Origin of the sequence: Providencia sp. PROV175 (assembly GCF_032707045.1) — a bacterium.
Taxonomy (GTDB): domain Bacteria; phylum Pseudomonadota; class Gammaproteobacteria; order Enterobacterales; family Enterobacteriaceae; genus Providencia; species Providencia hangzhouensis.
On record NZ_CP120533.1, the window covers coordinates 3459808 to 3517478 of the forward strand.

General features: G+C 41.7%; 47 protein-coding genes, 3 tRNA genes and 3 rRNA genes (1 of these 53 running past the window's edge). 19 read left to right on the plus strand and 34 right to left on the minus strand.

Annotation, left to right across the window (positions count from 1 at the left end; all coding sequences use genetic code 11):
* Window positions 1–56: 56 nt before the first annotated feature.
* From mprA to emrB, 3 genes are all read left to right on the plus strand, one after another.
* Window positions 57–572, plus strand: a complete 516-nt coding sequence (gene mprA, locus P3L44_RS15720; RefSeq protein WP_004257124.1) for a transcriptional repressor MprA — start codon at window positions 57–59, stop codon at window positions 570–572.
* Between the two features lie 216 nt (window positions 573–788).
* Window positions 789–1970, plus strand: coding sequence for a multidrug efflux MFS transporter periplasmic adaptor subunit EmrA (emrA, locus tag P3L44_RS15725; protein WP_140172824.1), 1182 nt, complete (start codon window positions 789–791; stop codon window positions 1968–1970).
* Between the two features lie 13 nt (window positions 1971–1983).
* Complete coding sequence (gene emrB, locus P3L44_RS15730; RefSeq protein ID WP_110591302.1) at window positions 1984–3519, plus strand: multidrug efflux MFS transporter permease subunit EmrB; 1536 nt, start codon at window positions 1984–1986, stop codon at window positions 3517–3519.
* A 106-nt stretch (window positions 3520–3625) separates the two neighbouring features.
* Here the strand turns inward: emrB and P3L44_RS15735 are convergent, their stop codons facing one another.
* Window positions 3626–4720 carry a tRNA/rRNA methyltransferase gene (locus P3L44_RS15735; protein WP_004257138.1) on the minus strand — a complete coding sequence of 365 codons (1095 nt, stop codon included), beginning with the start codon at window positions 4718–4720 and terminating at the stop codon, window positions 3626–3628.
* A 169-nt stretch (window positions 4721–4889) separates the two neighbouring features.
* On the opposite strand from P3L44_RS15735, the gene P3L44_RS15740 reads away from it, so the two are divergent.
* The 7 genes from P3L44_RS15740 (at window position 4890) to P3L44_RS15770 (ending at window position 11914) form a co-directional block, all read left to right on the plus strand.
* Window positions 4890–5591: a tRNA-uridine aminocarboxypropyltransferase gene (locus P3L44_RS15740; protein WP_140172825.1), complete on the plus strand. Its 702-nt coding sequence runs from the start codon at window positions 4890–4892 to the stop codon at window positions 5589–5591.
* 228 nt (window positions 5592–5819) lie between these two features.
* On the plus strand, window positions 5820–8465 hold the full coding sequence (locus P3L44_RS15745) for a bifunctional acetate--CoA ligase family protein/GNAT family N-acetyltransferase (protein WP_272662572.1): 2646 nt from the start codon (window positions 5820–5822) through the stop codon (window positions 8463–8465).
* A gap of 159 nt (window positions 8466–8624) precedes the next feature.
* Entirely contained in the window at window positions 8625–9980 is a 1356-nt protein-coding gene (pssA, locus tag P3L44_RS15750; RefSeq protein ID WP_140172827.1) for a CDP-diacylglycerol--serine O-phosphatidyltransferase, read from the plus strand.
* Window positions 9981–10051: 71 nt separating this feature from the next.
* Window positions 10052–10384: a YfiM family lipoprotein gene (locus P3L44_RS15755; RefSeq protein ID WP_165880257.1), complete on the plus strand. Its 333-nt coding sequence runs from the start codon at window positions 10052–10054 to the stop codon at window positions 10382–10384.
* 117 nt (window positions 10385–10501) lie between these two features.
* A complete protein-coding gene (locus P3L44_RS15760; protein ID WP_164565440.1) occupies window positions 10502–10825 on the plus strand; it encodes an antibiotic biosynthesis monooxygenase family protein in 324 nt (107 codons plus the stop codon).
* A complete protein-coding gene (locus P3L44_RS15765) occupies window positions 10818–11207 on the plus strand; it encodes a hypothetical protein (protein WP_004257151.1) in 390 nt (129 codons plus the stop codon). Before P3L44_RS15760 ends, P3L44_RS15765 begins: the two co-directional genes overlap by 8 nt.
* Complete coding sequence (locus P3L44_RS15770) at window positions 11204–11914, plus strand: ArsR/SmtB family transcription factor (RefSeq protein ID WP_140172830.1); 711 nt, start codon at window positions 11204–11206, stop codon at window positions 11912–11914. The genes P3L44_RS15765 and P3L44_RS15770 overlap by 4 nt, the downstream gene beginning before the upstream one ends.
* 198 nt (window positions 11915–12112) lie before the next feature.
* Here the strand turns inward: P3L44_RS15770 and P3L44_RS15775 are convergent.
* The 7 genes from P3L44_RS15775 to gmhB all read right to left on the minus strand — a co-directional run bounded on the left by P3L44_RS15775 (window position 12113) and on the right by gmhB (window position 19023).
* Window positions 12113–12189 (minus strand) — tRNA-Asp (locus tag P3L44_RS15775).
* 59 nt (window positions 12190–12248) lie between these two features.
* Window positions 12249–12364, minus strand: a 5S ribosomal RNA gene (rrf, locus tag P3L44_RS15780).
* A gap of 148 nt (window positions 12365–12512) precedes the next feature.
* Window positions 12513–15709, minus strand: a 23S ribosomal RNA gene (locus P3L44_RS15785).
* Window positions 15710–16034: 325 nt separating this feature from the next.
* A tRNA-Ala gene (locus P3L44_RS15790) sits at window positions 16035–16110 on the minus strand.
* A 138-nt stretch (window positions 16111–16248) separates the two neighbouring features.
* Window positions 16249–16325, minus strand: a tRNA-Ile gene (locus tag P3L44_RS15795).
* 65 nt (window positions 16326–16390) lie between these two features.
* A 16S ribosomal RNA gene (locus P3L44_RS15800) occupies window positions 16391–17930 on the minus strand.
* The 16S, 23S and 5S rRNA genes sit together here with 3 tRNA genes alongside, the layout of an rRNA operon.
* Window positions 17931–18456: 526 nt before the next feature.
* Window positions 18457–19023: a D-glycero-beta-D-manno-heptose 1,7-bisphosphate 7-phosphatase gene (gmhB, locus tag P3L44_RS15805; RefSeq protein ID WP_272661640.1), complete on the minus strand. Its 567-nt coding sequence runs from the start codon at window positions 19021–19023 to the stop codon at window positions 18457–18459.
* 168 nt (window positions 19024–19191) lie between these two features.
* On the opposite strand from gmhB, the gene metN reads away from it, so the two are divergent.
* The 6 genes from metN to proS all read left to right on the plus strand — a co-directional run bounded on the left by metN (window position 19192) and on the right by proS (window position 24823).
* On the plus strand, window positions 19192–20223 hold the full coding sequence (metN, locus tag P3L44_RS15810) for a methionine ABC transporter ATP-binding protein MetN (RefSeq protein ID WP_272661639.1): 1032 nt from the start codon (window positions 19192–19194) through the stop codon (window positions 20221–20223).
* Complete coding sequence (gene metI, locus P3L44_RS15815; protein ID WP_004257375.1) at window positions 20216–20869, plus strand: methionine ABC transporter permease MetI; 654 nt, start codon at window positions 20216–20218, stop codon at window positions 20867–20869. The genes metN and metI overlap by 8 nt, the downstream gene beginning before the upstream one ends.
* A gap of 59 nt (window positions 20870–20928) precedes the next feature.
* The gene (locus P3L44_RS15820) at window positions 20929–21750 is read left to right on the plus strand and encodes a MetQ/NlpA family lipoprotein (protein ID WP_004257378.1); all 822 of its coding nucleotides are present in this window, start codon (window positions 20929–20931) and stop codon (window positions 21748–21750) included.
* 126 nt (window positions 21751–21876) lie between these two features.
* Window positions 21877–22278, plus strand: a complete 402-nt coding sequence (gene rcsF, locus P3L44_RS15825; RefSeq protein WP_272661638.1) for an Rcs stress response system protein RcsF — start codon at window positions 21877–21879, stop codon at window positions 22276–22278.
* A 7-nt stretch (window positions 22279–22285) separates the two neighbouring features.
* On the plus strand, window positions 22286–23005 hold the full coding sequence (gene tsaA / locus P3L44_RS15830) for a tRNA (N6-threonylcarbamoyladenosine(37)-N6)-methyltransferase TrmO (RefSeq protein ID WP_272661637.1): 720 nt from the start codon (window positions 22286–22288) through the stop codon (window positions 23003–23005).
* 99 nt (window positions 23006–23104) lie between these two features.
* Window positions 23105–24823 (plus strand): proline--tRNA ligase, encoded by a 1719-nt coding sequence (proS, locus tag P3L44_RS15835; protein ID WP_140171681.1) that lies wholly within the window; start codon window positions 23105–23107, stop codon window positions 24821–24823.
* A 62-nt stretch (window positions 24824–24885) separates the two neighbouring features.
* On the opposite strand, the gene chbG is transcribed toward proS, so the two are convergent.
* The 7 genes from chbG to P3L44_RS15870 all read right to left on the minus strand — a co-directional run bounded on the left by chbG (window position 24886) and on the right by P3L44_RS15870 (window position 31236).
* On the minus strand, window positions 24886–25641 hold the full coding sequence (gene chbG / locus P3L44_RS15840) for a chitin disaccharide deacetylase (RefSeq protein ID WP_094961149.1): 756 nt from the start codon (window positions 25639–25641) through the stop codon (window positions 24886–24888).
* 35 nt (window positions 25642–25676) lie between these two features.
* Window positions 25677–27035 (minus strand): 6-phospho-beta-glucosidase, encoded by a 1359-nt coding sequence (locus P3L44_RS15845; RefSeq protein ID WP_004257387.1) that lies wholly within the window; start codon window positions 27033–27035, stop codon window positions 25677–25679.
* A 110-nt stretch (window positions 27036–27145) separates the two neighbouring features.
* Window positions 27146–28012, minus strand: a complete 867-nt coding sequence (gene chbR / locus P3L44_RS15850) for a transcriptional regulator ChbR (RefSeq protein ID WP_272661636.1) — start codon at window positions 28010–28012, stop codon at window positions 27146–27148.
* A 10-nt stretch (window positions 28013–28022) separates the two neighbouring features.
* Window positions 28023–28370 carry a PTS N,N'-diacetylchitobiose transporter subunit IIA gene (gene chbA, locus P3L44_RS15855; protein ID WP_004257393.1) on the minus strand — a complete coding sequence of 116 codons (348 nt, stop codon included), beginning with the start codon at window positions 28368–28370 and terminating at the stop codon, window positions 28023–28025.
* A 44-nt stretch (window positions 28371–28414) separates the two neighbouring features.
* Window positions 28415–29773 carry a PTS N,N'-diacetylchitobiose transporter subunit IIC gene (gene chbC / locus P3L44_RS15860; RefSeq protein WP_140171678.1) on the minus strand — a complete coding sequence of 453 codons (1359 nt, stop codon included), beginning with the start codon at window positions 29771–29773 and terminating at the stop codon, window positions 28415–28417.
* A gap of 114 nt (window positions 29774–29887) precedes the next feature.
* Complete coding sequence (locus tag P3L44_RS15865; protein ID WP_094961145.1) at window positions 29888–30208, minus strand: PTS sugar transporter subunit IIB; 321 nt, start codon at window positions 30206–30208, stop codon at window positions 29888–29890.
* Between the two features lie 371 nt (window positions 30209–30579).
* Window positions 30580–31236 carry a copper resistance protein NlpE N-terminal domain-containing protein gene (locus P3L44_RS15870; protein WP_094961144.1) on the minus strand — a complete coding sequence of 219 codons (657 nt, stop codon included), beginning with the start codon at window positions 31234–31236 and terminating at the stop codon, window positions 30580–30582.
* A 271-nt stretch (window positions 31237–31507) separates the two neighbouring features.
* On the opposite strand from P3L44_RS15870, the gene rof reads away from it, so the two are divergent.
* Window positions 31508–31771: a Rho-binding antiterminator gene (gene rof, locus P3L44_RS15875; protein ID WP_004257417.1), complete on the plus strand. Its 264-nt coding sequence runs from the start codon at window positions 31508–31510 to the stop codon at window positions 31769–31771.
* Between the two features lie 63 nt (window positions 31772–31834).
* Here rof and tilS read toward each other — a convergent pair whose 3' ends face one another.
* From tilS to rpsB, 19 genes are all read right to left on the minus strand, one after another.
* Window positions 31835–33187, minus strand: coding sequence for a tRNA lysidine(34) synthetase TilS (tilS, locus tag P3L44_RS15880; RefSeq protein ID WP_272661635.1), 1353 nt, complete (start codon window positions 33185–33187; stop codon window positions 31835–31837).
* A gap of 13 nt (window positions 33188–33200) precedes the next feature.
* Window positions 33201–34088 (minus strand): DMT family transporter, encoded by an 888-nt coding sequence (locus P3L44_RS15885; RefSeq protein ID WP_094961142.1) that lies wholly within the window; start codon window positions 34086–34088, stop codon window positions 33201–33203.
* A 148-nt stretch (window positions 34089–34236) separates the two neighbouring features.
* The gene (gene accA, locus P3L44_RS15890) at window positions 34237–35196 is read right to left on the minus strand and encodes an acetyl-CoA carboxylase carboxyl transferase subunit alpha (RefSeq protein ID WP_140171675.1); all 960 of its coding nucleotides are present in this window, start codon (window positions 35194–35196) and stop codon (window positions 34237–34239) included.
* A 12-nt stretch (window positions 35197–35208) separates the two neighbouring features.
* A complete protein-coding gene (dnaE, locus tag P3L44_RS15895; protein ID WP_272661634.1) occupies window positions 35209–38691 on the minus strand; it encodes a DNA polymerase III subunit alpha in 3483 nt (1160 codons plus the stop codon).
* Window positions 38692–38702: 11 nt separating this feature from the next.
* Window positions 38703–39296, minus strand: coding sequence for a ribonuclease HII (gene rnhB, locus P3L44_RS15900; RefSeq protein WP_004257437.1), 594 nt, complete (start codon window positions 39294–39296; stop codon window positions 38703–38705).
* Window positions 39296–40447 (minus strand): lipid-A-disaccharide synthase, encoded by a 1152-nt coding sequence (gene lpxB, locus P3L44_RS15905; RefSeq protein ID WP_272661633.1) that lies wholly within the window; start codon window positions 40445–40447, stop codon window positions 39296–39298. The genes rnhB and lpxB overlap by 1 nt, the downstream gene beginning before the upstream one ends.
* A 44-nt stretch (window positions 40448–40491) precedes the next feature.
* Window positions 40492–41289 carry an acyl-ACP--UDP-N-acetylglucosamine O-acyltransferase gene (gene lpxA / locus P3L44_RS15910; RefSeq protein ID WP_004257444.1) on the minus strand — a complete coding sequence of 266 codons (798 nt, stop codon included), beginning with the start codon at window positions 41287–41289 and terminating at the stop codon, window positions 40492–40494.
* 1 nt (window position 41290) lies between these two features.
* Window positions 41291–41743, minus strand: coding sequence for a 3-hydroxyacyl-ACP dehydratase FabZ (fabZ, locus tag P3L44_RS15915; protein ID WP_004257450.1), 453 nt, complete (start codon window positions 41741–41743; stop codon window positions 41291–41293).
* 128 nt (window positions 41744–41871) lie between these two features.
* Complete coding sequence (gene lpxD, locus P3L44_RS15920) at window positions 41872–42909, minus strand: UDP-3-O-(3-hydroxymyristoyl)glucosamine N-acyltransferase (RefSeq protein WP_094961138.1); 1038 nt, start codon at window positions 42907–42909, stop codon at window positions 41872–41874.
* Between the two features lie 3 nt (window positions 42910–42912).
* Window positions 42913–43407, minus strand: coding sequence for a molecular chaperone Skp (gene skp, locus P3L44_RS15925; RefSeq protein ID WP_036957991.1), 495 nt, complete (start codon window positions 43405–43407; stop codon window positions 42913–42915).
* Window positions 43408–43496: 89 nt separating this feature from the next.
* Window positions 43497–45911 (minus strand): outer membrane protein assembly factor BamA, encoded by a 2415-nt coding sequence (gene bamA, locus P3L44_RS15930; protein ID WP_004257462.1) that lies wholly within the window; start codon window positions 45909–45911, stop codon window positions 43497–43499.
* Between the two features lie 42 nt (window positions 45912–45953).
* The gene (rseP, locus tag P3L44_RS15935) at window positions 45954–47306 is read right to left on the minus strand and encodes a sigma E protease regulator RseP (protein WP_004257481.1); all 1353 of its coding nucleotides are present in this window, start codon (window positions 47304–47306) and stop codon (window positions 45954–45956) included.
* A gap of 8 nt (window positions 47307–47314) precedes the next feature.
* Window positions 47315–48175 carry a phosphatidate cytidylyltransferase gene (gene cdsA / locus P3L44_RS15940; protein ID WP_094961137.1) on the minus strand — a complete coding sequence of 287 codons (861 nt, stop codon included), beginning with the start codon at window positions 48173–48175 and terminating at the stop codon, window positions 47315–47317.
* Window positions 48176–48184: 9 nt separating this feature from the next.
* Complete coding sequence (uppS, locus tag P3L44_RS15945; protein WP_272661632.1) at window positions 48185–48940, minus strand: polyprenyl diphosphate synthase; 756 nt, start codon at window positions 48938–48940, stop codon at window positions 48185–48187.
* A gap of 185 nt (window positions 48941–49125) precedes the next feature.
* The gene (gene ispC / locus P3L44_RS15950) at window positions 49126–50319 is read right to left on the minus strand and encodes a 1-deoxy-D-xylulose-5-phosphate reductoisomerase (protein WP_272661631.1); all 1194 of its coding nucleotides are present in this window, start codon (window positions 50317–50319) and stop codon (window positions 49126–49128) included.
* Window positions 50320–50466: 147 nt separating this feature from the next.
* Window positions 50467–51024, minus strand: a complete 558-nt coding sequence (gene frr / locus P3L44_RS15955; protein ID WP_004257496.1) for a ribosome recycling factor — start codon at window positions 51022–51024, stop codon at window positions 50467–50469.
* A gap of 107 nt (window positions 51025–51131) precedes the next feature.
* Window positions 51132–51860: a UMP kinase gene (gene pyrH, locus P3L44_RS15960; protein ID WP_004257499.1), complete on the minus strand. Its 729-nt coding sequence runs from the start codon at window positions 51858–51860 to the stop codon at window positions 51132–51134.
* A 191-nt stretch (window positions 51861–52051) separates the two neighbouring features.
* Window positions 52052–52903 carry a translation elongation factor Ts gene (gene tsf, locus P3L44_RS15965; RefSeq protein WP_004908761.1) on the minus strand — a complete coding sequence of 284 codons (852 nt, stop codon included), beginning with the start codon at window positions 52901–52903 and terminating at the stop codon, window positions 52052–52054.
* 142 nt (window positions 52904–53045) lie between these two features.
* A complete protein-coding gene (gene rpsB / locus P3L44_RS15970) occupies window positions 53046–53771 on the minus strand; it encodes a 30S ribosomal protein S2 (protein WP_004257504.1) in 726 nt (241 codons plus the stop codon).
* 649 nt (window positions 53772–54420) lie between these two features.
* Between rpsB and map the strand changes: the two genes are divergently transcribed.
* A complete protein-coding gene (gene map / locus P3L44_RS15975; RefSeq protein WP_272661630.1) occupies window positions 54421–55218 on the plus strand; it encodes a type I methionyl aminopeptidase in 798 nt (265 codons plus the stop codon).
* Window positions 55219–55327: 109 nt separating this feature from the next.
* Window positions 55328–57671, plus strand: the 5' portion of a protein-coding gene (glnD, locus tag P3L44_RS15980; protein ID WP_144141030.1) for a bifunctional uridylyltransferase/uridylyl-removing protein GlnD. 293 nt of this gene lie beyond the right edge of the window; 2344 of the gene's 2637 nt are visible here — the first part of the coding sequence; its start codon is at window positions 55328–55330; the stop codon falls past the right edge of the window.

The following is a 57671-nucleotide window of genomic DNA, read 5'->3' on the forward strand; positions in this document are numbered from 1 at the left end:
AGATGGTTGATGACAGTTGTAATCTTACCAACTGAAACTAATAAGGTATCCCAATAATGGAAAGTTCATTTACACCAACTGAAGAGCTACTCAATGCTCGTGTAGAACAACAAGATTCACATGAAAGTCCTATTCCGTATCAAGAAATCCTACTGACACGCCTATGCATGCATGTTCATGGGAAGTTACTTGAAACACGAAATAATATGTTAAGGTCTCAAGGTATTAATGAAACCCTGTTTATGGCACTTATGATCCTTGATACAAAAGACTCCCGCAGTATTCAGCCATCTGAACTCAGTGCGGCTCTTGGTTCCTCACGAACCAATGCAACACGAATTGCAGATGAACTGGAAAAAAATGGTTGGATTGAGCGCAAAGAAAGTCACAACGATAGACGTTGCCTTCATCTACACCTCACAGAAAAAGGGACGGAATTTTTAAATGGCCTATTACCACCTCAACACAGCGCATTAATTGATATTTGGTCTGTTTTAGATGCTGATGAGAAACAACAGCTTAACACGCTGATGCGTAAATTACTGACAAAACTGGATACTATAAAAGATTGACCATAACATTTGTAAGGTTAATGTATTTGAGCCATTCTTAAGCTCAAAGGTGAAAAAAAACTTTTCAGCCCATAATATTTCATTATCCTTTCACCCTTATGCTTTACGATATCCCATCAAACAGCAAAATCATTTGTAGTCTCAGTTTCCAGTGGTTATTACCTAACTACTGGAAACAACCGTGATCCTTATCCAGAGAAGTGGAGAAATACGAGTATGAGTTCCCCTGAGGAAATGCAACAAACGCAAACTCCCCAACGAAATAAAAAAAGGCAACGTAAAAGTGCGCTTATCTTATTGACTCTAATATTTATTATTATAGGTGTTGGCTGGGGAGTTTACTGGTATCTCGTTCTTCGTCACTATGAATCAACGGATAATGCTTATGTCGCGGGAAACCAAGTACAAATACAATCCCAAGTTTCCGGCGGCGTGATGACTGTCAATGTGGACAACACAGATTTCGTGACAAGTGGAACTGTTTTGGTTGAACTGGACCCACGTGATGCTGAATTAGCTCTCGATAAAGCAAAAACAGAATTAGCAAATAGTGTGCGTCAAACCCGCCAGCACATGGTTAACAGCCGCCAGCTACAAGCCAATATTGAGGTCAAACGTTCTGAATTAAACCGGTTGCAAAATGATTTAAAACGTCGAGAAGTTTTAGGTAGTAGCCATGTCATTGGTAAAGAAGAACTACAACACGCAAGAGAAGCTGTCGTCAGTGCTAAAGCGGCATTAGACATGGCAATAGAACAATATAATGCTAATCAAGCCATAGTTTTAAATAGCTCAATTGAAAAACAACCCGCAGTAGAGCAAGCAGCAACACAAGTTCGAAACGCTTGGCTCACCTTGCAACGGACGAAAATCGTCAGCCCTGTTGATGGCTATGTTTCACGCCGCAGTGTACAAGTGGGTTCACAAATCACCCCTTCAACCCCATTAATGGCCATCGTTCCTTCCAATGGTATGTGGATTGATGCGAACTTTAAAGAAACACAACTTGCGGATATGCGTATCGGCCAACCTGCGAAAGTCATTACTGATTTTTACGGTAAAGATATCGTATTTAACGGTACTGTTGTGGGACTTGATATGGGAACAGGTAGCGCATTCTCTTTATTACCCGCACAAAATGCCAGTGGTAACTGGATCAAAGTGGTCCAACGCCTACCCGTACGTATTGCCTTAAATGAAAACCAACTTGAAGAACACCCATTACGTATCGGTTTATCCACCGAAGTTACGGTTGATACATTAGATAAAAATGGCAAAGTGCTTTCTAAAGGGATGCGTGATACCCCTGCTTACCATACTGCTGCATTAGCTGTAGATATGTCTCCTGCGGACAAAATAGTTACTGAGATAATTAATAATAACCTAGGAAATAAATAGTGGGGGTGCAATCGTGACGACAGCACCTTTAACGGGATCAAAACTCGCATGGATGACAATTGCTCTTTCATTGGCAACATTTATGCAAGTTCTTGATTCCACCATTGCTAACGTAGCTATTCCAACCATTGCGGGAAACTTGGGGGCATCCAACTCGCAAGGAACTTGGGTAATAACCTCTTTCGGCGTTGCCAATGCGATCTCCATCCCCATCACTGGTTGGCTAGCCCGTAGGATAGGTGAAGTCAGGCTATTTTTATGGTCTACAGGCTTATTCGCTTTAACTTCATGGCTGTGCGGTATTTCTGGCAGCTTAGAGATGCTGATCTTATTCCGAGTTTTACAAGGTTTAGTCGCAGGACCACTCATTCCTTTATCTCAAAGCCTACTGCTTAACAATTATCCTCCAGCCAAACGCAATATGGCCCTCGCCCTTTGGTCAATGACTATCGTTATTGCTCCGATTTGCGGACCGATTCTTGGTGGTTATATTAGTGATAACTACCATTGGGGCTGGATATTTTTTATCAATGTACCATTTAGTATTGCGATCATTTTTGCCATCATGCGCACCTTAAAAGGCCGTGAAACTAAAATATCTATTCAGCGCATTGATACTATTGGTTTAGTGCTATTGGTTGTTGGTATTGGTGCTTTACAGATTATGCTTGACCAAGGCAAAGAGCTGGATTGGTTTAACTCGACTGAAATTATCGTCCTGACCGTTATTGCTGTTGTCGCTATTGCCTTTTTAATTGTATGGGAACTCACCGATGACCATCCCGTCATCGACTTATCCCTATTTAAAGAACGCAATTTTACGATTGGCTGTTTGTCCTTAAGCCTTGCTTACATGCTCTATTTTGGAACGATTGTACTACTGCCGCAATTGCTACAAGAAGTTTATGGCTATACCGCAACATGGGCTGGGTTAGCCTCTGCACCTGTAGGATTATTACCGCTATTGATTACGCCAATTATAGGGCGTTTTGGTAACCGAATTGATATGCGTTATTTAGTTACATTCAGCTTTATTATCTATGCTGTTTGCTACTATTGGCGTGCTTATACTTTCGAACCTGGGATGAGTTTTGCCGAAGCTGCTTGGCCGCAATTTGTGCAAGGTTTAGCCATCGCTTGTTTCTTTATGCCTTTGACAACCATTACATTATCTGGCCTGCCGCCAGAAAAAATGGCCTCTGCATCCAGTTTATCTAACTTTACTCGTACCCTAGCTGGAGCCATTGGGACATCCATCACCACAACAATGTGGACCCAAAGAGAGTCAATGCATCATGAAAACCTCGCTGAATTTGTTAACCCATACAACCCAAATGCCCAACAGATGTACAGTGAACTGGCAAAAATAGGCATGAATGAGCAGCAAAGTGCGGCCTATCTTGCTAAAACGATTACTGACCAAGGACTGATTATGTCAGCAAATGAGATATTCTGGCTCTCAGCTGGGATTTTTATCCTACTGATGGTCATTGTCTGGTTCGCTAAGCCACCATTTGGGGCAGGTTCAAAAGACGGTGGTGCTCATTAATTAGCCCAACCCAGTGAATAACTTGGTGATAGATATAAAAAAGCCATACATAGCGGGAATACATCCTTTTATGTATGGTCTTATTTTTCTGATAAAACGTAGGTGGTTATTTAACTTGGTTTTGTTGCCACCACTGGGCTAACATAATTCCTGTTGCAACAGAGACATTCAAGCTTTCCACTTTACCTGTTCCACCGATATAGAGACTCATATCGCCTTGATCCCACGTACTATCACTTAAACCATCACTCTCTTGGCCTAAAACTAAGACCATTTTGGCCGGTAACTTCGCTTTTGCGAGATCTTGACTGCCTTTATGGCTAGAAGTCGTCACAATGGTATAACCCGCTTTGCGGAATTTATCCAAAGTATCTGTTAATCCATCTGCATCAATCGCTTTAATGTGTTCAGCACCACCTTCTGCAGTACGAATTGCCGCCCCAGACTCCAGCATGCCTGCATCCTGCAAAATCACACCTTTGATACCGAAATGCGCACAGCTACGCATAATTCCGCCCAGATTATGTGGATTTCCCACATCTTCCAGTGCTAATACGCAGTCATTACCTGCCGCTTGCTGCAAGTAAGCATCAGCACTCATTCCACCGCGTTTTTTAATGATAAAACAGACACCACCATGATGTTCAGTTCCGGATGCTTTCGATAACTCTTCGTCATCAACAACGTGGTAAGCTTTGCGATTTGCCGCCATCCATTTTAACGCATCACGAAAACGCGGTGTGACAGATTGCAAGAACCATGCGCGAACAATCGCATCAGGGCGGTTTTTAAACATGGCTTGGCAAGCATTCTCACCATAGATACGGGTTTCTTCTTGGCGCTGCTTACGCAATTGTTCAGGGTCAATCTGGCTCTTACCAACAATTCCGCCATGGTCATTCGTTAATTCTTCGCTATCTGGCTTAGAAACAGTGCGCCATGGTGAACGCTCGCGAGGTGCTTCATTACGGTTATCAGAGCGACGACCTTCACGCCCACCTTCAGGGCGGCTTGAGCGACCACCACGATCTTGACGGGCACCATCTCGTCTATCACCACCACGCTTGTCATTACCGCGCCTATCATCACGCCCACCGCCTCGGCGTTTATCATTACCTTTATTGTTGTCCTGCTCTTCACTGCGGACATACATCACTTTTACTTTGCCGTTTTTACCACTAAAATCATTCGAGTCGTTCATCACTATCCCCTACTAAGCTATGGCGCGAAGATTACATGATGTTGCATGACTACGCTACCGATTCGCACTATTATCTCATCTAAAAGTTATTGAATATACTTCTATCGTATAGAAATCGTTTTGCGTACAATATGCGCCTTAATTTTAGGCCTATAAAATATAATTCAACATGACTTCGAATGCCGTTTATCACCTGCGTCAACAGCGCCTCGCATTATCGACTAAACCGTTTAGGGCACGAGGCTGCCGAGTAAAACGTTGCCAATATTGTTTGTTACCTAGCCCACAATGCCTATGCCAAGACACCATATCATCTCAAGCAAAAAGCCAATTTTGCTTGATTATGTTTGATGGTGAGGTATTTAAGCCAAGTAATACAGGAAAGTTGATTGCGGATGTTTTGCCCGACACTTTGGCCTTTCAATGGTCAAGAACAGAGCCTGATACGCAGCTATTGGCGGCACTGCAAGACACCACAAGGCAGCCTTACCTTATTTTTCCAGAAAGCTACGCTCAAAATGAACGCATCGTGGTCAATGAACCGACTTTGTCGGATAAACCCGCTTTATTTATTTTACTCGATGGGACCTGGCCTGAAGCACGCAAAATGTTTCGAAAGAGCCCTTATCTTAATGATATTCCAATGCTATCAATTAATACCAAAGCAAAAACTGACTACTTACTCCGTACACCATCAAGGGAAGAGCAGCATTGTACCGCCGAAGTTGCAGCTACCGTTTTAGAATTAGCGGGAGATTTAGACGCTTCACAACAACTCTTTAGCCACTTCAATCTTTTCCGTCAAAAATACCTTGAAGGGAAACCGCATCACCCTATTGCACAAAAGCTACTTACCGAATCCCACCTCTAACTATTTATTGGTACTGTTTTTCTCTTTCTTTTCGAGCCCAGTACCATTAAATGACAACTTTTAGATCGTCGTGCTGATAAAACGTGAACGTGCTTGTATAAATTAATTAAACTCACCAGATAAACTAGCGCAATCTCAAAGATAAGGCATAGTATTCATAAGTATCACTCTGCCACTTTTTATCTATTGAACGCTTATCTCGTTCAACAAAGCAAAGGGTTATCAACCATGGGTTTAGTCAGTCAGTTAGAATCTTTATTCCGGCCAAAGTCTATCGTTGTCGTGGGAGCATCTGAAAACCCGAGCCGTGCAGGTTCGGTGATGATGAAAAACCTACTTACCAGCGGTTTTAAAGGTCCTATTTTACCTGTTAATCCAAACCGAAACTCTGTCCTCGGCGTACTTGCTTATCCTTCTATAGATAAATTGCCGCTCAAACCTGACCTTGCCGTTATCTGCACCCATTACTCACGTAATATCTCCTGTTTACAGCAATTAGGGGAATCTGGCTGTAAAGTGGTTATTATTTTGTCATCCCCTTCAATTCAGTTTAATGAATTAAAAAAAGTCGCCCAGCAATATCAAATTCGCCTATTAGGCCCGAATAGCCTAGGTTTTCTCGCCCCATGGCAAGGTTTGAATGCAAGTTTTTCTCCAATACCAATCTTAAAAGGAAAACTCGCTTTTATCTCTCAATCTGCTGCTGTATCGAATACCGTTCTGGATTGGGCAAGGCACCGAGACATCGGTTTTTCTTATTTTATTGCCCTTGGTGATAGCATCGATATAGATATTGACGATTTACTCGATTACTTAGCGCGTGACAGCAAAACCAGCGCTATTTTGTTGTACCTTGAGAGCATTAGTGATGCACGACGTTTCTTATCATCATCTCGCAGTGCCTCACGCAATAAACCTATATTAGTGATAAAAAGTGGTCGAACTCGCAAAGCACAAAAACTACTGGGCGATAAACCTAGCCTAGATGCCGCTTACGATGCCGCTATCCAGCGTGCAGGTCTTCTTCGCGTGCAAGATACTCACGAAATGTTTTCTGCGGTTGAGACATTAAGCTATATGACTCCATTACGCGGTGAGCGCCTTTCAATCATGAGTAATGGCTCTGCCCCAGCCGCGATGGCATTAGACGAACTTCTCTTACGTAATGGTAAACTTGCAACGCTAAGTGTTGAAACAGAAAATGAATTAAGCTCACTATTACCTCTTGATTTATCGACACAAAATCCGATTGACTTAGGAGATGATTCCACCGTTGAGCGCTATATCAATGTACTGAACAAAATGCTCGATAGCCATGACCATGACGCTTTGTTACTTATCCACACTCCCAGTGCGATAACTGAAAGTAAAACCATGGCAGAAAAAATTATTAAAACTATTAAGCAACACCCACGCGGAAAATGGCTAACCATTTTAACCAACTGGTGTGGAGAATATTCCTCTCAAGAATCTCGTCGCCTATTTAGTGAAGCAGGGATCCCTACCTACCGCACTCCAGAAGGGGCAATCACAGCGTATATGCATATGGTGGAATATCGCCGTAACCAAAAACAATTAAAAGAAACGCCAGCCCTTCCAGTAGGTATCACCGCTAATACGCAACAGGCTCATGAATATATTCAGCAAGCATTGGAAAATAATAAGCTCCACTTGGATACTCATGAAGTTCAGCCAATTTTAAAAGCCTACGGGTTAAATAGCTTACCCACCTGGATTGCACATTCGAGCAATGAAGCCATTGAAATCGCAGAGAAAATTGGTTACCCCGTTGCTTTAAAACTACGTTCTCCCGATATTGTACACAAGTCAGAAGTACAAGGGGTCATGCTCTATTTACGCAATGCTAAAGAGGTAGAAGATGCAGCTAAAGCGATTATGGAACGTGTTTCAACAAATTTCCCTAATGCACGAATTGAAGGGCTACTAGTACAAAGTATGGCTAATCGAGCAGGTGCTCAAGAGCTCAGGATCGCTGTTGAACTAGACCCTGTCTTTGGCCCTCTTATCATGTTAGGAGAAGGTGGTATTGAGTGGCAACAAGAGAGCCAAGCTGCTGTAGCTCTTCCTCCGCTAAATATGGCTTTAGCTCGCTACCTAGTTATTAATGCTATTAAAGGTTATAAAATAAAATCCCGAAGTGCTTTAGAACCATTAAACATCATAGGGTTATCTGCTTTATTAGTACGAGTTTCAAATTTAATTATTGATTGCCCAAATATTACAAGGTTAGATATTCATCCATTGCTCGCCTCAGGGGATGAATTTACTTTACTTGATGTCTCCATGGCATTAAGCCCAACAGATGATGCGACAACATCAAGGCTGGCAATTCGCCCTTATCCTAGTGAGCTAGAAGAAACAATTCATTTAAAAGAAGATCTTACCTGCTTACTACGACCGATCCTCCCTGAAGATGAACCTTTGCTAAAATCCTTTATAGAGCAAGTGACTAAAGAGGATCTTTATTATCGCTACTTTAGCGAAATCAGCGAATTTACCCATGACGACCTCGCCAATATGACACAGATTGATTATGACCGTGAAATGGCTTTCGTTGCGGTAAAAAACCCCAATACTACGCCTGAAATTATTGGCGTCACGCGAGCAATGGCTGATCCTGATAACCAAGAGGCTGAATTTGCAGTACTGGTTCGCTCTGATATGAAAGGGCAAACGCTCGGTTATCAACTTATGCAAAAGTTACTTAACTATACGCGAAGCCACGGCATTAAAAAGCTAACAGCCATAACTATGCCTGAAAACCGCAATATGATAAGCCTAGCTAAAAAACTTGGTTTTGAGATTGACGTTCAATTTGAAGATGGAGTCGTTAATCTGACACTTCACTTATAGAAATATCTAAGAACACGGCTTAACTTGTATAGTAATTAAACAAGTCGTCAATTTATACTAAATGGTTTAGCTAAATATGCTATCATCCATAGATCATTCGCTTAAAAATGTGCGCAAAGCGAGTTGCTATTAGACTAATAAGAGAAAATTTACACTGTGATGTTGTCAAAATTAAAACAAGCAAAACATCAACAATATTTGTTAAGTTTACCAAAACTCTCTCAAGAAATTGCTGATGTAAAAACGCTATATAAGACAGAAGATTTTCGTGATGAACTGCTTAAACAAATTTCTCAGGCTCAAAATACTATCTACATAACGGCTTTGTATTTAGAGAAAGACGATGCAGGTAAAGACGTACTTCATGCTTTATACGCTGCAAAACAAGCTAATACATCATTGGATATCAAAATTCTCGTAGACTGGCACCGTGCTCAGCGAGGTCGCATCGGGGTTGCAGCAAACGCCACTAATGCCGATTGGTATTATGATGTTGCAAAACATTACCCTGAAATTGAAATCCCTATCTACGGCATCCCTGTAAATACACGGGAAGCTCTGGGTGTTTTGCATCTAAAAGGCTTTTTATTTGATGATACTCTACTCTATAGCGGGGCAAGTATTAATGACGTCTATTTACAACGTCATAGTAAATACCGTTACGACCGCTATCACCTGATCAAAAATAGCCAACTTACCGCATCAATGAAAAAATTTATTGATGACGCATTACTACAAGCTGATGCCATTCATTTATTAAATACGCCAACTCGGCCAAAAACAGCTGAGTTTAAGCATTTAATTAAACAATTTCGTTTGGGCTTACGGGGAGCGTCCTATCAGTTTTCAGGGAATGCAACTAATGATGAGCTGTCCGTCACTCCCTTTGTTGGTCTAGGCAAGAAAAACGATTTAAACCGTGTTATCACGCATTTAATGGGTGCAACAAATAATAAACTAACAATCTGTACACCTTATTTTAATTTGCCTGCGGTATTAGTTAGAGTTATTAGTCGGTTACTGCGTGATGGCAAACAAGTAGAAATTATCATTGGTGACAAAACTGCCAATGACTTCTATATCCCACCTGAAGAGCCATTTAAAATTATTGGTGCATTACCATACCTTTATGAGATCAATCTGCGCCGTTTTGTTAGTCGCTTGCAACGCTTTATTGATAGCCAGCAATTAACAGTAAGGCTCTGGAAAGACGCAGACAATACCTATCATCTAAAGGGGATGTGGGTTGATAATCACTGGCAATTGATCACGGGTAACAACTTAAACCCACGCGCTTGGGGGCTAGATCTTGAAAACGCAGTATTAATTCACGATCCAAAACAACAGCTACAAGAGCAACGCAATCACGAGCTAGAGTGCATTCGAACTCATACTAAGGTTGTTAGCCATTTTCGCGAACTAGATAGCATCCAAACCTATCCTGTTAAAGTGAAAAAATTAATCCGACGACTACGTCGAATACGAGTCGACCGGTTAATTAGCCGCATCCTTTAGAATTTAAACAAAGCGTCACTTCGGTGGCGCTTTTACTTTTCTACTTTAATTTTTTAGGTATCTTACCAAAAATGTTTAAATCACTGATCATTAGCTTACTTATATTCATTTCAACAGGATGTACTGGTTTTCATTGGGCTAATGATAATTGGCAAGGTAAAGATAAAGCGCAGCATTTCGCATTTTCAGCCGCGATGGCTGCGGCTGGTAATGCTTATGCAGATAAACAAAACATACAACACCGCGATGCTGCCATATTTGGTATTCTATTTTCAGTTTCTCTTGGCGCAGCAAAAGAGCTTTATGACAGCAGGCCTAATGGTACTGGGTGGAGTTGGCATGATTTTGCCTATGATGTTGCAGGGTCAATAGCAGGTTATAGTTTATATCAGTCCTTAAAGTAACCCACGCACTTCTTTCTCATTTTTTACATTCCTCTCCTATTTTTAATATTTCGCTCACCATCGAAGTATCTATAAATTAAACCGTTATAGTTGAGCTTCTACATTAAGGAGAGTTTTATGATTGCCGTAATTTTTGAAGCCATCCCAATACCAGCGCAAAAAGAGCGTTATTTTGAATTGGCAGCCAAACTTAAATCTGAACTTATGCACATTGACGGGTTTATTGCTGTCGAACGCTTTCAATCTATTACAACAGAAGGAAAAATTCTCTCACTTTCATGGTGGGAAACAGAAGAAGCAGTAAAACAATGGAAAAACCATTTCATGCATATCGATGCACAAGTTGAAGGACAACAAACCATTTTTTCCCATTATCGAATTCGAGTTGCCCATACCTTAAAGGATTACTCATACAATAACGAGGATAGCTTTGATGTATGATATTCATGTGATTATTGAAAACCAAGTAGGTGCTTTAGCACTATTGGCGACAACATTAGGGAAACATGGTATTGGCCTTGAAGGTGGTGGCGTTTTTTCTATCGAAGAAAAAAGTCATGCTCACTTTCTTGTTACCCAGCCAGAAAAAGCACGAGATGCCTTAACTACTGAGGGTTTACAGGTTGAAAGTATCATACAACCAGTGATCCGCAAATTAAAACAAGAACGTCCTGGCGAACTTGGAGAAATTGTTTCTCAACTCGCACTTCACCAAATTAATATCCTTGTTCAATACAGCGACCACAATAACAGGTTAATATTAATAACAGACAACAATATATTAGCCGCTGAAGTAACAAAAAAGTGGGAAAGCCAACCATGATACCAAGCAAAGATAGTATTCCCATTGAAGAAAAAGAGCCATTAGAACAATCTATCGCAAAAGTTGCCTCTGCGATTGCTGACCCTTCAAGGGTCAGTATTTTGTGTGCATTAATGGATGGCAGGGCTTGGACAGCAACAGAATTAAGCGTAGCTGCAAATATAGCCCCATCAACAACGAGTGCACACTTAACTAAACTTTTAAACAGCCACTTAATTAGTTGTCTATCTCAAGGAAGACACCGTTATTATAGGCTTGCAGGCACAGACATTGCCGAATTATTAGAAACATTAATGGGGGTATCCATGAAATTGGAGTACACCCCACCTATAACAACACCTATTCATCTGCGAAAGGCACGTACTTGCTATGATCACTTAGCCGGAGAAATTGCCGTTCAGATCTACGAATTTATGGATAAAAATGGCTGGTTTACAGCTAGAGAAAATAAATTATCAATGATTGGTGCCAATCAATTTAAAAAATTAGGTATCGACATTGCTCCTAATACAAAACGAAAAATAGCATGTGCTTGTTTGGATTGGAGTGAAAGACGTATGCACCTAGGGGGACTAGCAGGAACCTTACTATTAAAATTTTTTGCAGAAAAAGAATGGATAGAGAAAACAAAAGGTTATCGAGAAATTACTTTTACTACCTACGGTAAGAAAGCTTTAAAGCGTATTTTTAATATTAATATAGCTTAACCCCCCAACAAAATAACGAACACCCCTAGAACGATTTGATAATATACTTACCAAGCTAATTACTAATTAAAAGCAGACGTAAAACTGTATTTCTCCAAACAATGCCCCAAGTCACCTACAATAGGTTATTATCCATAAAATCCAGTATGTTAGTAATACAAAAAAGCCTCGTGATTTTTATCACGAGGCTTTGATAAGTGGCGGAACGGACGGGACTCGAACCCGCGACCCCCTGCGTGACAGGCAGGTATTCTAACCAACTGAACTACCGCTCCACTTATTCTTTTGCCTTTCGGCTGTTTACTGCTTATTGAGCAATAAACCTTTAATTAATGTCTGGCAGTTCCCTACTCTCACATGGGGAGACCCCACACTACCATCGGCGCTACGGCGTTTCACTGCTGAGTTCGGCATGGGGTCAGGTGGGACCACCGCGCTATTGCCGCCAGACAAATTCTGTTTGTTCACGTTTAGCTCAACACACTTTCGGTATTTGCTAAACCTAAACTTCAATCTTGAACAAGCTGCGTGTCCTTCACCTTTCGGCTTCTCACTTCTCGAAAACAACTCCATCTCTCTAAAACACCTTCGGTGTTGTCAGGTTAAGCCTCACGGTTCATTAGTATTGGTTAGCTCAACGTATCGCTACGCTTACACACCCAACCTATCAACGTCTTAGTCTTAAACGTTCCTTTAGGACCCTTAAAGAGTCAGGGAAGACTCATCTCAAGGCAAGTTTCCCGCTTAGATGCTTTCAGCGGTTATCTCTTCCGCACTTAGCTACCGGGCAATGCCATTGGCATGACAACCCGAACACCAGTGGTGCGTCCACTCCGGTCCTCTCGTACTAGGAGCAGCCCCTTTCAATCTTCCAACGCCCACGGCAGATAGGGACCGAACTGTCTCACGACGTTCTAAACCCAGCTCGCGTACCACTTTAAACGGCGAACAGCCGTACCCTTGGGACCTACTTCAGCCCCAGGATGTGATGAGCCGACATCGAGGTGCCAAACACCGCCGTCGATATGAACTCTTGGGCGGTATCAGCCTGTTATCCCCGGAGTACCTTTTATCCGTTGAGCGATGGCCCTTCCATTCAGAACCACCGGATCACTAAGACCTACTTTCGTACCTGCTCGAGCCGTCACTCTCGCAGTCAAGCTGGCTTATGCCTTTGCACTAACCGCATGATGTCCGACCATGCTTAGCCAACCTTCGTGCTCCTCCGTTACTCTTTGGGAGGAGACCGCCCCAGTCAAACTACCCACCAGACACTGTCCGCACCCCAGATAATGGGGCAACGTTAGAACATCAAACATTAAAGGGTGGTATTTCAAGGTTGGCTCCATGCAGACTGGCGTCCACACTTCAAAGCCTCCCACCTATCCTACACATCAAGGCTCAATGTTCAGTGTCAAGCTATAGTAAAGGTTCACGGGGTCTTTCCGTCTTGCCGCGGGTACACTGCATCTTCACAGCGAGTTCAATTTCACTGAGTCTCGGGTGGAGACAGCCTGGCCATCATTACGCCATTCGTGCAGGTCGGAACTTACCCGACAAGGAATTTCGCTACCTTAGGACCGTTATAGTTACGGCCGCCGTTTACTGGGGCTTCGATCAAGAGCTTCTCCTTACGGATAACCCCATCAATTAACCTTCCAGCACCGGGCAGGCGTCACACCGTATACGTCCACTTTCGTGTTTGCACAGTGCTGTGTTTTTAATAAACAGTTGCAGCCAGCTGGTATCTGCGACTGGCTTCAGCTCCATGAGTAAATCACTTCACCTAATGCCAGCGTGCCTTCTCCCGAAGTTACGGCACCATTTTGCCTAGTTCCTTCACCCGAGTTCTCTCAAGCGCCTGAGTATTCTCTACCTGACCACCTGTGTCGGTTTGGGGTACGATTAATGATAATCTAGAGCTTAGAGGCTTTTCCTGGAAGCGGGGCATGAGCTACTTCATCACCGTAGTGACTCGTCATCGGACCTCAGCATGTAGTGAACCGGATTTGCCTAATTCACCTGCCTACATCCTTAAACCGGGACAACCGTCGCCCGGATAGCCTAGCCTTCTCCGTCCCCCCATCGCAATTATCACCAGTACGGGAATATTAACCCGTTTCCCATCGACTACGCATTTCTGCCTCGCCTTAGGGGTCGACTCACCCTGCCCCGATTAACGTTGGACAGGAACCCTTGGTCTTCCGGCGTGCGGGTTTTTCACCCGCATTATCGTTACTTATGTCAGCATTCGCACTTCTGATACCTCCAGCATGCCTCACAGCACACCTTCACAGGCTTACAGAACGCTCCCCTACCCAACGAACGTATCCTTAAACTGACTGCCTGACGTTTCCGCCTCGACTTTGTTGGACGCATTGACGTCGCTTCGCTCCGTCAATCGTTTTGATACATTTGAGTATCACTTAATCAGTTTAAGTGATACGTTCGCTGCCGCAGCTTCGGTGCATAGTTTAGCCCCGTTACATCTTCCGCGCAGGCCGACTCGACCAGTGAGCTATTACGCTTTCTTTAAATGATGGCTGCTTCTAAGCCAACATCCTGGCTGTCTGAGCCTTCCCACTTCGTTTCCCACTTAACTATGACTTTGGGACCTTAGCTGGCGGTCTGGGTTGTTTCCCTCTTCACGACGAACGTTAGCACCCGCCGTGTGTCTCCCGTGATAACATTCTTCGGTATTCGTAGTTTGCATCGAGTTGGTAAGTCGGGATGACCCCCTAGTCGAAACAGTGCTCTACCCCCGAAGATGAGTTCACGAGGCGCTACCTAAATAGCTTTCGGGGAGAACCAGCTATCTCCCGGTTTGATTGGCCTTTCACCCCCAGCCACAAGTCATCCGCTAATTTTTCAACATTAGTCGGTTCGGTCCTCCAGTTAGTGTTACCCAACCTTCAACCTGCCCATGGCTAGATCACCGGGTTTCGGGTCTATACCCTGCAACTCATTCGCCCAGTTAAGACTCGGTTTCCCTACGGCTCCCCTATTCGGTTAACCTTGCTACAGAATATAAGTCGCTGACCCATTATACAAAAGGTACGCAGTCACCCCATCCTCAAATGTCCCGCTTGGCTTTGCGGCCAATCTTGCCCGATTTTTTAACTTCCGCTGCTCATGGACTTCGATGTCCACTGCGCTGCGGCTTGAAAAAATCAGCCAATCTTGTTGGCAAATCCTGCGCTGTTATTGTGATGGTTTTACACCCTCACTCAATTGCCGAGGCACTTGAGTGATGGGGCTCCCACTGCTTGTACGTACACGGTTTCAGGTTCTATTTCACTCCCCTCGCCGGGGTTCTTTTCGCCTTTCCCTCACGGTACTGGTTCACTATCGGTCAATCAGGAGTATTTAGCCTTGGAGGATGGTCCCCCCATATTCAGACAGGATAACACGTGTCCCGCCCTACTCGTCGAGTTCACAACACTAACACCTTCGGATACGGGGCTATCACCCTTTACTGCCGGACTTTCCAGACCGTTCTCCTGATGCTAATGCTGATTAAGACTCTGGGCTGCTCCCCGTTCGCTCGCCGCTACTAGGGGAATCTCGGTTGATTTCTTTTCCTCGGGGTACTGAGATGTTTCAGTTCCCCCGGTTCGCTTCGTTTGACTATGTATTCATCAAACGATAGTGCAACGAATTGCACTGGGTTTCCCCATTCGGAAATCGTCGGTTGTAACGGTTCATATCACCTTACCGACGCTTATCGCAGATTAGCACGTCCTTCATCGCCTCTGATTGCCTAGGCATCCACCGTGTACGCTTAGTCGCTTAACCTCACAACCCGAAATTGTTTCAACGTTCACCTTACTGTCATGGCTGTGCGTGCATTCCTTCTTTGTTGGGCAGTGCTCGCAATGCTCACATACTTATGTATGTTGCGCTTGCTGTGCGCTGGCCGCCGCGAAGGACTGACTGCTCGCTCATGCCACTCGCTAAAGTGACCGAAAATTTCAGGTCTGAAATTTTGAGAGACTCTCACATTGTTTAAGCGATAAACAATGTGCGTTGTTTTCAATTTTCAGCTTGTTCCAGATTGTTAAAGAGCATAATTATTCGCAATAGACTATTACTAATCTATTCTGAATAATCAGAAAAATTATGGTGGAGCTAAGCGGGATCGAACCGCTGACCTCCTGCGTGCAAGGCAGGCGCTCTCCCAGCTGAGCTATAGCCCCATAAAGGTATTTTCGGTATCAATGAATCTCTTTATAAGATTTTCTTATTCGGAGGTCTTTTTTCTTAGGCAAGGCGTGGATTAGCGAAGTTTACTTTTGGGTAAACGAGCTGAGCCATAACGCAGCATAAGAGAAAAGTGGTAGGCCTGAGTGGACTTGAACCACCGACCTCACCCTTATCAGGGGTGCGCTCTAACCACCTGAGCTACAAGCCTATCGATACCGCTACTCTATTTCATCAGACAATCTGTGTGAGCACTTCACAAAAACACTTCAATGGTAAGGAGGTGATCCAACCGCAGGTTCCCCTACGGTTACCTTGTTACGACTTCACCCCAGTCATGAATCACAAAGTGGTAAGCGCCCTCCCGAAGGTTAAGCTACCTACTTCTTTTGCAACCCACTCCCATGGTGTGACGGGCGGTGTGTACAAGGCCCGGGAACGTATTCACCGTAGCATTCTGATCTACGATTACTAGCGATTCCGACTTCATGGAGTCGAGTTGCAGACTCCAATCCGGACTACGACGTACTTTATGAGTTCCGCTTGCTCTCGCGAGGTCGCTTCTCTTTGTATACGCCATTGTAGCACGTGTGTAGCCCTACTCGTAAGGGCCATGATGACTTGACGTCATCCCCACCTTCCTCCGGTTTATCACCGGCAGTCTCCTTTGAGTTCCCGACCGAGTCGCTGGCAACAAAGGATAAGGGTTGCGCTCGTTGCGGGACTTAACCCAACATTTCACAACACGAGCTGACGACAGCCATGCAGCACCTGTCTCAGAGTTCCCGAAGGCACTAAAGCATCTCTGCTAAATTCTCTGGATGTCAAGAGTAGGTAAGGTTCTTCGCGTTGCATCGAATTAAACCACATGCTCCACCGCTTGTGCGGGCCCCCGTCAATTCATTTGAGTTTTAACCTTGCGGCCGTACTCCCCAGGCGGTCGATTTAACGCGTTAGCTCCGAAAGCCACTCCTCTAGGGAACAACCTTCAAATCGACATCGTTTACAGCGTGGACTACCAGGGTATCTAATCCTGTTTGCTCCCCACGCTTTCGCACCTGAGCGTCAGTCTTTGTCCAGGGGGCCGCCTTCGCCACCGGTATTCCTCCACATCTCTACGCATTTCACCGCTACACATGGAATTCTACCCCCCTCTACAAGACTCTAGCTGACCAGTCTTAGATGCCATTCCCAGGTTAAGCCCGGGGATTTCACATCTAACTTAATCAACCGCCTGCGTGCGCTTTACGCCCAGTAATTCCGATTAACGCTTGCACCCTCCGTATTACCGCGGCTGCTGGCACGGAGTTAGCCGGTGCTTCTTCTGTCGGTAACGTCAATCGTTGATGATATTAGCATCAACGCCTTCCTCCCGACTGAAAGTACTTTACAACCCTAGGGCCTTCTTCATACACGCGGCATGGCTGCATCAGGCTTGCGCCCATTGTGCAATATTCCCCACTGCTGCCTCCCGTAGGAGTCTGGGCCGTGTCTCAGTCCCAGTGTGGCTGATCATCCTCTCAGACCAGCTAGGGATCGTCGCCTAGGTGAGCCATTACCTCACCTACTAGCTAATCCCATATGGGTTCATCCGATAGCGCAAGGACCGAAGTTCCCCTGCTTTGCTCCTTAGAGATTATGCGGTATTAGCTACCGTTTCCAGTAGTTATCCCCCTCTATCGGGCAGATCCCCATACATTACTCACCCGTCCGCCGCTCGTCAGCGAGAAGCAAGCTTCCCCTGTTACCGCTCGACTTGCATGTGTTAGGCCTGCCGCCAGCGTTCAATCTGAGCCATGATCAAACTCTTCAATTAAAAAGCTTGATGCTCAAAGAATGTCTTACTGACCGTAACGTTCTTTTGTTCGGCTAACTTTGTCGGCTTCGCATCGCTTCCCCTCGCCGTACCTAAGTACTGTCTCGGGTTATCTTTGCTCGCCTTCGCGTTATCCTTCCAAAATAAGCGTTACTACCTTATTTCATATATATGAATTAACGTGTTAGTCACTCTTCAAGACTTAAAATCAAATATTTTTTTGATAGTGTCCTGTGAGTGCCCACACAGATTGTCTGATAAATTGTTAAAGAGCGTTGCAGCTTTTCTTTATGAAAACCAACCTTTCGGTCGTTGCTGCGAGGAGGCGTATATTACGTTTTCCTCCGTGAGAGTCAAGCAATTTTTTGCTTTTTCTTTTCAGAATCTCTCGCTGCCGTTTCAGTGTTCATCGCGCTTTGCGTTGTCTTGTTCTCGGTCAGTGGTGGCGCATTATAGGGAGTCAGAAAAATCTGGCAAGTGTTTTTTTACATTTTTTTTCTAACTGCCTATTTACCACCCAAAAAGGCTACTTTTTGATTCTTTTTAGCGTTTCTGGCAACTCTGCGATACTGTTAATAACAATATCTGCATTATTGATTGCTTCATCGGTGACTGGCTCACCACTTTTCACTAATATAGTTGTACCGACTTTAGCGGCTTTGCCTGCCAACATATCAGCAAGTTTATCACCCACCATAATAGATGATGCCATATCTATTTTTAAAAAAGCCTGCGCGTCTAGTAGCATTCCTGGCTTTGGTTTACGGCAATTACAGTCTTGGCGATATTCTTCTACTGTAGCCTCAGAATGATGAGGGCAAAAATAAATACCGTCTAAGTCGATACCGCGATCTGCTAATGACCAATCCATCCATTCTGTGAGTTGCATAAACTGGTCTTCTGTATAAATTCCCCGACCAATACCTGACTGGTTAGTTACAATAACTAATGCATAACCCATCTTTTTTAATTCGAGCATCGCTTCAATTGACCCTTCAATAAATTCGAAATCATCAATTTTATGTACATAACCATGATCGATATTAATTGTTCCATCTCTATCTAAAAAGACTGCTGGGATCCCGTTACTCACCTGTTTACTCCTAAAATTTAGTATCTTTTTAGTATCTCATGAAAAGAAATAAAAGGAGAATAGAATAAATAGAACAATCTTTATTGACTTAGACGTCTAGACGCCTTAACATCCAACCTTATTAGATACACTATCTAAAAACAATTCAGATAAAGTTAGAAACTATAAATGATAAAGCTCTCAAATATTAATAAAGTTTTCCAGCAAGGAAGCCGTAACATTCAAGCGCTTACTGATATTAGCTTGCATGTGCCTGCTGGTCAGATCTATGGCGTTATTGGTGCTTCAGGTGCGGGTAAAAGTACGCTTATTCGTTGCGTGAATATGCTTGAACGCCCAACTTCAGGCCAAGTTATTGTTGATGGACAAGATTTAACATCAATGACTGAAAAAACGTTGACGAGAGCACGTCGCGGCATTGGCATGATTTTCCAGCATTTTAACCTGTTATCTTCACGTACCGTCTTTGATAACATTGCTCTCCCCTTGGAACTTGATAATACGCCTAAAGAAAAAATTATAGAGCGTGTAAGTGAATTACTCGATTTAGTTGGGTTAACTGAAAAGAAAGATGCATACCCAGCAAACCTTTCGGGCGGACAAAAGCAACGTGTTGCTATAGCTCGCGCATTAGCTAATTCACCAAAAGTATTACTATGTGATGAAGCGACAAGTGCATTAGACCCCGCGACAACCCGTTCAATTTTAGAATTATTAAAAGATATTAACCGTCGATTAGGCTTAACTATCTTATTAATTACCCACGAAATGGATGTTGTAAAACGTATTTGTGATCAAGTAGCTGTAATAAGTGGCGGTCAATTAATTGAGCAAGACAAAGTGAGTGAAGTATTCTCTCACCCGAAAACACCTGTCGCTCAAGCGTTTATTCAATCAACATTAGTTATTGATATTCCAGATGATTATAAAGAACGATTAAAAACGGAGCCAGGGAAGGAATTATCACCATTACTCAAGCTCGAATTTACAGGGCAGTCTGTTGATGCACCTTTAATTTCAATGGCTGTACGCAAATTTGATATTGATATTAATATTTTAAGTTCACAAATTGACTACGCCGGCGGCGTGAAATTTGGTGTGATGCTCGCAGAGCTACATGGCATCAATGGTGGGGTTGAATCCACAATTGCATTTTTAAAAGAGCATCATGTGAAAGTAGAGGTTTTGGGTTATGTCTGAGAGAATGATTTACCTGCTGATTAACGGCACAATTGACACTATCACAATGACCTTTGTTTCCGGCTTTTTGGGTTTTGTTTTAGGTTTACCATTAGGTGTATTGCTCTATATTACACGCAAAGACCAAGTAATGGAGAATGTAGGGCTATATCGTGCTCTTGCAGTTGTAGTAAACATTTTCCGCTCTGTGCCATTTATTATTTTACTGGTGTGGATTATTCCATTAACTTCGTTTCTTGTTGGAACGACTATTGGTTTAAAAGCGGCAATCGTTCCTTTAACAATTGGCGCTGCACCATTTATCGCTCGTATGGTTGAAAATGCGTTATTAGAAATTCCAAGCGGTTTAATTGAATCAGCCCGTGCGATGGGTGCAACTCCTCTTCAGATTATTCGTAAGATTTTGATCCCTGAAGCATTGCCAAGTTTAATTAATGCAGCCACTATCACGTTAATTATGTTAGTCGGATATTCTGCAATGGGTGGTGCAGTTGGTGCAGGTGGTTTAGGTCAAATCGCACTACAATATGGTTATCAAACCTATAACCCTGTTGTGATGAATACCGTTATTGTTCTCCTCGTCATTTTAGTAAACCTAATTCAGTTTGGTGGCGAGTATTTAATGAAAAAAGTTTCACATCGATAGTTAGTAAAATAGCTGCGCCGTTAAGGTGCTTATAAAGTCCGTTTTAAAGGGGTAAACCAATGTCTATTAAATTAAAATCTATCGCAGTTGTCGGCGCGCTATTAGGCACACTCGTTCTCACTGGTTGTGGTGAAAAAGAGAAAGATGCCAACAGCATCAAAGTTGGTGTGATCATGGGCAAAGAATTAGAAGTTGCTGAAGTCGCACAGAAAGTTGCTAAAGAAAAGTACGGTTTAAATGTTGAGCTCGTTTCATTTAATGACTTCGTTTTACCTAATGAAGCATTAAGTAAAGGCGATATCGATGCGAACGCATTCCAACACAAGCCTTATCTTGATCAACAAATTAAAGATCGTAACTACAAATTAGTTCCTGTTGGAAATACCTTTATTTATCCAATTGCGGCTTACTCTAAAAAAATTAAGTCGGTAGATGAACTCGCTGATGGCTCTCAAATTGCGTTACCAAATGACCCAACTAACTTAGGCCGTTCATTGCTGTTATTACAACAACAAGGTTTAATTAAATTAAAAGATGGTACTGGCTTAATGCCAACTGTTTTAGATGTGGTTGAAAACCCGAAAGACCTGAAATTTGTTGAGTTAGAAGCGCCTCAATTACCTCGTGCTTTAGATGACCAAAAAATTGCATTAGCGATTATCAATACGACTTGGGCAAGTAGTGCTACACCTAAATTAACACCTGCAAAAGATGGTTTATTTGTTGAAGATAAAGATTCTCCGTACGTAAATATTATTGTTGCTCGTGAAGATAATAAAGATAGTGAGAACGTGAAAAAATTTATTCAGGCATATCAATCAGATGAAGTAGCAAACAAAGCTAATGAAGTCTTCGATGGTGGTGCAGTTAAAGGTTGGTAATCTTTTTTATTATTTAAAAAACGATTAAAATACTAGACGGCTTAACGCCGTCTAGTATTTTTTGTAATTTATAGACTATAAAAACAACGCAGCATTATTTTGAATCATATAAGAAAGGTATAACTTATGAGACTGTTATTGCTCACTTTGGTAACATTTGTGTTAGCCGGGTGTGGAATTAACCAATACACGAGTTCAGGGCAAAATAAAGGTTTCACTAGTATGAAATTGTCTAAACCTGTACCGAAAGTAACAGAGCCAGACACAGCAAACGTTAAATTAATGAATAGCCCAGAAGAATTATTAGGGATGCCTTTCAAAGATTTAGGTGTTGTTTCTGGGGAATCTTGTCGAGAAAGCGTTCAAAGCCCTCCGGCAAATTTGAATACCGCAAAAAACAGTATGTTAACACAAGCTGCCTATATTGCGGCTGATGCCGTACTTTTACACCAGTGCCAAACCATGACCTCTCCAGGTTGTTATCAGGCAACTATCTGTGAAGGCAGTGCATTACAAATTGTTGAATAAATATCTTATGCAATCTTTTCAGTTTAATGTTATTGGGCACATTGAATCACCTTATAAAGAAAAGTTTGCAATCCCTCGCCAACCTGGACTTGTTCAGGCTGGTGTGGGCCGCTTACATTTGCATTCGCCATTTAACGACCCTAATTCAGTACGAGGACTCAATCAATTTAGCCATGTGTGGATTTTATTCGTTTTTCATCAAACGATGGAAAATGGTTGGAAACCACTAGTGCGCCCTCCAAGACTCGGGGGGAATGAAAAAATGGGTGTTTTTGCGACCCGTTCAACTTTTAGGCCAAACCCAATAGGTATGTCACTTGTTGAATTACGTGGAATAACAACCAAAAACAACCAGGTGATCCTTGAGCTTGGTAGCCTTGATTTAGTTGATGGCACCCCGGTTATCGATATAAAACCTTATTTACCTTTTGCTGAAGCAGTATCAAACGCAACCGCTGGATATGCACAAGACACACCTTCAGATGATATGCAGGTTATATTTACCCCACAACTAGAAACTGAATTAGATGTTTATCAAAATCAGTATCCGGGTATTAAACAATTTATTTCACAAGTCTTAATGCAAGACCCTCGCCCCGCATACAAAAAACAATCTACTGAAACACGTGACTATGTCGTTCATTTATTAGATTTTAATATTCGTTGGCGAGTAATTGGTGGTGTGACTGAAGTATTCGCTATCGAACCATGCGAAAAATCACGTTAACCCCTTTTGGCAAGCCTCCGTCACTGGTAGACTAGCTCACTATATACCTTGGCAAATAAATCGTTTGCCATAACTTATTGTTCTAATGGAACCTATACAATGCGTACTAGCAAATATCTGCTCTCAACTCTAAAAGAGACCCCTGCGGATGCAGAAGTTATCAGCCATCAGCTGATGCTGCGTGCAGGAATGATCCGTAAACTTGCTTCTGGTCTGTATGACTGGTTACCCACTGGTGTGCGTGTTCTACGTAAAGTAGAAACCATCGTCCGTGAAGAAATGGAAAATGCAGGAGCTATAGAGGTATCTTTACCCGTCGTTCAACCTGCAGATTTATGGCAAGAAAGTGGTCGTTGGGAACAGTATGGTCCTGAATTGCTGCGTTTTGTTGATCGTGGTGAGCGCCCGTTTGTTCTCGGTCCGACTCATGAAGAAGTGATTACAGATTTAGTGCGTAACGAAATCACGTCTTACAAACAATTGCCATTGAATTTATTTCAAATTCAAACCAAATTCCGTGATGAAGTTCGCCCACGTTTTGGCGTGATGCGCTCGCGTGAATTTATTATGAAAGATGCGTACTCTTTCCACACTAGCCAAGAATCATTGCAAGAAACCTATGATGCGATGTACGAAGCCTACAGCAAAATTTTTACGCGTATTGGCTTTGATTTTCGTGCTGTTCAAGCTGACACTGGCTCTATCGGTGGTAGCGCATCCCACGAATTCCAAGTATTAGCGAAAAATGGTGAAGATGACGTCATTTTCTCTACTGAATCTGATTACGCAGCTAACATTGAATTTGCAGAAGCATTAGCACCAACAACACCACGTTGCGCTCCAACAGAAGAGATGCGCTTGGTGGATACGCCAAATGCAAAAACAATCGCAGAGCTTGTTGAACAATTCAATTTACCTGTTGAAAAAACTGTTAAGACATTGATTGTTCATGCGAAAAAAGATTCAGGTCACACGCTCGTCGCTTTATTAATTCGTGGCGACCATGAGTTAAATGAAATCAAAGCAGAAAAACACCCATTAGTGGCTAGCCCATTAGAATTCGCCACGGAAGCTGAAATCAGAAATGCAGTGAATGCTGGCCCGGGCTCTTTAGGCCCAGTAAATATGCCACTTCCGATTGTTATCGACCGTAGCGTTGCAGTAATGAGCGACTTTGGTGCAGGCGCAAATATTGATGGTAAACACTATTTTGGCATCAACTGGGAACGTGATTTGGCGTTACCAGAAGCTTTTGATTTACGCAACGTTGTTGAAGGAGACCCAAGCCCAGATGGTAAAGGTGTACTGCAAATTAAACGTGGTATCGAAGTTGGCCATATTTTCCAATTAGGGACTAAGTACTCAGAAGCAATGAAAGCTTCAGTCCAAAATGAAGATGGACATAACCAAATCGTCACCATGGGCTGTTATGGCATTGGTGTAACGCGTATTGTTGCCGCTGCTATTGAACAAAGCCATGATGACCGCGGAATTATTTGGCCGGATGCAATTGCTCCGTTCCAAGTGGCTATTTTACCAATGAATATGCACAAATCTTATCGTGTTAAAGAAGTTGCAGAAAAACTTTACGCTGACTTAAAAACAAATGGTATTGATGTGATTTTCGATGACCGTAAAGAGCGCCCAGGCGTGATGTTTGCCGATATGGAGCTGATTGGTGTTCCATACACTATCGTTATTGGTGACCGTAACTTAGACAACAACCAAATTGAATATAAATCACGCCGTAGTGATGATAAAGAATTGGTTGGCTTAGAAAATGTTATTAGCTTCCTAAAAGGAAAGCTCGGTAAATAAAATAAGTTAAAAGCTAGAAAATAAAGCCCAAATTTCGGTTATTTGAATTTGGGCTTCTTTTTTTAGATGTCTCGGTACGAACCAATCTTAAAACCATCCGCCAAAATCTGTGATTTTAAATTTTCAGATGTTAATACTTCCAATTCATTTAAACGTGGATAAGCATAGTTACTTTTTAATAGCGCATTATCAATAAAAGCAGGATGGCTCATAACTTCAATAGAATTATTACCTTGTGCTTTAGCTTCATTAATAATCTTCAAAAATAACGCTTCTGAGATTTGATCACCATAAAACTCACTACTAAAACAGTCAGTGCTTGGCACTTGATATGATAATGGCGGCCAATTTTTCTCTAATTGGCGATCAACACGTAATGCAATACCCTTTTCTTGGGCGAAAGCAACTACAATTGGAAAAATACCCTCAATCATATGAACATGATGATGGCTATCGATATGGCTCGGTTTTTGACCAAAAATTTCGATAAATTTTTGATATTGCAAATTTAGTTCTTGTTCAATCTCAATCAATGGTAAATCATTAATATCAATATTCCAAAGCCATTTACCCAACAGCCCATCACGGCTGAGAGTAGGCATTGATGAGAAAGGCTTCCCAGCCGTTAAAACAAAATGCATCCCCACTGCCAGATTCGGATTCTCTTGGCTTAATTTAGCCGCATGGGATATTGCAGGCATATTCATCATCGCGCTTGTTGAATGAACAACTCCATTACGATGAGATTCAATGATGCCGTAATTAACGGCCTCGCAGAGTCCAAAATCATCGGCATTTACAATAAGTAATACAGCCATATGCTCTCCCTTGACACTATAAGCTATTTGGCTAATTAACCTTCTTGCTCAAGCTGTTGTATTGCTTTAGCGAAGTTCGGTAGGTGTTTTTTATGGGCGATAAGTAATTCCTTAGAAATTAAACGCGCATCGTTATCAGAATGAATTAATGGGTTTAGATTCATCGCCAATAAAACATCATTAAACTGACCATTTACTGCAGCTTGGCTAGTGGTAATTTCAAAAGTTTTTAAGGTATAAATTAAACCAAGTACTTTATCATCAAAATGCTTTACTCGTGGGTGCGGTTTTGCGCCATCACGACCTAATAAGCATGTCATTTCGACTGTCCAGTCTTCAGGAATATTATCAATATGCCCATGATGTGGAATATTAACATAGTGCTCCGTTTGTTTGTCATTGTATATTGCATTGATGACTTCACAAGCGGCATCTGAATAATAAGCTCCACCTCTTAATTCAAGCTCTTTAGGTTTTACATCTAATGTTGGATTTTTATATAGTTCAAAGAGTTGATGCTCAACTTTTTGCACGACTTGAGCCCTAGCCCCCCCTTTATAATACTCGCCAAGCTCAATCGCTAGCATTTCCTTAGGTTTAAAATAGTACAATAAATAAGAGCATGGGATCAGATTTAATCCACGAATTAATCCTTCATCAAAAGCAAGGTCTGTAATATTTTTAACTGAATTTGCGCTTAATGTTCCAGAAGCAATCCCTTCTAATAACTCATTAAACCGTGATGAACCATTTACAATAACGTCTTTGATAAAAACCATATGATTTAAACCAAATAAGTCGATAGATAATTCATCGCTATCGGATAGTTTCAAAACATCGGTAATAAACATTTTCATACCGATAGGTATATTACAAACACCAATAAAACGTTTGAAGTTAGTGTGGCGATAAACAGCTTCAGTTACCATACCTGCGGGGTTGGTGAAATTAATTACCCAAGCATTCGGGCAAATTTCTTCGACATCTTTAATAATATCAAAAATCACAGGTATTGTTCGCAGCCCTTTGAATAAGCCACCAGCACCATTAGTTTCTTGCCCCAAATAACCATGTTTTAAGGGGATTGATTCATCTAACGCACGTGCTTTTAATTGCCCAACTCTTAATTGAGTCGTCACGAAATCAGCGTCTTTTAATGCTTCTCGCCTATCAAGCGTTTTAAATATCTTGAGTGGTATATTGGCATGTTTAACCATGCGCTCGCATAAATTATAGATAATATCTAATTTTTCTTTACCTTCATCAACATCCACTAACCATAATTCAGTAATAGGTAACTCATGGTAACGTTTAATAAAACCTTCTAGTAATTCAGGAGTGTAGCTACTCCCTCCCCCAATGGTGACAACTTTTAATTTCTGATTCTGAGTCATATTAACCTCATTGTACCTTTATAATAGACATAGAAAAGCACACCATCTTTATAGAAAAAGATGGATATGCTTGAGACGCATAGAAATGGGAAGATTATTTAGGTAATAATTTAACCTACCATTTTTTGTTCAACACTAAATAGATTTTTTCTGTAATCACTTGGTGTTAATGAAGTTAGCTCTTTAAATTTTTTAACAAATAAACTTGGACTGCTATAACCGGATTCAAAAGCAATATCCGTAATTGAATAATTAGTTATTTCGAGTTGCTTTTTAGCAAAATTAATTCTGATATCATTAATAATCTGCATTGGCGTTTTGCCATAATAGCGTTTTGTTGCCCGAGTTAAGTACTCTTGTGATTTTTCCGTTATCAAAATCATATTTTGTAGAGCACTTTCACTAAACATAGCGATATCATGCATTTCTTCCAATGTATTTTTTAGCCATTGAGGGGCATCATCTCGCATACTTTTTTCACGATAATGGCGTAATCGATTTACGACATTAAATGTAACCAACTCAATAAATTCATTAAATTCACTATCACGAAAATTTAATGATGCAATCACGGACTCTATATAAGCCATAAATTCATTTTTTAATTGATAGCCTTGCGATGCAACAAAATAACTTGGTAATAGTGGTAAATAATGTTTATCAAAAAATGATTTACTAATTCCAACATTGAGTATCCGTGTAGGCCCAAAATCATAAGAGCTTTCATGATGCGACCCTATTGGGAGAAAAATAAAATCTCCCCGCTCTAATAAAACTTTTTTCCCATTAATTATTTGATAACAACGCCCCGTTAGAACAATCATATATTCATAATAATCATGTTGATGCAGTCCACTTGCACTCTCAACTTTATTATAAATAAAGACATGAAAGGTTTTATTATTAAAAAGTTCACTTTCTTGAACGAGTTTAATTTCAGCATTAGTGTCGGTTCTATTCATCAGTGCCTGCATCATGGCTCCCTCTCTAATGGTTTAATTTTTCATGTAACTCAATTAACTCTGTAATTAATTCACGGGCTAACATGGCATTCATTAAATGATCTTGTGCATGAACCAGAACTAAGCTAACTTTGATTCGTCCTTCACCCATATCACTTTCAATCAATTGAGTTTGCACTTTATGCGCTTCATTCAGCGAAGAGTGCGATTGTGCCATTAAACTTTTTGCCGTCACAAAATCACCTTCTTTCGCCTTTTTTAATGCAGTATAAGCCAAGCTTCTTGCTTGCCCTGCATTAATAATCAGCCCCATGACAACTTCTTCAAGTTCATCCATAGTCGCATCTTCTTGGATATCATTAAGTTCAAACATACTTTTATCTCTATTTTGATGGGAGGAGCAAGCTCCCCCTTATTTTAAAACTTAAGTGCGTTAGCAATATCTTCTTCACTCTCTTCTTCATCGATTGTGTTTTGTGCTTTATTAGAAATCACAACGAACGGAAGATAAACGAGTACAGCCACACCAAGGTTAAATAATGCAAGTAGTAAGGCAGCGATACTACCATTAGTATTGAAGAATGCAGCAAGCCCCGTCGGCATTGTCCATGGTGCGATATTCGTCACTGGTGGGATAATCCCTAAATAATAAGCCGCGACCATTATTCCTGCCAATATAGGCTGAATAAGAATAAATGGAATAAACATAACCGGGTTCATAATGATCGGTAGACCAAAAATAATCGGCTCATTAATTTGGAAAATACCTGCCGGTAACGCTAATTTCGCAACCTGACGATGGTCGGCACGACGTGATGCGATAAAAATAGCGATAATTAATCCTAATGTAGCGCCCGTTCCACCTAAGAATACATAGGAGTCAAGCATCGGTTTTGCCCACATATGGAAGGATTTACCCGCAGCAATCGCAGCATCAACTGAACCATACTCTGCATATAAAGACACGTTTTCTAATGCCCACGGTGTCATTATACCGCTGTCTAATGCGGTTAATGCGAGAGAACCATGGATACCAAAGAACCATAATAGAGAGGTAAATACAACATATGCCCAGCCAACAACATTTCCCATAGAAGCAAGTGGTGTGGATACTGTGTCCATAATGATTTGATGGAAATTACTACTAATACCGCTTAGCGCCCACGACACAATTCCCATAATTGATAAGATGATAAAACCAGGAATAAGTGCAGAGAATGAACGAGATACGGATGGTGGTACGCTATCTGGTAATCTAATCACCCAATTACGGCGAACAATAAAAGTGAACATTTCAGCAACGACTAACCCTAGAATGATCCCTGAAATGATATTAGCCCCACCGAGCCAATTAGCACCAACGGCATAAGCACCATTGACGTCATATGGTGTGACTGTCATAAAAGAAGCAACAGCTAACAAACCAGCAGCAAGTGGATCAACCTTACGTTCTTCCGCCAGTGCCATCGCAATAAAAAAAGGTGCCATTAAGGACATAATTCCCAATGTCCCGTTATAAACGTTTCCACCAATGGCTTTAAAACCATTTAGTGTTTCTATCGTTGAAGGCTCTAGTCTAACCCCCAAAGAATAGAAAAATGACCCTGTATCAAAACTCAGAAAAACATTATTAATTAACACAAACATTGCCCCAACTAAGGTCAGAGGCATAATTCGAATAAAACCATTCTTTATTGCATTAACATGAGGTTGCTTTCCCAATCTAACAGCGAATGGAAGGAGTACCTTTTCAAGCGAAGTGATAAAAAGACTCATAAAAATACCCTCAATTTTTTGAGTATGCTCCATTCTTAACTAATTACGTTATGTTAATAACGTTAATGTTGATGGAGTTATTATGTTGTAGAGGTTGTAAATAGCTTTTTGGTATTAGCTTGCAGTTTGTTTTTTTATAATTGCAACGGCAGCTTTTAGTACACCGAGCCCATCCACTTTTCCGTACAAAAGTGAATCAATAACTTCAACTGGCTTGTTAGGTAATAATTTTTGGATATCCGATAACATCCAAGCAATTTGCGGGCCGAGTAATATCACATCCGCATCTACACCTTTTTCTGAAGCTAAGCTTTCAGGGAAGGCCTCTATATTGACAGGTACATCATATTTTTCTGCTTGCTGTCTCATTTTGTTAACTAGCAGTGAGGTAGACATTCCTGCAGAACAAAATAGATAAATATTTTTCTTATTCATTCCTTATCCTTTGATTCGTTCTATTTTTATTATCGCTATAACTTATAAGTTTTCTTATAGACTTATCATCTAACCCAACCCTACACACTAAAGCAATTAATTATCTCTAGTTGAATTGAGTATACTGCCTTACCAGCATTTTCGATAATTCAAACTAACCAACAATTGTCTCCCATTGACCAACAGCCATGACAATCCTCACATTTATATAAATATTTTGCGTCAATAAAAAAGTTATATTGATATCAAATAATGATAAGAAAAAAATTAAAGATGGGTAATACGGCGTTTTAATTGGTAATTTACAGCCCAAAAAGAAAAAGACCCACTTCAGTTGAAGTGGGTCTTCTTAAGAAAGAAAAAAGTACGAATTAGTTGCAAGAAGCAGATTTGTCGAACTTAATTGCACCTGTTGGGACTAATGCGGAATCAAACTGGCCATCTTCCATTGAAGGACGAATGGTATAATAACCTTCAATTTCAGCATAGACAGGTGTACCACCATCTACCCCAGTTTCTCCATACGCTTTTTCTAATTCAACACCAGAAACAGCGTATTGGCGACCACTATCGCACTCTTTGAAAACAGCTGCATCAGCCATATAGCGGTACTGCCCCACTTTTTTACTTGGCTTAACTTGGTCTAACGTATAATTCATCTGTGTTTCAATCGGGTTACCGTCTAAATCCAGCAAGGTCACTGATTGACCATCTGCTGATTGGGCAAAATAAGTACTTTCACCTTTAGGATTAGTTGCTCGTAGTTTATTATTTTCTATATCCCATTTACCAGTATCATGGAAAGCTGTATCACCATCTTTCGTTCCTAAGTAAACGAGCTGTTCAACATAACTACCATCTTGGTTAACTAACAATGTCGCCTCAATACCAGAGCAATCCGCGCAAGGTAAAACCCCTGTATAGACTTTATCGACTGGTGCTGCATCAATATTTTTTGTCGCACTCTGGCAGCCAGCTAACGTAATGCTTCCAACCGCCATTAAGACTAACATTAGTGATTTTTTCATTATAATTCCCTTAAAACCATGTGTTTTAACTTGTTAACCAATATAAACATCATAGCATTTCATCTAATAAAAATATGTCAAACATAAGAAAATTCGGACATTACTGATAAAATACGTTGTGTATTGATTTAGTGAATAAGAATTGTCTTTTTCCCTGCGCTGTGATTATAGTTATTAAAGTTACTGTGCTATTATCGTACTAAGCACATTTTTGCTTAGTACAACATGTTCAAGGCGGCAATAACCGCCACTAACACAGTGGTGAGGGAATATGTCTACAGATACTGAATATCAACCTATCAATTGTGATGATTACGAATATCTAGAAATCGCATGCCAACGTCAGCTAAAGTTGCAAATAATACTTAATGACGGTGTGAATATTGAGGGGAAGGCCAGTGATTTACTCCTACGAAAAAAAGTTGAGTACCTGATTGTTGAGACACATGATGGAACCAAGGAGTTAAGATTGGATTGCATAATTTCCTTCAGTCATCCTGAAATCGGCACAATTGTTGTCGACCACTCTCACTAATACTCACGATTTTGAGTCCTTCTATAGCCCCTTATGGTAATCACAGTCATAAGGGGCTTCTCATTAATTTAATACCTTAAATTCACCCTCTTTTTGCCAATCGATGGCAATACCCAGAGACGCTTCATCAACCACCCCCTCAGGGGTAATAAAGCACCCTACTGCGGTAATTAGCTGGTCGTTATAATAAATTAATGGCACTCTTTCTCTCATCCATGGAGCTACGCCTAATTCTTGCCAGATCTTCTTACTGCTTCTGGAACGATGGCGCCCTACTATTTTCAATGTGCCTTGCAGCCCAAAACGGATTGTCACATTTTCATGCGAAAGTGGTGGCCGTATTTGCCCCTCTCCTTCCATAACTTGTAATACTCCTAAGGATTCAGGTAACTCAAAAACCTCAGGAAAAACCCATTCAAACTGTTTATTTAATAGACTATTAATGCGCTTAACAACCCACAATGCGCCTTGATAACGACGAATTTCAAATCGCCCTAAGCGGCAAATAGGGTCTGCATCATGCCGAGCTAACGCGACTTCTTGCCAAATACGTTCCAATTGGTTAAATGGCGGCATTGGCAATTGGTGCAAACCAACCCAACGACGAATTAACGCATTACGTTTGGAAGATGAACACCCTTGCAAATCATCTATAAATAGGCCCCCTCGGTAATCCATCATACCTTCAAGGGTCTCTTTTAATAACTCATCGAGTAATGTTTCTTGCTCTGCACATAACGCTGCGCTGCGGGCAACTGCACTAGAAAAATGTGGCCAGCGCTCAGACAAAGTCGGCATAATATGAAGACGTAAAAAATTTCTATCATAACGGTCATCTTGGTTACTATCGTCCTCAACCCACGATAATTGTTGTTCTTGCATATAAGCTTCTAGCGCTATACGGGGTGTTGAAAGTAATGGGCGTAATAGCCATGTTGAACCGCAACATGCTGAAAAACCCAATAATTCAGGCATTGAAGACAACCCTGCTGGCCCACTACCACGCTTTAACGCTAACATGAAAGTTTCTGCTTGGTCATCAAGATGTTGAGCCGTAACTAATACCTCGCCTTCTTGTAATTCTTCTCGGTAAGCCTGATAACGAGCTTCTCGTGCTGCTGCTTCAATACCTTTTTGGCTTGAATCAACCACGACATGTCGGCAAATAAAAGGAATGTCCCATTGTGAACATAATTGAGCACAATGCTGCTCCCATTCGTTTGCTTTTCTATTCAAGCCATGATGAATATGAATAGCACGAATTTCTAGTGAAGGAAGCCGTTGTTGCCGAATAAGATAAAGTGCATGTAATAAAACTGTAGAGTCAATACCACCACTGAATCCCACTAGAATTTTTTGAATACCACTTATTTTATTAAGAACTTGTTCAACAATTACTTGCGAATGTTGCGCCATTTATTCGCCCTTCTTACGACTTCTGACTTTGGCTTTTTGCGCCAACACACAGAACACCAGAAATAATTACCAGTAATACCCCAATTGCATACGCAATTTCAAAAACATCATTTAAGATTAACACTAACCAGAGTACCGATAATACGGGAGATAAAAATACCACAGAAGCTATTTTCGCTGAATGACCTGTATTCATCGCCTTAAACCACAAAATATAAGACACCCCATTGATTAAAATGCCATTAACCAGTGTTGGCCAAAAAGCTGCTTTTGAAGGTAACTGCATTTCACTAAATAGTATCAGTAAGGCAAAAGAAGTTAGCGTTGAAAAAATAAATAACCACACAGTACTAATATAGGGGTCTATCGAATATTGGCGAGAAAAAACTGACATTAGTGCAAAGCAAAATGCACCACTAAAAACCAGTAATAACGCTGTTGGGTTTTCAACATGTAGCTGTGTAATTTGCCCTTTAGTAAAAGTAATAATCACCGCAATAAAACCAACTATGATGCCAATTATTTGTCTTCCAGCTAATTTATCTTTTAGCAATACTACTGATAACAAGATAATAACTAATGGCCAGCTATATTGAATGACCAATACGGCGATACCATTTTCAATGGAATATCCGTAATACAGTAACAAGTAGAATAAACAATCAAGAAAACCAAGAACAAAGACTTTGATTAGTACATCTCTTGGCAAGATAAACAGTTTTGTCAGCCGATACCCAGAAGCAAGTGCAACAATAATTACAGATATCGCTGAAATTAAGTTTGACCAAAAAAGGAATTGGAAGCTATCCATACCTTCTTGCCCAAAACGAGAGACAATAGGAATAAAGCTCCATATCAATACGCAAGTAAAAGCATATAGCAAATAATTATATTGTCGCACCCTAGTTCCTATCTATTATTATTTTCAGCAGATGAATAATTTAAATCAAAACACTCTGTTATCATTAAAAATGACTAGCTTAAAAATAAAAAAACGGGAGCTGGCAAAAAGCAAACTCCCGTTTTTATTAACGATTAGCGGTTAATAATTAGCAATAACCATAGTCCATCAGACGCTGATAGCGGCGGTTTTTCAACGCTTCGGCATCTAATGCATCTAATTCGTTTAAGTCCTCATTCAGGCGTGCTTTTAGCTGTTCCGCAATTTCATCATAATTACGATGTGCACCGCCTAATGGCTCAGGAATAACATTATCAATTAATTTCAGTTCTTTAAGACGTGGAGCAGTAATCCCCATCGCCTCTGCTGCTAGTGGTGCTTTATCTGCACTTTTCCATAGAATGGAAGCACAGCCTTCTGGTGAAATAACAGAATAAGTACTGTATTGCAGCATATTGACTTTATCACCAACACCGATGGCAAGAGCACCGCCAGAGCCACCTTCACCAATAACAGTACAAATGACTGGGACAGATAAACGTGACATTTCACGTAAATTACGTGCGATAGCCTCTGACTGACCACGCTCTTCAGCACCAACGCCCGGATAAGCCCCAGGAGTATCAATAAAGGTAATAATAGGCAAGTTAAAACGCTCAGCCAGTTCCATCAGACGCAATGCCTTACGGTAACCTTCTGGGGCTGGCATACCAAAATTACGACGGATTTTTTCTTTTGTCTCACGCCCTTTCTGATGCCCAATAATCATAACTGGGCGACCATCTAAACGCGCCATTCCACCCACAATGGCTTTATCATCTGCATAAGCACGATCACCTGCTAATTCTTGGAAATCAGTAAAAATGCGAGAAATATAATCCAATGTATATGGACGACGTGGATGACGAGCGAGTTTAGCGATTTGCCAAGCTCCTAGATCAGAGAAAATTTTACGTGTCAGTTCAACACTTTTTTCACGTAAACGAGCAACCTCTTCATCTAGGTTGACTTCTAAGTTGTTATTTTGACGGCTAACCGCTGTTAGAGAATCAATTTTCGCCTCTAATTCCGCGATTGGCTGTTCAAAATCAAGAAAATCCAGACTCATAATATTCCTATTTTAGTCAAATTCTAATTCTACCTGCTCACTACCCAGCAGAGTTCGAAGATCGTTCAGAAGGGGATCCACTGGCGTCACACGCCAAACAACACCAAATTTAAGCTTGGCTCTGGCATCATCCTTCTGGTAATACAGATGAACCGGGATCGTTCCTGAACGATGAGGTTCAAGAGTACTGCGAAGCCGGTTCAGCAATTGATCGTTAATTTGTTTATCTGACAGTGAAATTGCAAGTCCTCGTGCATATTTCTCCCTTGCTTCACTAATATCCATTAACTCACGCACTGTCATTTTATTACCACCATTGAAATCATCAAAGCTGACCTGACCGGTGGCTATCAGGATATTGTCTTTTTCCAACATATGTTGGTATTTATCGAGTGCATCTGAAAATAACATAATATCCAGACGACCGGAACGATCATCAAGCGTACAAATACCTATTCTATTTCCACGCTTGGTTGTAATGACTTTAGCTGAAAGTACTAAACCTACCACAGTTGTCACTTGACCACGAGGGGTGGGGTTCACATCTTTTAATCTAAGCCCATTAGTATAGCGCTCTATTTCGCTCAAGTATCGCGTTATTGGATGCCCTGTTAAATATAAACCAAGCGTTTCGCGTTCACCATCCAATACCACCTGCTCTGGCCATTTAGGCACACTGGCGTATGAACTTTCGACTTGTTCAGGTGCTTCCGCTAATACACCAAACATATCTGCTTGGCCTATTGCCTCTGCTTTAGCGTGTTGGTCAGCCGCTTTTAATGCATCTTCAAGGGAAGACATCAATGCCGCACGGTGAGGGCCTAATCGGTCAAATGCCCCTGCCATGATAAGCTTTTCCATCACACGACGATTAATTTTTTTAATATCGACTCGCGCACAAAGGTCAAAAATCTCTTTAAATATCCCGCCTTGTTGACGCGCTTCAACAATCGCTTCAATCGGGCCTTCACCGACCCCTTTAATTGCACCGATACCGTAAACTATCTCACCTTCATCATTCACATGGAAGTGATAAAGCCCACTATTGATATCTGGTGGCAATACTTTTAAGCCCATTCGCCAACATTCATCAACTAAACCGACCACTTTTTCCGTGTTGTCCATATCAGCGGTCATTACAGCAGCCATAAATTCAGCGGGATAGTGCGCTTTTAACCATAATGTTTGATAAGAAACTAAAGCATAAGCTGCTGAGTGCGATTTATTAAACCCATAACCGGCAAATTTCTCTACCAAGTCAAAGATTTTCATTGATAACTCGCCATCTACCCCGTTTTTGATTGCTCCTTCTTCAAAAACAGAACGCTGCTTCGCCATTTCTTCAGGTTTCTTTTTCCCCATCGCACGACGCAGCATATCTGCACCGCCAAGCGTGTAACCGGCTAAAACCTGAGCAATTTGCATAACCTGTTCTTGGTATAAAATAATACCATATGTGGGCTCTAGAACAGGTTTTAATGATTCATGTTGCCATTGTACATCTGGATACGAAATTTCTTCACGACCATGCTTACGGTCAATAAAGTTATCTACCATGCCTGATTGTAATGGCCCGGGGCGGAATAATGCTACCAGAGCGATCATATCCTCAAAGCAGTCGGGACGTAATCGCTTAATTAAGTCCTTCATTCCACGGGATTCCAACTGGAATACTGCCGTGGTTTCTGAGCGCTGCAGCATATCAAAGCTTTTTTGATCGTGCAGCGGAATCGCCGCAATATCAACCGGCTCTAAGTTTTTCTTAGCACGGCGCGCGTTGATCATTTCCAACGCCCAGTTAATGATCGTCAACGTCCGTAAGCCGAGGAAGTCAAACTTCACTAGCCCTGCATATTCGACATCGTTTTTATCGAATTGCGTGACGGGGTTATTACCTTCCGCATCACAATACAGTGGCGCAAAGTCAGTAATTTTAGTTGGAGCGATAACCACCCCACCCGCATGTTTACCGGCATTTCGAGTGACCCCTTCGAGTTTACGCGCCATATCGATAAGCGCTTTAACCTCTTCATCAGCTTCATAAACTTCAGGGAGCTGTGGCTCTGCTTCGAATGCTTTTTCTAGTGTCATACCGGGATCTGGCGGCACTAATTTAGAAATTCTATCAACAAAACCATATGGGTGCCCAAGTACACGCCCCACGTCGCGGATAACCGCTTTTGCCGCCATCGTACCAAAGGTAATGATTTGTGAAACGGCATCACGCCCATACATTTGGGCTACGTGATCAATGACTTGGTCGCGTTTTTCCATGCAGAAATCGACGTCAAAGTCAGGCATCGAAACACGCTCAGGGTTCAAGAAACGCTCAAATAGTAAATCGAACTCCAACGGGTCAAGGTCAGTAATTTTGAGTGCGTAGGCAACAAGGGAACCTGCCCCCGAACCTCGTCCAGGCCCAACGGGTACGCCGTTATCCTTCGACCATTGGATAAACTCCATAACTATCAAGAAGTAGCCAGGGAAACCCATTTGGTTGATTACGTTGAGTTCGATATCTAAACGCTCATCATACTCAGGACGCCTTTCTGCCCTGATTTTTTCATCAGGAAACAGAAATTCTAAACGCTCTTCGAGCCCCTCTTTAGAGCGCATGACTAAAAAGTCTTCTGTTTTCATATCCCCTGTTGGGAATTGAGGTAAGAAGTATTCACCTAAACGGATCGTCACATTACAACGCTTAGCAATCTCTACACTGTTTTCTAGCGCTTCAGGGATGTCAGCAAACAGCTCACACATCTCTTCTTCGGAACGTAAATATTGCTGAGGGCTATAATTTTTAGGCCTTTTTGGATCTGCTAATGTAAAACCATCATGGATAGCAACACGTATTTCATGAGCGTCAAAATCACTACTTTCAATAAAACAAACATCATTCGTTGCAACGACAGGTAGGCCTTTTTTAGTCGCTAACTCGACAGCCGCATGTAGATAACTTTCTTCATCAGGCCGCCCTGTTCTGACTAACTCTAAATAGTAGCTATCTGGGAAATGAGTTTCATAGAATGCAAGGCACTCATCCACTAAGGATTGGTTTCCCCTTAATAGAAATTGCCCGACATCCCCTTTACGGCCACCGGACAGCAGAATCAAGCCGTCTTTGTGCTTGGCCAGCCATTCTCGTTTTATCGTTGGCCCAACCGCACCATAGCCCTTTTGGTATGCTTCAGAAATTAGTAAGGTAAGGTTTTGATAGCCTTCATTATTACGTGCTAAAACAGTTAGGTGAGATATTTCATCACCTAATAATTCACTTTCCACATAAAAATCAGCGCCAATAATGGGTTTGATCCCTGCACCATGCGCTGCACCATAAAACCGGACTAACCCGCAAAGGTTAGTAAAATCGGTGATCGCGAATGCAGGCATACCCATTGAAGCCACTTTTTTAACCAGTGGTCCTGTTTTGGCTAGCCCATCAATCATGGAATAGTCACTATGAACACGTAAATGAATAAAACGAGGTGATGCCATCGACCTAATACCTACTTATTGCTGTCTAAAGCTCTTCTCACAGGAGCAAAGCTTTTACGATGGAATTCGGTTGCACCATACTGCGCCAATTTTTCTAAATGATACGCGGTTGGGTAGCCTTTATGCTTCGCAAAACCATATTCAGGAAAAGCTTTGTCCAACTCAACCATTTCCCTATCCCTAATCACTTTAGCTAAAATGGATGCTGCGCTAATTTCTTGTACTAGGCTGTCGCCCTTAATTACTGCTTGTGAAGGCATTGGCAATTCAGGACAACGGTTACCATCAATTAAAACATACTCAGGAATAATGGATAAACCGGCAACAGCGCGCTGCATAGCTAACATAGTTGCATGTAATATATTTATATTATCAATTTCTTCTGGTTCTGCGCGACCAATACACCAACACAATGCTTTTTCTTGAATTTCATCAAATAATTTCTCACGTTTTTTTTCGGTGAGTTTTTTTGAGTCTGCCAACCCTATAATAGGGTTATTGGGATCAAGAATCACCGCTGCAGTCACTACAGCTCCGACTAATGGGCCTCGACCCACTTCGTCAACACCCGCGATTAAATTTGCTTTTGGATAGATAAATTCCATTAATTTTTGACCATATCTAATACAGCTTCAGCAGCTTGTTTATCTGCATCACAACGAATAAGCTGATGTAATTGTAAAAAAGTTTCTTTCAGGTTTTCAACCCGCTTGCCACCCTCTAGGAGTGGAAGCAACTGCTGTGCAAGTTTATCAGGCTGGCAATCCTCTTGTAGTAACTCTTTGACAATCTCTTTTCCTGCTAACAAATTAGGCAAAGAAACATACGGCGTTTTCACTAACCGTTTTGCCAACCAGAAGGTGAAAGGTTTCATACGATACCCCACCACCATTGGGCATTTTGTTAGCATACATTCAAGTGCTGCCGTTCCTGATGCTAATAAAGTCGCATCTGCTGCAATCATTGCATCACGAGCTTGGCCATCTAAAGTATGAATTTGCAGTTCAGGCGTAGTATTTTGCTTTATCTCATGAAACTGCTGGCGGCGTTTTTCATTCACCAACGGCACCACAATATGTAAATCCGGGATATTACGCTGTAATATTTTCGCTGTATTAAGAAAATCTGCGCTTAGCATTTCGACTTCTGAATGACGACTTCCTGGCAGTAAGGCTAAACATTTAACATGCTCAGGAATATTCAGCCGATGTCGAGCGGCTTGTTTATCAGGGTGTAATGGAATGGCATCCGCCATTGTGTGCCCGATAAAACGGCAAGGAACATTAAAACGATCGTAAAAGGCTTTTTCAAAAGGTAAGAAAGCTAATACTAAATTCGTTGAACGACCGATTTTAAATACTCGTTTTTGACGCCATGCCCAAACTGATGGGCTAACATAATGAATGGTTTTAATCCCTTTCGATTTTAAGCGCCCCTCAAGGGTAATATTAAAATCAGGGGCATCAATTCCAACAAAAACATCTGGCTGTAATTCGGTAAAACGCTGGGTTAGATCCTTACGGATGGATAATAACCGAGGTAGGCGGCCGAGGACTTCAACGATGCCCATGACGGCAAGCTCTTCCATTTCATACCAAGCTTCACAACCTTCGGCTTGCATTAAAGGACCAGCAACACCAACAAAGCGAGCATCTGGTATTTGCTCTTTAAGTGCACGGATAAGCCCCGCACCGAGAATATCACCAGATGTTTCTCCGGCAACAAGGCCAATAGTAAGTGGGCGGCTATTATTCACCGAAATTCGCTCCTTATTAAAGGCCTCGATTCATTAATACTAGATTAACGAATAATACCACGTTTAGACTGCGCTGAATCCTCTAAGAAATCACTAAACACTTTAACGTGTTCATTCGCTTTTGCCGCTTCTGCGATTTCTTCACGAGCTTCTTCTAACGATTTACCTGAACGATATAACACCTTGTATGCATTACGAATAGCATGTAGTGATTCTTTTTCAAAACCACGGCGTTTTAGACCTTCAAGATTTAAACCAAATGGTGTCGCGTGGTTACCTTGTGCAATGACATAAGGCGGCACATCTTGTGCGACACCAGAGCAGCCACCAACCATAACATGAGCACCAATTTTACAAAACTGGTGAACTGCGGTCATCCCACCAATAATGGCATAATCACCAAGTGTTACATGACCACCTAGAGTACCGTTATTTGCAATAATACAACGGTTTCCAATGATACAATCATGAGCAATATGCACATTCACCATCAGTAAGTTATCATTGCCCACTTTTGTCAGGCCAACATCTTGAACAGTACCACGGTGAATGGTTACACTTTCACGAATACGGTTTCTGTCCCCGATTTCAACTCGCGTTGGTTCGCCTTGGTATTTAAGATCTTGATTAATCTCACCAATGGAAGCGAACTGGAAAATCACATTGTCACGACCAATTTTTGTATGGCCATTAACCACAACATGAGATTTCAGTTCAGTGCCTTCACCAATTTCAACATTCGCGCCAATATAACAAAAAGGGCCAATATGAACATTGGCACCGATGATAGCTCCATCTTCTACGATAGAGGATGGATGAATATAGGCTGTTTTATCAATCATATCAGACCTCACGACGACGGGCGCACATCATTTCTGCTTCGCAGGCCACTTCTCCATCAACTTTAGCAACACCTTTAAAACGTGCAACTCCGCGACGTTCTTTGATAAATTCTACTTCTAAGACCATTTGGTCTCCTGGTAGAACGGGACGTTTAAAACGCGCATTGTCTATCGCTGCAAAATAGTACAACTCACCCGGCTCTAATTTTCCAACGCTTTTAAACGCAAGAATTCCTGTCGCTTGCGCCATGGCTTCTAAAATCAATACACCAGGGAAAATAGGTTTACTAGGGAAGTGTCCTTGGAAAAATGGCTCGTTAAATGACACATTTTTCACTGCACGTAATGATTTGCCTTTTTCAAAATCCAATACACGGTCAACCAGAAGGAATGGGTAACGGTGCGGAAGCAGTTCTAAGATTTCTTCTATATTCAGAGTATGATTATCACTCATCGAAATACTCTTCCTGTCTATTAATACGGTTTAATTAATGAATCGGCCTGCTTTAACCTTAAATTAGGTTAACTGGCAGGCCGGAAAACGTAACTCAGATAACTATTTTAGCCTGAATTACAAAATGATTACTGTTTTTTTTGATTTTGGCTATCTAATTCACGCTCAACATGTTTCAGTCGCTTATTCATCTCATTGATATTTAAGACTAAAGCAGCTGTTTTACGCCAAGTTTTATTAGGCTGTAAAGGAATCCCTGAAGAATATACTCCTGGTTCAGTGATAGGTCTCATGACCATCCCCATTCCTGTTACTGTGACCTTATCGCAAATTTCCATATGGCCGTTGATGACACTGGCACCACCAATCATACAGTAACGGCCGATTTTTAAACTACCAGCCATGATAACACCACCAGCAACTGCGGTATTATCACCAATTATGACATTGTGTGCAATTTGGCACTGGTTATCGATAATAACCCCATTGCCAATTACTGTGTTGTCTAAAGCACCTCGGTCAATGGTTGTACTCGCACCGATCTCAACACGATCGCCGATGATCACTGTGCCTAATTGAGGAATTTTGATCCAATTACCACGATCATTCGCATAGCCGAAACCATCAGAGCCAATGACTGTGCCAGATTGAACTAAACAGTGTTCGCCAATCTCAACATTGTGGTATACGCTGACATTCGCCCACAAACGGGTTCCTGTACCAATACGCGTATTTTTGCCCACAAAACAACCTGCGCCAATCACCACATTATCGCCAAGCTCAACACCACTTTCGATAACGGCATTTGCGCCAATTGCGACATTCTTACCAAGTTTTGCATCATCAGCAATTACCGCTGATGCATGGATATCTTCAGCTGGGCTTGGCGTTGTATCCATAATTTGAGCCATGCGTGCATAAGCAAGGTATGGGTTATCCACTACCAGAGCAGCCACTTTGCATGCTTCAAGATCTTTTGCTGTGAGAACCACCGCTGCAGCTTGGCAATCTGCCAATTTGTCACTATAACGGCTGTCAGATAGAAAAGTAATCTGTTGATTATTCGCTGAATGCATTGGAGCAATACCGGTGATGGTAATATCACCATCACCGTGTAATTGCGCATTCAACTGCTGAGCAAGGTCAGCCAATCGAATTGAAGACATCTATTATTTAACCTGTTTTTGAACCTGACTTGTAATGTCAACGCTATCTTTTGCATAAGCAACTGCATTTGCATCGATAACGACATCATAGCCTTCTTTAGCTGCAACAGCCTTAATAGAGTTCTGAATACGAGTTAAAATTTTAGTACGCTCTTCGCCTTGGCGACGGCGGTTGTCTTCTTCAAATTTTTGAGCTTTTTCAGCGAATTGATCACGTTTAGTCATGAGTTCAGATTCAAGCTTTTCGCGCTCACTTTGTTTCATTGTTGCACCATCACGACGCAATTTTTCAACACGAGTTTGCAAATCTTTTTCTAGATTTTGTAACTCAGTCGCACGACTTTTGAATTCACTTTCAAGCTGTTTAGCAACGGCTTCACGCGCTGGCATATTTTGGAAAATTTCACCAACATTGACGATAGCGATTTTCTCAGCATAAGCCCCCGCAGACATTGCTAAAGCAATACTCACACCCGCTGCACACAACAATTTTTTCACACTAAACTCCTTAACCCATACGTATGGCTGGAAATTTTGGTTGCTCCCACAAAAAAATGGGAGCCTTCATAGATAGAAACTGGAATAGATTACCACGTTCTACCAATATTAAATTGGAACTGTTCTGATTTATCCCCTTCGTAGTCCTTAATCGGCTGCGCATAAGAGAAGACCAGTGGTCCAAGTGGAGACATCCATTGTAAAGCCACACCCGCAGAAGCTCGGATATTGCTTGCCTTACCATAGTCAGGCATACCTTCGCGCCAAGCCGCAGGAATACTGTTCCAATTAGTGTCCCATACCGTACCTGCATCAACAAAGAGAGAGGTACGAACGGAGTTCGAATACTTCTCGTCAATAAATGGAGTCGGAGTGATTAACTCAAATGATGCCGCGTACATCGCATTACCACCGACCGCATCACTTGATGGGCTTCCAGGCTCTGGGCCATCTTTTCCATTAATTTTCTTCAAATAAACCGCTTTTGGACCGATATTATTCGAACGGAAACCACGAATGGTGCTTGAACCACCCGCATAGAAGTTTTCATAGAATGGCATTTGCTTACTGCCAATACCATCACCATAACCTGCTTGTGCACGCCCCAGAACTACCCAAGTTTCGTCTTCGTCCAGTGGATAATACTGCGCTGTATCAAAGCGTAGTTTATAGTATTCGTTATCAGAACCAGGAATTGTCACTTTACCCGATACGTTCGTTTTATTACCCGATGTCGGGAAGAAACCACGGTTTAACGAGTTATAAGTCCAACCTAAGTTAAGTGTGAAGTCATCCGCATCAAAGCTTTCTTTATTACGTCCGTTCTCTGTAACTGGTGGATTTTTACCCATAGAATCAAGGTAATCCCACATGGCAGCTTGAGCACGCATATCCGAAAGTCGGTTATGAACATAACCCGCACCGACGCGGAAAGAGTTATTTTCATTAAATGGGAAGCTCAAGAAACTGTCTAGGCCATACGTTTTGTTGTTATAGCCTGATAGATCAGCATCTTTCGCACTAAAGTCGTTATAGAAAATACGACCGCCTAAGCTCACACCATTAACGGTGAAGTACGGGTCAGTAAATGAGAATTCAACGTTAGTTGAGTAGTCATTTTTACTTGCGTTAATACCAACTGCGTTACCTGTACCTAACCAGTTATCTTGTGTAACCCCAACTTGGAAGCTCACACCACTTTCAGTACCAAAACCGATACCAAAGTTCATTGAACCAGTATTACGCTCTTTAACCTTGTAGATAACATCTACTTGGTCAGGGCTACCAGGTACACGTTGAGTCTCTACATCAACAGTTTCGAAATAACCTGTACGATTCAGACGTTCTTTACCTAGTTCAACTAAATCATTTCCGAGCCATGCACCTTCCATTTGGCGCATTTCACGACGTAAAACAGTATCTTTACTGGTGTCATTACCTTGGAAACGAATCTCACGCACATAGAAACGGTTACCTGCATCAATATTTAAGTGCAATTTAACTGTTTTATCTGCATCGTTGATTTCAGGTTGTGTCATTACTCGAGGATATGCATAACCATAGCGGCCAAACATATCTTTGATTTTGTTTTCCATACTTGTCACTTGAGCACCGTTATATAATTCTCCCGGTGTAATAGTGATAAGCTCTTGGATTTCAGTTAAATGATCAGCCGTATTACCATTAACTTCGACACCCGATATTTTATATTGGTCGCCTTCAGTAATGTTAATAGTAATATAAATACCTTTTTTGTCTGGGGTCAGACTGACTTGCGTGGAGTCTATATTAAAACGCGCATAACCACGATCAAGATAAAAACTGCGCAGAGTTTCTAAGTCACCCGCCAGTTTTTGCTTCTGATATTTCTGGTCAGCAGCGAGGTTCCACCAAGGAACATCATCACGCAATTGCAGCTTATTAACTAATTCTGCTGTAGTGTAATTTTTATTACCTACAATATTAATTTGCTGAATTTGAGCTGAAACACCTTCAGAGAAAACAAATTTTAAATCCACACGGTTACGTGGCAAAGGCGTTACAACAGCTTTTACTGTTGCATTATATTTACCAACGCTATAGTAAAAGTCTTCTAAACCTTTTTCGATATTTGCAATTGTCGTGCGGTCGAGTGCCTCACCAACGCGGATATTTGAAGCTTCCAAGTTCTGCTTGAGCATATCATCTTTAACAGACTTATTGCCTGTAAAGGTGATACTTGCAATCGTTGGCCGCTCTTTAACTTGAACGATCAGCGTGTTTCCATCACGCAGGACCCTAACATCTTCGAAGTTACCGGTTGAAAATAGGGAACGAATCGAACGGCTGATATCATCGTTATCAACTGAATCGCCAACCCTAACTGGCATGTTCAATAATGCTGCACCAACGGCGACGCGTTGTAGACCTTCGAAACGAATGTCTTTAACTACGAATCCGTCTGAACCGTATGCAGTGGCGCTGCCGAAAAGCAGCGACGCTATGAGCAACTTTTTCATCGCCATCGTTGTTATGCGTATTCCTTACTGGTCCCCAGCTTACAAAAATTAGAAGCGAGAGAAATCATTAAAAAGTGCAAGTCCCATTAACAGAATCAATGCCATTGCACCTATCCGAAAACTAAAGTCTTGTACTCGCTCAGACACCGGACTTCCTTTAATTTTTTCAATTAATAAGAAGAGCAAGTGCCCCCCATCTAAAACAGGCAATGGAAACAGATTGATGATACCTAAATTGACGCTAATAAGCGCAATAAACATCAAATAATATACCAAGCCTGACTCGGCGGATACCCCCGCACCTTTAGCGATAGATATCGGACCGCTTAAGTTATTGAGTTTGACATCCCCAACAACCAGTTTACCCATCATATTGACCGTCAACTTCATTAACTGCCACGTCTTATCACTGGCTTGGTAAAACGCAGAAAATGGCCCATATTGTTGCACCATCTTATATTCATCTGCTAACGGTAACACTGAAAGTTCTACGCCTGCAAACCCAATTTTCTCCCCACGCGGCCCATCTTGGCTATCAGGGGTCAACGTGAGTGAAATCAATTGCTGCGACCGTTGCACTTCAAGTTTTAACGGGACGCCCGGGTTATTACGAATAATTCGTGTAACGGGATCCCACAGGCCCAGAACTTCCCCGTTAACACTCACTATTCTGTCGCCTTTCTGCAAACCTGCCCGTTCACCAGCTAACCCTTGCGTTACTTTTTGAATAACAGGGTCAATTCTTGCAGAGACAGGCATTATACCTACCGACAAAATCGGATCTTGTTTCTCTGGATCAAACTGCCAAGTGGTTAAATCAACCGTTTTAGTAATCGGTTCATTATAACCACTGGGTAATACTTGCGCTGTCAGTTCACGGTCACCGATTTTACCGACCAATGCTAAACGAACTGAATTCCAATCAGGAGTTTCGATGCCATCAATAGATTTTAGTTCCATTTTTGGTTCAAAATTTGCAATTGCCGCAATAGAGCCTGGCTTTACGTCTTCAATGACAGGTTTCACAGAAGGAACACCAATCATAAAGACTATCCAATAGACAACAATTGCTAATAAAAAGTTCGCGATTGGCCCTGCACCAATAATGGCAGCTCGTTGACCGACAGTTTTATTGTTAAACGCTTGATGGCGACGTTCAGGAGAAACGCTACCAACTCGCTCATCAAGCATTTTGACATACCCCCCTAAGGGGATTATCGCCAAAACAAATTCGGTACCATTCTTATCGACTTTGCGCCATAAGGTTTTGCCGAACCCTATAGAAAAGCGCTCAACATAAACACCACAGCGGCGAGCAACCCAGTAATGGCCGAACTCGTGTACTGTAATTAACACACCTATTGCGATAATAAATGCAACTAAACTCCAAATAAATCCCATGTATCTTCCTAAAGACCAAAACCGTTAAAAATTAACAAATTTAGCCCAGCAAAAACTGGGATTGCCGCTGTTAGGCTATCAATACGATCCAAGATACCGCCATGCCCTGGAATTAAGTGGCTACTATCTTTAATACCTGATTGGCGCTTAAACATACTCTCAGTTAAATCACCAAACACAGATACTACAACAACAATAATTGAAGTCACTAGCAAATAATCAGGCATCACGGGGATTGGCGCAAAGGCGCTAAATAACCATGAAATAATCCCAGCAGTTATAAGGCCACCCACCAAGCCTTCCCATGTTTTACCAGGAGATACCTTCGGTGCCATTTTGTTGCGCCCGATAGTACGACCAAATGCATAGGCACCTGAATCAGCCCCCCAAACTAGCAACATGACATACAATAACCACCAAGCTCCAAAGAATGTATCACTTTGATAACCAACGGTTCTTAAAACCATCATTCCACAATAAAATGGGATAATCGTTAACACGCCAAATAATAAGCGAATAACAACTGATTTGCCCCAAGAAGCGGAGGCGGGATAGGTAACAACTAAAATAATCGCTATCCCCCACCAAATAAGGCCAGCCCATAAACCATACAAAATCATAGGCTCAGAGGAGAACTGATTTATATCGGAAATAGAAAATTGCATTGCAAGTAATATTGCAGCAAAAACAACCGCTAAGCCTATGCGCTTAGCTTGAGAGTGCCAGCCGACAAATTGTGCCCATTCCCAAGCACCTAAAGCACAAACCGCAATCACGACAAGCCCAAAATTCGCTGGGGAAAGTAAAAACAGCGCCGCAATAACAATTGGTATTAAAATTATCGCAGTAAGCAAACGATATTTCAGCACATCTTTCCCCTATTCTTTGCCCAGTTCATCATCTGATTCAGCTCCACCATAACGGCGCTCACGCTTACTAAAAGCATCAACTGCACTCTGAAACACCATTTCATCAAAATCTGGCCACAAAACGTTGGTGAAATAAAATTCCGCATATGCGACTTGCCATAATAGGAAGTTGCTTATGCGATGCTCCCCCCCAGTTCTTATGACTAAATCGACATTTTCTTGGTCATGCATACAAATATGGTTATCGATACTTTCTTCATTGATGTCATCAATAGAAAGCTCACCACTTTGTACCTTTGCAAATACTTGTTTTACACTGTTACTAATATCCCAGCGGCCACCATAGTTCGCTGCAATATTCAGTTTTAGCCCAGTGTTGTTTTGCGTTAATGCTTCTGCCTTATCAATTCTTTTTCTGAGGCGTTCACTAAAACGGCTAATATCACCAATGACTTTTAGTTTTACATTGTTTTTATGTAGGTTCTTAACTTCATTATCAAGAGCAAAAACAAATAGCTCCATGAGAGAACTGACTTCTTTCTCTGGCCTTCTCCAGTTTTCACTGCTAAAAGCATATAATGTGAGCGAACTAATTTTATTTTTTACCGCAAAGCGCACAGAATTACGGACAGATTCAACGCCTGCCTTATGACCTGTAATTCTGAGCTTCCCTCTTTGTTTAGCCCATCGGCCATTACCATCCATAATGATAGCAACGTGCTTAGGCATTATTGAGTCAGAGAGATTTTCACCACTAGAGTTCATTAAATATTAATCCTTGTGAGTACCACTTTGAGTATACAGACCAATAATAACTACTATTATTGAATTTGCTGATAAGACACATCCTTAAATCTCTAAGAGGTACTATGTTATTTTTCTTTTTTAAACACATCACATATTAAAGAGTTATTATGGCTATCAGCAACTAAATAAAACACATACCAGCGTTAAATTGTCTGAGCGATTATTTTTTCTGCATTTTTACGCGCTCGTTCGTCGATTTCTAAGACCTCTTCGATCGAAACAGGTTCAGAAAAAACTTGGCTATCTAACACATTGCGATTAATTTTTGCTATATCCGTAAAGCGTATTTTGCCTTCGAGAAAAGCAGCAACTGTCATTTCATTCGCACCATTAAGTGCCGTCGTAGCGGCTTGCCCTTGGTGACAGGCATCGATTGCGAGTTTCAAGCAAGGATAGCGTTGATAGTCAGGCTGAACAAATGTTAATGATGAAAGTGTTGCAAAATCAAGAGGTTTTGCACCAGACATGATACGCTGAGGATAAGCCATACTGTATGAAATTGGAGTTCGCATATCAGGCGTGCCCAGTTGTGCTATTACGCTGCCATCTTTATACCGAACCATGGAATGAATTACAGATTGAGGATGGATAATCACTTCCATTTGCTCGGCGCTCGCATTAAAAAAATAGCAAGCCTCAATATATTCTAGACCCTTATTCATCATTGTCGCTGAATCGACTGATATTTTTCGCCCCATCGACCAATTTGGGTGGTTACATGCTTCATCAGGAGTCACATTATCAAGATGCGATAACGGTGTATCCCTAAATGGCCCACCTGATCCGGTTAAAACAATACTTGAGATACCGGAAGCTGATAAATCGGCAAAACCTAAATTCAGTTGAATAATTTCAGGTAAACTCTGGAAGATAGCATTGTGCTCGCTATCAATAGGAAATACTGTTGCATTGTGCTTGCGAATCTCATTAAAGAATAAACGGCCACTAGTAATTAAAGACTCTTTATTCGCTAATAATATTCTTTTACCTTTGCGTATTGCCGCTAAAGTAGGAAGTAAACCGGCAACCCCAGTAATGGCTGACATAACTTGGTCAGCATCATCCAGACCAGCAAGGTCAATTGCAGCTTGTTTTCCTGACAAAACTTCAGTTTTACAATTATTCTCAGTCAAAATAGTTCTTAGCGCTTTTGCTGACGATTCATCCGCCATTGAGGCATATTTCGGATTAAACTCAAGGCACTGTTTCGCCATTTCAGTGACATTCTTTCCTGCCACTAGAGCAACGATTTGAAATTTTTCGGGATTTTGGCGAACAACAGAAAGTGTATTTGTACCAATTGAGCCTGTAGAACCTAGGATTGTCAGACATTTCATAGTGATTGAGTACTCTGTATTAATTCAATACTGAGATTATATCAGCTTAGAGGTTAGAAAGGATTTTTTAATAAGCTTGAAAAATAATAAAGCCACGCTAACGCACACTTTTACAGTTTGCATTGGTGGCTTTATTATTATGATGGATTAAAATTCCATCAACTCTGCTTCTTTTTGCGCTAATGCTTCATCAACTTTTTTGATGTAGCTATCAGTCAGCTTTTGGATATCATCTTGTGAACGACGCTCGTCATCTTCACTGATTTCTTTATCTTTCAGTAATGCTTTCACTTTGTCATTAGCATCACGGCGAACGTTACGGACTGCGATACGGCCTTGCTCTGCATCACCACGAACCACTTTAATTAAGTCTTTACGACGCTCTTCCGTTAATGGAGGAAGTGGAACACGGATAACAGTACCCGCTGATGATGGGTTTAAGCCTAAATCAGATGCCATGATTGCTTTTTCAATCGCAGGTGACATGCTACGGTCAAAAACAGAAATAGCTAATGTGCGTGAATCTTCAACAGTGACGTTAGCTAATTGGCGCAAAGGTGTCGCTGAACCATAGTATTCAACAGTGATACCGTCTAATAGGCTTGGAGATGCACGGCCTGTGCGAACTTTACTAATTTGGCTTTTGAATGCTTCAAGGCTCTTTTCCATACGGTCTTGAGCATCTTTTTGGATTTCGTTAATCACGTTTTCAACCCTTAAGAACTGGTTATTAAAGGCCGCATGCGACCTCGCTTAAATTGTCTGAATTTATATTAGATAATACATTTAAACTCAGGTCATGTCTCTGAGTATTAATTGTGAGAAATCAGAGTTCCTTCATTTTCGCCCATAACAACGCGACGTAAAGCGCCCGGTTTATTCATATTGAATACGCGAATCGGTAAGTTATGGTCACGTGCTAATGTGAATGCCGCTAAATCCATCACTTTAAGTTCACGTTCCAAAACCTCTTGGTAACTCAGATTTTCATAAAGGACTGCGTCTGGGTCTTTAGCAGGGTCTGCTGAATACACACCATCAACTTTTGTCGCTTTTAACACGACATCCGCTTCAATTTCAATACCACGTAGGCATGCAGCGGAGTCTGTTGTAAAGAATGGGTTGCCTGTTCCTGCAGAAAAAATAACGACACGGCCGTGACGTAACAAGCTAATGGCCTCTGCCCAGCTATAGTTATCACAGACACCGTTAAGTGGGATCGCAGACATCAGTCTTGCATTCACATAGGCGCGATGTAATGCATCACGCATTGCGAGTCCGTTCATCACAGTTGCTAGCATCCCCATGTGGTCTCCGACAACACGGTTCATTCCAGCTTGTGCCAAACCAGCACCACGAAACAGGTTACCACCGCCAATAACCACACCGACCTGTATACCCAGTTCTATGAGTTCTTTAATTTCCTGAGCCATACGATCTAAAACGCTAGCATCGATACCAAAACCTTCTGCCCCTTGTAAGGCTTCGCCACTTAATTTAAGCAGAATACGCTGATAAACGGGTTTTGCATTGGTTGCCATGGTGTTCTGTCCTAACAGATATTTATTGGGGTAACACACGTAGAATTACAGTGTTCTACGTACCTAAATTTTGAATTAGTTTAAATATAATTTTTTTATACACAAGAATTCTAGCGCAATGCCTATGACGCTAACATCGCAGGGAATATACGTATATAAAACAGAGCCGCCAATTGGCGGCCCTTAGTTGATTACTTGCTCATTGCAGCAACTTCTGCTGCAAAGTCAGTTTCAACTTTCTCGATACCTTCACCTACTTCGAAACGAAGGAAACCAGAAACAGTAGCACCTTTCTCTTTCAGTAAGTCACCAACAGATTTGCTTGGGTCCATTACGAAAGGCTGGCCAGTCAGAGAGATTTCGCCAGTGAATTTGTTCATGCGACCGATAACCATTTTTTCAGCGATTTCGCGTGGTTTGCCAGATTGCATTGCGATGTCTAACTGGATTTGGTGCTCATGAGCAACAACATCAGCAGGAACATCATCTGGAGTCACATATTCAGGTTTGCTTGCAGCGATATGCATAGCGATGTGTTTCAGTAATTCTTCGTCAGCGCCTTCAGCCGCAACTAAAACACCAATACGAGCACCGTGCAGGTAGCTACCTACTTGTGCGCCTTCCAGAATAGCAACGCGACGAATATTGATGTTTTCACCAATTTTCGCAACTAATGTTGTACGAGCTTCTTCGAATTTTGCTTTCAGCGCATCGATGTCAGCATTTTTGTCAGCAACAACAGAAGCCAAAACTTCTTTACCGAATGCTAAGAAGCCTGCGTCTTTAGCAACGAAGTCAGTTTCACAGTTCAGCTCAACCAGAGCACCTGTTTTACCACCGTTGAAAACTTCAGTCAGGATAACACCTTCAGCTGCAACGCGACCTGCTTTTTTAGCCGCTTTTGCTTGACCTGATTTACGCATGTTATCAATCGCTAATTCGATGTCGCCATTAGCTTCAACGAGTGCTTTTTTACATTCCATCATACCTGCGCCAGTACGTTCGCGCAGTTCTTTTACCAATGCAGCGGTAATTCCAGACATGTGATTTATTCCTCGATATTCCCCGTGGGAGTCTTCCCCACGTGGATAGTTCTGATTCATATATAAAAGGGGCCTAAATCAGGCCCCTTCTAACATATAGCAGTACCTGTATAGCAATACCTAAATAAGGATTTGGGCCTTATTACTCAGCTTCTACTAAGCTTTCTTCTGCTTGAACAGCCAGATCTTGTGAACGACCTTCACGAACGGTGCTTGCTACAGCGCCCAGATACAGTTTGATTGCACGGATTGCATCATCGTTACCAGGGATAACGAAGTCGATACCGTCTGGATCAGAGTTAGTATCAACGATAGCAAATACTGGGATACCCAGGTTGTTTGCTTCTTTAATAGCAATGTGTTCGTGGTCTGCATCGATAACGAACAGAGCGTCAGGTAAACCGCCCATATCTTTGATACCGCCTAAGCTGTTTTCTAACTTACCAAGTTCACGAGTACGCATCAGCGCTTCTTTCTTAGTCAGTTTGTCGAAAGTACCGTCTTGTGACTGAACTTCTAAATCTTTCAGACGTTTGATTGACTGACGAACGGTTTTCCAGTTAGTCAACATTCCGCCTAACCAGCGGTGGTTAACGAAATACTGATCACAGCTGTTAGCAGCTTCTTGAACGGCTTCGCTTGCAGCACGTTTAGTACCGACAAACAGAATTTTGCCTTTACGAGAAGCAATTTTAGTCAACTCAGCCAGAGCTTCGTTGAACATTGGAACAGTTTTTTCCAGGTTGATGATATGAACTTTGTTACGCGCACCGAAAATGAAAGGTTTCATTTTTGGGTTCCAGTAACGAGTCTGGTGACCAAAGTGTACGCCTGCTTGTAACATATCGCGCATGGAAACAGTTGCCATTTAATACCTCTGTATTTAAGTAATTGGGGTTATGCCTCCACAAATCCCATGCTACCGACTCCAAAGCTGCGTTAAAACGCATAAGAGCACCCCGGTGCACGTGTCGATTTGTGTGTGTTATTACACAATTGAGTTTTAAGTTTCGCACATCCAATATTTTATCAACGACTTTATCTTGATGCCATAAAATGACATTTCGATGATGGTGATTAGAAATAAATGGATTGCCGGCGCGCTTTATACCATAAAACCAACCTAGAAGCCAACTTTTGTTGCTTTTTTCGCTCACAAAAATGCCTAAAAGTGGTTTTGATTTAAAGCCATTGACCTGAGCAATATTTAACCATTGCTCAGGTCAATTATAGACGCTATTCGGTAAGATAAAAAAGCCTTATTTTTGCAATACCTTCTAGATGGCCTTCGTTACTATTTTGCATTTTGTGCTGTTAAAAGCTCAAAATGAACAAGCTCCACTCCTTTCCTTATCTACTATAAAGTGACTTCGACTTTCGAGTCCGCTCGATAGCTAGTTGGCAGAAAATGCGGTGGCTGTTACCATATATCTCATCGATGTAAAATGGGCTACCTATTTTCCCCCTCTTTTTTAACATGCCATCAAATTCAATGTTGGCATGAATGGACTAAATTCATGGCTATTATTATCAAAACTGAAGAAGATATTCAGAAAATGCGTGTTGCTGGCCGCTTAGCAGCAGAAGTGTTAGAAATGATTGCTCCGCACGTTGTGCCGGGAGTTAGTACGGGTGAATTAGATCGCCTATGTCATCAACATATTGTTGACGTACAGAAAGCTATCCCTGCGTGCCTGAATTATCACGGTTTTCCTAAATCTGTTTGTATTTCTGTCAATGATGTCATCTGCCACGGCATTCCTAGTGATGATAAAATCTTAAAAGATGGCGATATTGTTAATATTGACGTCACCGTTATTAAAGATGGTTTCCATGGCGATACCTCCAAAATGTTTATTGTTGGTAAACCAACCATTCAAGGTGAGCGCCTTTGCCAAGTCACACTAGACAGCTTATATTTAGCAATCCGAATGGTTAAACCGGGTATTCGCTTACGTACTTTAGGTAAAGCCATTCAAGAGTTTGTCGAAAAACAAGATTTCTCAGTTGTGCGTGAATATTGCGGCCACGGCATTGGCCAAGGTTTCCATGAAGAACCACAAGTTCTGCACTATGATGCTGACGACAGTGGCGTGGTTCTACAAAAAGGGATGACTTTTACCATTGAGCCTATGGTCAATACAGGCGATCACCGTATTCGCACCATGAAAGATGGCTGGACAGTTAAAACCAAAGACCGCGGTTGGTCTGCACAATATGAACACACATTAGTTGTGACGGATAACGGCTGTGAAATCCTCACTCTACGTAAAGAAGAAGAGCCGTTTATCTCTGCAGTATTAGTTAACGAATAATCTGCTCCATTGAGCCTTCCTAACCGAAGGCTCTTCCTCTGTTCATTTTTATCAAAAAACCGTAAGCTGGTAGCTAACCCCCTATTGCTATCAATATGGAAAGATAAAGATGACTGTAAATTCAGCTTCCTACCTCCCCCCTAATCAATTTAGTACTCATGACCTTGAACTTAATTTATTAAGACAACATGTCGATGATTTCGATCAGTGGCTGGAAGAGGCTTTCAACCAAGGTAAAGATGTTGTCGACCTTATTCACTTGCGAAGTGATTACCTTGATGCGTTACTCACTCGATTATGGCAATCCTTTCAATTTGATAAGCAGCCTGATATGTCACTAATCGCCGTTGGGGGTTACGGGCGCCATGAACTACATCCACTTTCTGACATTGATATTTTAGTTTTAAGTAAAAAACCGCTTCCAGAACACATCGCTAACGAAATTGGGCAATTTATCACTCTATTATGGGATTTGCGGTTTGATATCGGCCACAGCGTCCGTTCCCTCGCTGAATGCATCGAAGCCGGAAATGCAGATCTAACCACCGCAACTAATCTCATTGAATCACGGTTAATTTGTGGTGATGTCGCCCTGTTTTTACAATTACAAAAAACTATTTTTAGCGATGATTTTTGGCCTTCCGCGGTCTTTTTTGCTGCAAAAATTGAAGAACAACAAGAACGCCATCAACGCTACCATAGCACTAGCTATAATTTAGAACCCGATATAAAAAGTAGCCCTGGGGGATTACGGGATATCCATACCTTACTATGGGTCGGGCGGCGTCATTTTGGTGCAACCACCGTCGATGAAATGGTAGGTTTTGGTTTTCTCACTGAAGAAGAGCGCCAAGAACTCAAAGAGTGCCTAATATTTTTATGGAAAATTCGCTTTGCGCTCCATTTAGTGGTGAAACGTCATGATAATCGCCTGCTATTTGACCGCCAGTTTAGTGTGGCTCGGTTACTGGGTTATGAAGGCGAAAAAAACCAACCCGTTGAACGAATGATGAAAGATTTTTATCGCGTCACTCGCCGTGTTCGGGAACTCAATCAAATGCTATTGCAGTTATTTGATGAAGCTATTTTAACGCTTAACCCCAACGAAAAGCCCCGTCCTATTGATTCTCTATTCCAATTACGCGGATCATTGATTGACGTTATTGATGAAGAGTTATTTATCAAGCAGCCAGCCGCTATTTTAAAAATGTTTTACCAAATGGCTCGCTACCCAAATATTACAGGGATCTATTCCACTACTTTACGGCAACTACGTTATGCGCGGCGCAACCTTTCAGTGCCATTATGTGAAATCCCTGAAGCCCGAAAACTGTTTATCAAAATTCTACGCCACCCTCGCGCCATCAAAGGTGCATTTGTCCCAATGCACCTTCATAGTGTACTGAGCGCTTATACCCCACTCTGGAGCAATATCGTTGGTCAAATGCAATTCGACCTATTCCATGCATATACCGTTGATGAACATACTATTCGTGTGCTGCAAAAAATTGATAGCTTTACGTTAGAAGAAAATCGTCGTGATCATCCACTGTGTGTCAGTGTTTATCCCAAATTATTGCAACCTGAACTTTTACGATTAGCTGCCATTTTTCACGATATAGCTAAAGGCCGATCAGGAGATCATTCCGACCTTGGCTCTGATTTTGTTTATGATTTTGCCTTACTGCATGATTTTTCTGTCAAAGAAGCTGAATTAGCTTCATGGTTGGTTAAAAACCACTTATTGATGTCGGTGACAGCTCAACGGCGTGATATTCAAGACCCCGATGTCATTAAACAATTTGCAGGGGAAGTTAAAACTGTTTCACGGCTTAACTACTTGATGTGTTTAACGGTTGCAGACATTTGCGCGACAAATAGCACACTGTGGAATAGCTGGAAACAAAGTTTAATTCGTGAACTTTTTTTATCTACAGAGCATCAATTAAATCAAGGCATGCAGAGCACCCCTGACTTACGCGAACGCATTCGTCATCATCGTTATCAAGCTTTATCATTACTACGCCAATCATCAATTGATGAAGAAAAACTGCAGGGGTTATGGTCCCGCTGCCATGCCGATTATTTTTTACGTCATACGCCATCCCAATTAGCATGGCATGCTAAGCACTTACTAGCCCACGACTTGAGCCAGCCTTTGGTATTAATCAGCACACAACCTAAACATGGCGGAACAGAAATTTTTATTTGGTGCCATGATAAACCCCATTTATTTGCCGCTGTCGCCAGCGAATTGGATCGGCGAAATTTAAGCATTCACAGTGCTCAAATTTTTACTAACAAAGACAATATGGCCATGGATACCTTCGTCGTTCTTGAGCCTAACGGTAGTCCTCTGTCCAAAGACAGATACGACCACATCCGAAAAATGTTGTTATTAGCCGTTCAGCAACCAGAAATATCACTGCCTAAGCCACGTACTCTACCGTCAA

Bases quoted from the DNA above. Each gene is read 5' to 3' on its own strand.
- P3L44_RS15740 (WP_140172825.1), top strand. From the start codon at position 4,890: ATGACTTCGAATGCCGTTTATCACCTGCGTCAACAGCGCCTCGCATTA.
- tsaA (WP_272661637.1), top strand. From the start codon at position 22,286: ATGCAATCTTTTCAGTTTAATGTTATTGGGCACATTGAATCACCTTAT.
- chbC (WP_140171678.1), bottom strand. From the start codon at position 29,773: ATGAGTCTTTTTATCACTTCGCTTGAAAAGGTACTCCTTCCATTCGCT.
- fabZ (WP_004257450.1), bottom strand. From the start codon at position 41,743: ATGAGTGATAATCATACTCTGAATATAGAAGAAATCTTAGAACTGCTT.
- rnhB (WP_004257437.1), bottom strand. From the start codon at position 39,296: ATGGAATTTATCTATCCAAAAGCAAATTTAATCGCGGGTGTTGACGAA.
- rpsB (WP_004257504.1), bottom strand. From the start codon at position 53,771: ATGGCAACTGTTTCCATGCGCGATATGTTACAAGCAGGCGTACACTTT.
- map (WP_272661630.1), top strand. From the start codon at position 54,421: ATGGCTATTATTATCAAAACTGAAGAAGATATTCAGAAAATGCGTGTT.
- rseP (WP_004257481.1), bottom strand. From the start codon at position 47,306: ATGGGATTTATTTGGAGTTTAGTTGCATTTATTATCGCAATAGGTGTG.
- P3L44_RS15765 (WP_004257151.1), top strand. From the start codon at position 10,818: ATGTATGATATTCATGTGATTATTGAAAACCAAGTAGGTGCTTTAGCA.
- lpxD (WP_094961138.1), bottom strand. From the start codon at position 42,909: ATGTCTTCAATTCGATTGGCTGACCTTGCTCAGCAGTTGAATGCGCAA.
- P3L44_RS15845 (WP_004257387.1), bottom strand. From the start codon at position 27,035: ATGACTCAGAATCAGAAATTAAAAGTTGTCACCATTGGGGGAGGGAGT.
- tsf (WP_004908761.1), bottom strand. From the start codon at position 52,903: ATGTCTGGAATTACCGCTGCATTGGTAAAAGAACTGCGCGAACGTACT.
- mprA (WP_004257124.1), top strand. From the start codon at position 57: ATGGAAAGTTCATTTACACCAACTGAAGAGCTACTCAATGCTCGTGTA.
- metI (WP_004257375.1), top strand. From the start codon at position 20,216: ATGTCTGAGAGAATGATTTACCTGCTGATTAACGGCACAATTGACACT.
- rcsF (WP_272661638.1), top strand. From the start codon at position 21,877: ATGAGACTGTTATTGCTCACTTTGGTAACATTTGTGTTAGCCGGGTGT.
- pssA (WP_140172827.1), top strand. From the start codon at position 8,625: ATGTTGTCAAAATTAAAACAAGCAAAACATCAACAATATTTGTTAAGT.
- P3L44_RS15820 (WP_004257378.1), top strand. From the start codon at position 20,929: ATGTCTATTAAATTAAAATCTATCGCAGTTGTCGGCGCGCTATTAGGC.
- P3L44_RS15745 (WP_272662572.1), top strand. From the start codon at position 5,820: ATGGGTTTAGTCAGTCAGTTAGAATCTTTATTCCGGCCAAAGTCTATC.
- lpxA (WP_004257444.1), bottom strand. From the start codon at position 41,289: ATGATTGATAAAACAGCCTATATTCATCCATCCTCTATCGTAGAAGAT.
- uppS (WP_272661632.1), bottom strand. From the start codon at position 48,940: ATGAACTCTAGTGGTGAAAATCTCTCTGACTCAATAATGCCTAAGCAC.
- metN (WP_272661639.1), top strand. From the start codon at position 19,192: ATGATAAAGCTCTCAAATATTAATAAAGTTTTCCAGCAAGGAAGCCGT.
- P3L44_RS15870 (WP_094961144.1), bottom strand. From the start codon at position 31,236: ATGAAAAAATCACTAATGTTAGTCTTAATGGCGGTTGGAAGCATTACG.
- P3L44_RS15735 (WP_004257138.1), bottom strand. From the start codon at position 4,720: ATGAACGACTCGAATGATTTTAGTGGTAAAAACGGCAAAGTAAAAGTG.
- accA (WP_140171675.1), bottom strand. From the start codon at position 35,196: ATGAGTCTGGATTTTCTTGATTTTGAACAGCCAATCGCGGAATTAGAG.
- rof (WP_004257417.1), top strand. From the start codon at position 31,508: ATGTCTACAGATACTGAATATCAACCTATCAATTGTGATGATTACGAA.
- pyrH (WP_004257499.1), bottom strand. From the start codon at position 51,860: ATGGCAACCAATGCAAAACCCGTTTATCAGCGTATTCTGCTTAAATTA.
- chbR (WP_272661636.1), bottom strand. From the start codon at position 28,012: ATGATGCAGGCACTGATGAATAGAACCGACACTAATGCTGAAATTAAA.
- bamA (WP_004257462.1), bottom strand. From the start codon at position 45,911: ATGGCGATGAAAAAGTTGCTCATAGCGTCGCTGCTTTTCGGCAGCGCC.
- P3L44_RS15770 (WP_140172830.1), top strand. From the start codon at position 11,204: ATGATACCAAGCAAAGATAGTATTCCCATTGAAGAAAAAGAGCCATTA.
- P3L44_RS15760 (WP_164565440.1), top strand. From the start codon at position 10,502: ATGATTGCCGTAATTTTTGAAGCCATCCCAATACCAGCGCAAAAAGAG.
- chbG (WP_094961149.1), bottom strand. From the start codon at position 25,641: ATGGCTGTATTACTTATTGTAAATGCCGATGATTTTGGACTCTGCGAG.
- P3L44_RS15755 (WP_165880257.1), top strand. From the start codon at position 10,052: ATGTTTAAATCACTGATCATTAGCTTACTTATATTCATTTCAACAGGA.
- P3L44_RS15865 (WP_094961145.1), bottom strand. From the start codon at position 30,208: ATGAATAAGAAAAATATTTATCTATTTTGTTCTGCAGGAATGTCTACC.
- tilS (WP_272661635.1), bottom strand. From the start codon at position 33,187: ATGGCGCAACATTCGCAAGTAATTGTTGAACAAGTTCTTAATAAAATA.
- emrA (WP_140172824.1), top strand. From the start codon at position 789: ATGAGTTCCCCTGAGGAAATGCAACAAACGCAAACTCCCCAACGAAAT.
- proS (WP_140171681.1), top strand. From the start codon at position 23,105: ATGCGTACTAGCAAATATCTGCTCTCAACTCTAAAAGAGACCCCTGCG.
- ispC (WP_272661631.1), bottom strand. From the start codon at position 50,319: ATGAAATGTCTGACAATCCTAGGTTCTACAGGCTCAATTGGTACAAAT.
- chbA (WP_004257393.1), bottom strand. From the start codon at position 28,370: ATGTTTGAACTTAATGATATCCAAGAAGATGCGACTATGGATGAACTT.
- dnaE (WP_272661634.1), bottom strand. From the start codon at position 38,691: ATGGCATCACCTCGTTTTATTCATTTACGTGTTCATAGTGACTATTCC.